The sequence below is a fragment of the Frigoribacterium sp. CFBP 13712 genome, from assembly GCF_014842255.1.
Taxonomy (GTDB): Bacteria; Actinomycetota; Actinomycetes; order Actinomycetales; family Microbacteriaceae; genus Frigoribacterium.
This window is the reverse complement of record NZ_JACYVH010000001.1, coordinates 687893-742313: the sequence shown is the minus strand read 5'-3', so window position 1 is coordinate 742313 and position 54421 is coordinate 687893. Positions and strand designations below refer to the sequence as shown.

Annotated in this window: 58 protein-coding genes and 2 pseudogenes (2 of these 60 cut by a window edge); 35 read left to right on the top strand and 25 right to left on the bottom strand. The window is 69.8% G+C overall.

Annotated elements, in window-relative coordinates; all coding sequences use genetic code 11:
* A protein-coding gene (locus tag IFT51_RS03500) for a response regulator transcription factor (RefSeq protein ID WP_192059124.1) crosses the window boundary here: on the top strand, positions 1–147 show its 3' end. Its footprint begins 456 nt before the window's first position; the window shows 147 of its 603 coding nt (coding positions 457–603); its start codon lies beyond the left edge, outside the window; its stop codon occupies positions 145–147.
* 124 nt (positions 148–271) lie between these two features.
* On the opposite strand, the gene IFT51_RS03495 is transcribed toward IFT51_RS03500, so the two are convergent.
* Positions 272–1021 carry a FadR/GntR family transcriptional regulator gene (locus IFT51_RS03495; protein WP_192059122.1) on the bottom strand — a complete coding sequence of 250 codons (750 nt, stop codon included), beginning with the start codon at positions 1019–1021 and terminating at the stop codon, positions 272–274.
* Positions 1022–1182: 161 nt separating this feature from the next.
* On the opposite strand from IFT51_RS03495, the gene IFT51_RS03490 reads away from it, so the two are divergent.
* From IFT51_RS03490 to IFT51_RS03465, 6 genes are read left to right on the top strand one after another with little or no spacing between them, the layout of a single operon-like run.
* Positions 1183–2562, top strand: coding sequence for an MFS transporter (locus IFT51_RS03490; protein WP_192059120.1), 1380 nt, complete (start codon positions 1183–1185; stop codon positions 2560–2562).
* Complete coding sequence (locus IFT51_RS03485) at positions 2559–4301, top strand: dihydroxyacetone kinase family protein (RefSeq protein WP_192059118.1); 1743 nt, start codon at positions 2559–2561, stop codon at positions 4299–4301. The genes IFT51_RS03490 and IFT51_RS03485 overlap by 4 nt, the downstream gene beginning before the upstream one ends.
* Before the next feature lie 39 nt (positions 4302–4340).
* Positions 4341–4832: a ribose-5-phosphate isomerase gene (locus tag IFT51_RS03480; RefSeq protein ID WP_192059116.1), complete on the top strand. Its 492-nt coding sequence runs from the start codon at positions 4341–4343 to the stop codon at positions 4830–4832.
* Positions 4829–5644, top strand: a complete 816-nt coding sequence (locus IFT51_RS03475) for a triose-phosphate isomerase family protein (RefSeq protein WP_192059114.1) — start codon at positions 4829–4831, stop codon at positions 5642–5644. The genes IFT51_RS03480 and IFT51_RS03475 overlap by 4 nt, the downstream gene beginning before the upstream one ends.
* A complete protein-coding gene (locus IFT51_RS03470) occupies positions 5641–6444 on the top strand; it encodes a sugar phosphate isomerase/epimerase (protein WP_192059112.1) in 804 nt (267 codons plus the stop codon). Before IFT51_RS03475 ends, IFT51_RS03470 begins: the two co-directional genes overlap by 4 nt.
* Entirely contained in the window at positions 6437–7342 is a 906-nt protein-coding gene (locus tag IFT51_RS03465) for a phosphogluconate dehydrogenase C-terminal domain-containing protein (RefSeq protein ID WP_192059110.1), read from the top strand. Before IFT51_RS03470 ends, IFT51_RS03465 begins: the two co-directional genes overlap by 8 nt.
* Positions 7343–7450: 108 nt before the next feature.
* Here the strand turns inward: IFT51_RS03465 and IFT51_RS03460 are convergent, their stop codons facing one another.
* Positions 7451–8956, bottom strand: a complete 1506-nt coding sequence (locus tag IFT51_RS03460) for a DHA2 family efflux MFS transporter permease subunit (RefSeq protein WP_192059107.1) — start codon at positions 8954–8956, stop codon at positions 7451–7453.
* A 190-nt stretch (positions 8957–9146) separates the two neighbouring features.
* On the opposite strand from IFT51_RS03460, the gene IFT51_RS03455 reads away from it, so the two are divergent.
* Positions 9147–9308, top strand: coding sequence for a hypothetical protein (locus IFT51_RS03455; protein ID WP_192059105.1), 162 nt, complete (start codon positions 9147–9149; stop codon positions 9306–9308).
* A gap of 199 nt (positions 9309–9507) precedes the next feature.
* Complete coding sequence (locus tag IFT51_RS03450; RefSeq protein WP_192059103.1) at positions 9508–10644, top strand: AI-2E family transporter; 1137 nt, start codon at positions 9508–9510, stop codon at positions 10642–10644.
* Between the two features lie 32 nt (positions 10645–10676).
* On the opposite strand, the gene IFT51_RS03445 is transcribed toward IFT51_RS03450, so the two are convergent.
* From IFT51_RS03445 to IFT51_RS03435, 3 genes are all read right to left on the bottom strand, one after another.
* A complete protein-coding gene (locus IFT51_RS03445) occupies positions 10677–11321 on the bottom strand; it encodes an MOSC domain-containing protein (RefSeq protein ID WP_192059101.1) in 645 nt (214 codons plus the stop codon).
* Positions 11322–11385: 64 nt separating this feature from the next.
* Positions 11386–12111 (bottom strand): sulfite exporter TauE/SafE family protein, encoded by a 726-nt coding sequence (locus IFT51_RS03440; protein WP_192059099.1) that lies wholly within the window; start codon positions 12109–12111, stop codon positions 11386–11388.
* The gene (locus IFT51_RS03435; RefSeq protein WP_192059097.1) at positions 12108–13133 is read right to left on the bottom strand and encodes a DMT family transporter; all 1026 of its coding nucleotides are present in this window, start codon (positions 13131–13133) and stop codon (positions 12108–12110) included. The genes IFT51_RS03440 and IFT51_RS03435 overlap by 4 nt, the downstream gene beginning before the upstream one ends.
* Before the next feature lie 73 nt (positions 13134–13206).
* Here IFT51_RS03435 and IFT51_RS03430 point away from each other — a divergent pair, with 73 nt between their 5' ends.
* Positions 13207–13764 (top strand): CGNR zinc finger domain-containing protein, encoded by a 558-nt coding sequence (locus IFT51_RS03430; RefSeq protein ID WP_192059095.1) that lies wholly within the window; start codon positions 13207–13209, stop codon positions 13762–13764.
* A 69-nt stretch (positions 13765–13833) separates the two neighbouring features.
* Here the strand turns inward: IFT51_RS03430 and IFT51_RS03425 are convergent, their stop codons facing one another.
* Both IFT51_RS03425 and map read right to left on the bottom strand, forming a co-directional pair.
* Positions 13834–14166: a DUF3140 domain-containing protein gene (locus tag IFT51_RS03425; RefSeq protein ID WP_192059093.1), complete on the bottom strand. Its 333-nt coding sequence runs from the start codon at positions 14164–14166 to the stop codon at positions 13834–13836.
* A 34-nt stretch (positions 14167–14200) separates the two neighbouring features.
* A pseudogene (map, locus tag IFT51_RS03420) lies at positions 14201–14976 on the bottom strand (type I methionyl aminopeptidase).
* Positions 14977–15098: 122 nt separating this feature from the next.
* Between map and IFT51_RS03415 the strand changes: the two are divergent.
* The 6 genes from IFT51_RS03415 to IFT51_RS03390 all read left to right on the top strand — a co-directional run bounded on the left by IFT51_RS03415 (position 15099) and on the right by IFT51_RS03390 (position 22099).
* Positions 15099–15377 (top strand): helix-turn-helix domain-containing protein, encoded by a 279-nt coding sequence (locus tag IFT51_RS03415; RefSeq protein WP_192059091.1) that lies wholly within the window; start codon positions 15099–15101, stop codon positions 15375–15377.
* A 467-nt stretch (positions 15378–15844) separates the two neighbouring features.
* Entirely contained in the window at positions 15845–16798 is a 954-nt protein-coding gene (locus tag IFT51_RS03410; protein WP_192059089.1) for an NAD(P)-dependent oxidoreductase, read from the top strand.
* A 108-nt stretch (positions 16799–16906) separates the two neighbouring features.
* Positions 16907–17515 carry a hypothetical protein gene (locus IFT51_RS03405; RefSeq protein WP_192059087.1) on the top strand — a complete coding sequence of 203 codons (609 nt, stop codon included), beginning with the start codon at positions 16907–16909 and terminating at the stop codon, positions 17513–17515.
* A gap of 257 nt (positions 17516–17772) precedes the next feature.
* Positions 17773–19509: a lipopolysaccharide biosynthesis protein gene (locus IFT51_RS03400; RefSeq protein WP_192059084.1), complete on the top strand. Its 1737-nt coding sequence runs from the start codon at positions 17773–17775 to the stop codon at positions 19507–19509.
* Positions 19506–20864, top strand: coding sequence for a glycosyltransferase family 2 protein (locus tag IFT51_RS03395; RefSeq protein WP_192059082.1), 1359 nt, complete (start codon positions 19506–19508; stop codon positions 20862–20864). The genes IFT51_RS03400 and IFT51_RS03395 overlap by 4 nt, the downstream gene beginning before the upstream one ends.
* A 65-nt stretch (positions 20865–20929) precedes the next feature.
* On the top strand, positions 20930–22099 hold the full coding sequence (locus IFT51_RS03390; RefSeq protein WP_192059080.1) for a glycosyltransferase family 4 protein: 1170 nt from the start codon (positions 20930–20932) through the stop codon (positions 22097–22099).
* On the opposite strand, the gene IFT51_RS15510 is transcribed toward IFT51_RS03390, so the two are convergent.
* Positions 22087–23109 carry a glycoside hydrolase family 16 protein gene (locus IFT51_RS15510; RefSeq protein ID WP_192059078.1) on the bottom strand — a complete coding sequence of 341 codons (1023 nt, stop codon included), beginning with the start codon at positions 23107–23109 and terminating at the stop codon, positions 22087–22089. The genes IFT51_RS03390 and IFT51_RS15510 overlap by 13 nt on opposite strands.
* Positions 23110–23516: 407 nt before the next feature.
* On the opposite strand from IFT51_RS15510, the gene IFT51_RS03380 reads away from it, so the two are divergent.
* A complete protein-coding gene (locus IFT51_RS03380) occupies positions 23517–25826 on the top strand; it encodes a hypothetical protein (protein WP_192059076.1) in 2310 nt (769 codons plus the stop codon).
* The gene (locus tag IFT51_RS03375; protein WP_192059074.1) at positions 25819–27681 is read left to right on the top strand and encodes a PIG-L family deacetylase; all 1863 of its coding nucleotides are present in this window, start codon (positions 25819–25821) and stop codon (positions 27679–27681) included. The genes IFT51_RS03380 and IFT51_RS03375 overlap by 8 nt, the downstream gene beginning before the upstream one ends.
* Before the next feature lie 68 nt (positions 27682–27749).
* Here IFT51_RS03375 and IFT51_RS03370 read toward each other — a convergent pair whose 3' ends face one another.
* Complete coding sequence (locus tag IFT51_RS03370; protein ID WP_192059071.1) at positions 27750–28103, bottom strand: PRC-barrel domain-containing protein; 354 nt, start codon at positions 28101–28103, stop codon at positions 27750–27752.
* 299 nt (positions 28104–28402) lie between these two features.
* Here IFT51_RS03370 and IFT51_RS03365 point away from each other — a divergent pair, with 299 nt between their 5' ends.
* Both IFT51_RS03365 and IFT51_RS03360 read left to right on the top strand, forming a co-directional pair.
* Positions 28403–29752, top strand: coding sequence for an MFS transporter (locus IFT51_RS03365; RefSeq protein ID WP_192059069.1), 1350 nt, complete (start codon positions 28403–28405; stop codon positions 29750–29752).
* Between the two features lie 106 nt (positions 29753–29858).
* Positions 29859–31241, top strand: a complete 1383-nt coding sequence (locus IFT51_RS03360; RefSeq protein WP_192059067.1) for an NtaA/DmoA family FMN-dependent monooxygenase — start codon at positions 29859–29861, stop codon at positions 31239–31241.
* 69 nt (positions 31242–31310) lie between these two features.
* Here the strand turns inward: IFT51_RS03360 and IFT51_RS03355 are convergent, their stop codons facing one another.
* The 4 genes from IFT51_RS03355 to IFT51_RS03340 form a co-directional block, all read right to left on the bottom strand.
* A complete protein-coding gene (locus tag IFT51_RS03355) occupies positions 31311–32747 on the bottom strand; it encodes an NAD(P)/FAD-dependent oxidoreductase (RefSeq protein WP_192059065.1) in 1437 nt (478 codons plus the stop codon).
* The gene (locus tag IFT51_RS03350; RefSeq protein WP_192059063.1) at positions 32734–33756 is read right to left on the bottom strand and encodes an HTTM domain-containing protein; all 1023 of its coding nucleotides are present in this window, start codon (positions 33754–33756) and stop codon (positions 32734–32736) included. The genes IFT51_RS03355 and IFT51_RS03350 overlap by 14 nt, the downstream gene beginning before the upstream one ends.
* Positions 33753–34442, bottom strand: coding sequence for a DUF5819 family protein (locus tag IFT51_RS03345; RefSeq protein WP_192059062.1), 690 nt, complete (start codon positions 34440–34442; stop codon positions 33753–33755). The genes IFT51_RS03350 and IFT51_RS03345 overlap by 4 nt, the downstream gene beginning before the upstream one ends.
* Positions 34443–34520: 78 nt before the next feature.
* Complete coding sequence (locus IFT51_RS03340) at positions 34521–34847, bottom strand: hypothetical protein (RefSeq protein WP_192059059.1); 327 nt, start codon at positions 34845–34847, stop codon at positions 34521–34523.
* Between the two features lie 220 nt (positions 34848–35067).
* On the opposite strand from IFT51_RS03340, the gene IFT51_RS03335 reads away from it, so the two are divergent.
* Together IFT51_RS03335 and IFT51_RS15505 are read left to right on the top strand one after the other, a co-directional pair.
* On the top strand, positions 35068–35586 hold the full coding sequence (locus IFT51_RS03335) for a helix-turn-helix domain-containing protein (protein ID WP_192059056.1): 519 nt from the start codon (positions 35068–35070) through the stop codon (positions 35584–35586).
* A 50-nt stretch (positions 35587–35636) separates the two neighbouring features.
* On the top strand, positions 35637–36422 hold the full coding sequence (locus IFT51_RS15505) for a M23 family metallopeptidase (RefSeq protein WP_192059054.1): 786 nt from the start codon (positions 35637–35639) through the stop codon (positions 36420–36422).
* A 76-nt stretch (positions 36423–36498) separates the two neighbouring features.
* Here the strand turns inward: IFT51_RS15505 and IFT51_RS03325 are convergent, their stop codons facing one another.
* The 3 genes from IFT51_RS03325 to IFT51_RS03315 form a co-directional block, all read right to left on the bottom strand.
* Positions 36499–37125: a DUF1349 domain-containing protein gene (locus IFT51_RS03325; protein ID WP_192059052.1), complete on the bottom strand. Its 627-nt coding sequence runs from the start codon at positions 37123–37125 to the stop codon at positions 36499–36501.
* A 361-nt stretch (positions 37126–37486) separates the two neighbouring features.
* Positions 37487–37789, bottom strand: a complete 303-nt coding sequence (locus IFT51_RS03320) for a hypothetical protein (protein WP_192059050.1) — start codon at positions 37787–37789, stop codon at positions 37487–37489.
* A gap of 171 nt (positions 37790–37960) precedes the next feature.
* Entirely contained in the window at positions 37961–38311 is a 351-nt protein-coding gene (locus IFT51_RS03315) for a VOC family protein (RefSeq protein ID WP_192059048.1), read from the bottom strand.
* Positions 38312–38407: 96 nt separating this feature from the next.
* On the opposite strand from IFT51_RS03315, the gene IFT51_RS03310 reads away from it, so the two are divergent.
* Complete coding sequence (locus IFT51_RS03310; protein WP_197981662.1) at positions 38408–38878, top strand: GNAT family N-acetyltransferase; 471 nt, start codon at positions 38408–38410, stop codon at positions 38876–38878.
* Positions 38879–38931: 53 nt separating this feature from the next.
* Here IFT51_RS03310 and IFT51_RS15500 read toward each other — a convergent pair.
* Positions 38932–39051: pseudogene (locus tag IFT51_RS15500) on the bottom strand (IS30 family transposase); the annotation flags it as partial.
* A 9-nt stretch (positions 39052–39060) separates the two neighbouring features.
* On the opposite strand from IFT51_RS15500, the gene IFT51_RS03305 reads away from it, so the two are divergent.
* The 4 genes from IFT51_RS03305 to IFT51_RS03290 all read left to right on the top strand — a co-directional run bounded on the left by IFT51_RS03305 (position 39061) and on the right by IFT51_RS03290 (position 42834).
* Entirely contained in the window at positions 39061–39330 is a 270-nt protein-coding gene (locus IFT51_RS03305) for an MFS transporter (protein ID WP_192059045.1), read from the top strand.
* Positions 39331–39523: 193 nt separating this feature from the next.
* Positions 39524–40072 carry a hypothetical protein gene (locus IFT51_RS03300; RefSeq protein WP_192059043.1) on the top strand — a complete coding sequence of 183 codons (549 nt, stop codon included), beginning with the start codon at positions 39524–39526 and terminating at the stop codon, positions 40070–40072.
* 100 nt (positions 40073–40172) lie between these two features.
* A complete protein-coding gene (locus tag IFT51_RS03295; RefSeq protein WP_192059041.1) occupies positions 40173–40679 on the top strand; it encodes a GNAT family N-acetyltransferase in 507 nt (168 codons plus the stop codon).
* Positions 40680–42561: 1882 nt separating this feature from the next.
* Positions 42562–42834 carry a hypothetical protein gene (locus IFT51_RS03290; RefSeq protein WP_192059039.1) on the top strand — a complete coding sequence of 91 codons (273 nt, stop codon included), beginning with the start codon at positions 42562–42564 and terminating at the stop codon, positions 42832–42834.
* A 369-nt stretch (positions 42835–43203) separates the two neighbouring features.
* Here the strand turns inward: IFT51_RS03290 and IFT51_RS03285 are convergent, their stop codons facing one another.
* Positions 43204–44079 (bottom strand): cyclase family protein, encoded by an 876-nt coding sequence (locus IFT51_RS03285; protein WP_192059037.1) that lies wholly within the window; start codon positions 44077–44079, stop codon positions 43204–43206.
* 140 nt (positions 44080–44219) lie between these two features.
* On the opposite strand from IFT51_RS03285, the gene IFT51_RS03280 reads away from it, so the two are divergent.
* Complete coding sequence (locus IFT51_RS03280; protein WP_192059035.1) at positions 44220–44684, top strand: MarR family winged helix-turn-helix transcriptional regulator; 465 nt, start codon at positions 44220–44222, stop codon at positions 44682–44684.
* Here IFT51_RS03280 and IFT51_RS03275 read toward each other — a convergent pair.
* Positions 44678–45382 (bottom strand): DUF2625 family protein, encoded by a 705-nt coding sequence (locus tag IFT51_RS03275; RefSeq protein WP_192059033.1) that lies wholly within the window; start codon positions 45380–45382, stop codon positions 44678–44680. The two genes, IFT51_RS03280 and IFT51_RS03275, sit on opposite strands and share 7 nt — an antisense overlap.
* 100 nt (positions 45383–45482) lie before the next feature.
* Here IFT51_RS03275 and IFT51_RS03270 point away from each other — a divergent pair, with 100 nt between their 5' ends.
* Positions 45483–46058 carry a uridine kinase gene (locus IFT51_RS03270; protein WP_192059031.1) on the top strand — a complete coding sequence of 192 codons (576 nt, stop codon included), beginning with the start codon at positions 45483–45485 and terminating at the stop codon, positions 46056–46058.
* 527 nt (positions 46059–46585) lie between these two features.
* Here IFT51_RS03270 and IFT51_RS03265 read toward each other — a convergent pair.
* Positions 46586–47035 (bottom strand): hypothetical protein, encoded by a 450-nt coding sequence (locus IFT51_RS03265; RefSeq protein WP_192059028.1) that lies wholly within the window; start codon positions 47033–47035, stop codon positions 46586–46588.
* Between the two features lie 161 nt (positions 47036–47196).
* Here IFT51_RS03265 and IFT51_RS03260 point away from each other — a divergent pair, with 161 nt between their 5' ends.
* Together IFT51_RS03260 and IFT51_RS03255 are read left to right on the top strand one after the other, a co-directional pair.
* Positions 47197–47604 (top strand): SRPBCC domain-containing protein, encoded by a 408-nt coding sequence (locus tag IFT51_RS03260; RefSeq protein ID WP_192059026.1) that lies wholly within the window; start codon positions 47197–47199, stop codon positions 47602–47604.
* 222 nt (positions 47605–47826) lie between these two features.
* The gene (locus IFT51_RS03255; protein WP_192059024.1) at positions 47827–48168 is read left to right on the top strand and encodes a hypothetical protein; all 342 of its coding nucleotides are present in this window, start codon (positions 47827–47829) and stop codon (positions 48166–48168) included.
* Between the two features lie 24 nt (positions 48169–48192).
* Here the strand turns inward: IFT51_RS03255 and IFT51_RS03250 are convergent, their stop codons facing one another.
* On the bottom strand, positions 48193–48570 hold the full coding sequence (locus IFT51_RS03250; RefSeq protein WP_192059022.1) for a DUF4190 domain-containing protein: 378 nt from the start codon (positions 48568–48570) through the stop codon (positions 48193–48195).
* 85 nt (positions 48571–48655) lie between these two features.
* Here IFT51_RS03250 and IFT51_RS03245 point away from each other — a divergent pair, with 85 nt between their 5' ends.
* Positions 48656–49333, top strand: coding sequence for a hypothetical protein (locus tag IFT51_RS03245; RefSeq protein WP_192059020.1), 678 nt, complete (start codon positions 48656–48658; stop codon positions 49331–49333).
* 141 nt (positions 49334–49474) lie between these two features.
* Here the strand turns inward: IFT51_RS03245 and IFT51_RS03240 are convergent, their stop codons facing one another.
* The 3 genes from IFT51_RS03240 to IFT51_RS03230 all read right to left on the bottom strand — a co-directional run bounded on the left by IFT51_RS03240 (position 49475) and on the right by IFT51_RS03230 (position 51568).
* Positions 49475–50146, bottom strand: a complete 672-nt coding sequence (locus IFT51_RS03240; protein WP_192059018.1) for a DUF4166 domain-containing protein — start codon at positions 50144–50146, stop codon at positions 49475–49477.
* A complete protein-coding gene (locus IFT51_RS03235) occupies positions 50143–50844 on the bottom strand; it encodes an SRPBCC family protein (RefSeq protein ID WP_244636785.1) in 702 nt (233 codons plus the stop codon). Before IFT51_RS03235 ends, IFT51_RS03240 begins: the two co-directional genes overlap by 4 nt.
* Positions 50845–50920: 76 nt before the next feature.
* Positions 50921–51568, bottom strand: coding sequence for a LysE family translocator (locus IFT51_RS03230; protein ID WP_192059016.1), 648 nt, complete (start codon positions 51566–51568; stop codon positions 50921–50923).
* Between the two features lie 170 nt (positions 51569–51738).
* On the opposite strand from IFT51_RS03230, the gene IFT51_RS03225 reads away from it, so the two are divergent.
* From IFT51_RS03225 to IFT51_RS03215, 3 genes are all read left to right on the top strand, one after another.
* Positions 51739–52398: a hypothetical protein gene (locus IFT51_RS03225; protein ID WP_192059014.1), complete on the top strand. Its 660-nt coding sequence runs from the start codon at positions 51739–51741 to the stop codon at positions 52396–52398.
* The gene (locus IFT51_RS03220; RefSeq protein ID WP_192059012.1) at positions 52395–52898 is read left to right on the top strand and encodes an RNA polymerase sigma factor; all 504 of its coding nucleotides are present in this window, start codon (positions 52395–52397) and stop codon (positions 52896–52898) included. The genes IFT51_RS03225 and IFT51_RS03220 overlap by 4 nt, the downstream gene beginning before the upstream one ends.
* 378 nt (positions 52899–53276) lie before the next feature.
* A complete protein-coding gene (locus IFT51_RS03215) occupies positions 53277–53570 on the top strand; it encodes a hypothetical protein (protein WP_192059010.1) in 294 nt (97 codons plus the stop codon).
* A gap of 129 nt (positions 53571–53699) precedes the next feature.
* Here the strand turns inward: IFT51_RS03215 and IFT51_RS03210 are convergent, their stop codons facing one another.
* On the bottom strand, positions 53700–54421 hold the 3' portion of the coding sequence (locus tag IFT51_RS03210; RefSeq protein WP_192059008.1) for a hypothetical protein. It continues 124 nt past the right edge of the window; the window shows 722 of its 846 coding nt (coding positions 125–846); its start codon lies off the right edge, out of view; the stop codon is at positions 53700–53702.

The window sequence follows — 54421 nt, the reverse complement described above, 5'->3', positions numbered from 1 at the left end:
GAGGGGCTGTCGGTGCGCGAGATGAGCGCCCGCCTGCACCTCGCGTCGGGGACGGTGCGGAACTACCTGTCGGCGGCGATGCAGAAGACCGGCAGCTCGTCGCGGCACGGGGCCGCCCGGGTGGCACGCGAGCGCAGCTGGCTGTAGCCGCCGGTAGCGGATCCGGGCGCGGGCGCGGTAGCGGTAGCGGGCGACTCGTCGCGGCGGTCGGCGGCGGGCGCGGTACCGGGCGCGGTACCGGGCGGGCGGGGGGACGCTCGGCCGCGCGGGGTCAGGAGGCGGGGTCGTCGACGTCGGCGTGACCGACGCGCTCGCCGGCCGTCGACATGTGCCGTCGCATCGCGGCCTCGGCGGCGGAGGGGTCGCGGGCCGCGATGGCCTCGAACACGTCGAGGTGCTCGAGGTAGGCAGCCTCGGCCTGAGCCCGGTCGCGGAGCCCCCGTTCGACCCAGAGCCGCAGCAGCGACCGCGTGCTCTGCAGCAGATCGCGCAGCACGACGTTGTCGGCGCTGATGGCGATCTGCAGGTGGAACCGGATGTCGGCCTGCAGGAACGTGTCGAGGTCGTCGCGGCTGTCGCGCATCGTGTCGACGAAGCCGCGCAGCTTCTCGACGTCGGCGTCGTCGACCCGGGTCGCCGCGAGTGTCGCCGCCTGGGTCTCGAGGCCGCTGCGCACCTCGATCAGCTCTCGGGTGCGCGCGGCGTTCAGCATCATGCCCCAGCTGAGCGTGGTCGGCAGCAGCTCGGAGGTGTTGTCGCGCAGGTACGTGCCCGAGCCGGGGCGGACGGTCACGATGCCGAGGATCTCGAGCGCCGCGAGGGCCTCACGCACCGCCGACCGGCCGACGCCGATGCGCTCGGCGAGCTGGCGTTCGGGAGGGAGGCGCGAACCGGGCACGAGCTCGCCCGCCGTCAGCAGGCCGATCAGCTGTTTCACGACCTCGGAGACCGCCGTTCCCCGGGGCACGAGTTCGAGCTCGAGCCGGAGCGAGGTCGGGTCGTCGTCGGGATAGGCGGGCACGGCGCAATCCTACCGACCGCTATGCCACGTGTCGTGGACAGTGATTGGTCAACCGGTTGACAAGTCGAGCGGAAAACGGCACGATGTTCGAGTACGCGAAGCGGGCCTCCCAGGGCCAGGCGGCGTCCATCCAACAGAGTCGTTAGATAAAAGGAGTCGATGTGGACACCCCCACCCGCTCGGCGGAGCCGCAGAGCGCCGTCGAGAAGTCCGCCATCCGCAAGGTCGCCATCCGGCTGGTGCCGTTCGTCGCGTTGATGTTCTTCATCAACTACCTCGACCGCACGGCCATCGGCTTCGCCGCCCCCAACGGCATGGAGTCCGACCTCGCCCTCTCGGCCGCTCAGTTCGGCTTCGCCTCGGGCGTGTTCTTCATCGGCTACATCCTGCTCGAGGTGCCCAGCAACCTCGCTCTGCACCGCTTCGGCGCCCGCCGCTGGCTCGCCCGCATCATGGTCTCGTGGGGCATCGTGTCGCTGCTCTTCACCTGGGTGCAGAACTACGAGCAGCTCGTCGTGCTGCGGTTCCTGCTCGGTGTGATGGAGGCCGGGTTCTTCCCCGGCGCGATCCTGTTCCTCAGCCTGTGGGTGCCCGCTCGACACCGCGGCAAGATCCTCGCGCTGTTCTACCTGGCGCAGCCCCTCACCTCGGTGATCGGCGCCCCGCTGGCCGGCTGGCTGATCAGCCACGACGGCATCCTCGGTCTCGAGGGCTGGCGCTTCATGTTCCTCGGCGTCTCCATCCCCGCGATCGTCATCGGCGTCATCGCCTGGTTCTACCTGAAGGACAAGCCCGCCGACGCGAAGTGGCTGACCCGCGACGAGCAGGTCTGGCTGACGGAGGCGCTGAAGAAGGAGTCGGCCGGCAAGACCGGGTCGACCGCAGCCGGCAAGCACCCCAGCATCCTGAAGGTGTTCGGCAACGGTCGCGTCTGGATGCTCGCGTTCATCTACTTCGGCTTCGTGTACGGCCTCTACGCCCTCGCGTTCTTCCTGCCGACGATCATCGGCGGGTTCCAAGAGCAGTTCGGCACCGAGTTCAGCGTCACCGAGCGCGGCTTCATCACCGCCATCCCGTACGTGCCCGCCGCGATCGCCCTGTACTTCTGGTCGCGTGACGCCTCGCGCCGTGGGCTCCGCACCTGGCACATCGTCGTCCCGGCCATCGTCGGCGGTCTGAGCATCCCCGTCGCGCTGTTCACCGGTTCGCCGGCCGCCACGATCGCGGTCATCGCGGTCACCGCCATGGCGATCTTCGCGGCGCTGCCGAACTTCTGGACGCTCCCGACGCAGTTCCTCACCGGAGCGGCCGCCGCCGCGGGCATCGCGCTGATCAACACGATCGGCAACCTCGCCGGGTTCAGCGCCCCGTACATCACGGGCGCCGTCACGGATGCGACCGGCAACTACGAGGTGCCGATGTTCATCGTCGGATTCTTCCTGCTGCTGTCGGCGGTGCTGATGACCGTGCTGAGCCGGCTGAAGAAGCCCGCCGGCGCCGAGACGTCCGACGACGCCGAGCTCGCCGAGGCCCCGCGATGACCCGCCTCTTCAACGAGCCGAGCGACTTCGCCGACGAGATGATCGACGGCTTCGTCGCGGCCAACCAGCGCTGGGTGCGCCGGGTGCACGGCGGCGTGGTGCGCGCGACGCGCAGCGCGCCGGGCCGGGTCGCCCTGGTGGTCGGGGGCGGCTCGGGTCACTACCCGGCCTTCGGCGGACTCGTCGGTCAGGGGCTGGCGCACGGCGCGGCCCTCGGCAACCTCTTCGCCTCGCCGTCGTGGCAGCAGGTCCGCTCGGTGGCGCGCTCGGCGCACACCGGCGGCGGCGTGCTGCTCAGCTACGGCAACTACGCGGGCGACGTGCTGAACTTCGATCAGGCGCAGGCCAAGCTCGTCGCCGAGGGGATCGAGACCCGTTCCGTCGCCGTCACCGACGACATCTCGAGCGCCTCGCTCGCCGAGAAGCACCGGCGTCGCGGCATCGCCGGCGATCTGACGGTCTTCAAGACCGCCGCCGCGGCCTCCGACGCCGGCTACCCGCTCGACGAGGTCGTGCGGGTCGCCGAGAAGGCGAACGAGCGCACCCGCAGCTTCGGGGTGGCCTTCTCGGGCTGCTCGCTGCCGGGCGCCGCCGAACCGCTCTTCACCGTCCCCGAGGGTCGCATGGCCGTCGGCATGGGGATCCACGGCGAGCCCGGCATCGGCGAGACCGACGTGCCCACCGCGAACGAGCTGGCCGAGCTGCTCGTGACCTCGCTGCTGGCCGAACTGCCCGAGGGCGTCGAGGAGGCGCGGGGCCAGCGGGTCGCGGTCCTCCTGAACGGCCTCGGCTCGGTCAAGTACGAAGAGCTCTTCGTGGTCTACGCCCGGGTCGACCAGCTGCTGCGCGACGCCGGCCTGGTCGTCGTCGAGCCGGAGGTCGGCGAGCTCGTCACCAGCTTCGACATGGCCGGCGTCTCGCTGACCCTGTTCTGGCTGGACGACGAGCTCGAGGGCTTCTGGGCCGCGCCGGCCGACGCACCCGCCTACAAGAAGGGCTCGATCGAGGCGGCCGACCGCATCGACCCGGTCGAGCTCGAGGCCCTCGCGGCCGAATCGATCCCGCCGGCCTCGGCCGAGTCGCAGGCCGCCGCCCGGGTCGTCCACGCCGCCCTCGTCGCCGTCAAGACGGCGATCGACGACAACGCCGACGAGCTCGGTCGCATCGACGCCGTGGCCGGCGACGGCGATCACGGCATCGGCATGCAGCGCGGCGTCACCGCGGCCGTCGCGGCCGCCGACGTCGCCCTCGCCGGGGGTGCGGGCGCGGGCACGCTGCTCGATCTCGCCGGCGACGCGTGGTCGGACCGAGCCGGCGGCACCTCGGGCGCCCTCTGGGGTTCGGCGCTGGCCAGCCTCGGAGCCGCCCTCACCGACGACGCCGCGCCCACCCGGCACTCCGTCGTCACCGGTGTCGCGGCCGCGACCGACGCCATCCTCGAGTTCGGTGCGACGGTCGGCGACAAGACCATGGTCGACGTGCTCGTGCCGTTCTCCGCCGCCCTCCGCACGGCCGTCGACGCGGGCGGCGACCTGCCGACCGCCTGGGCCGCCGCCGCCGAGACGGCCGTCGAGGCCGCCGCCGCCACGGCCGACCTGCTGCCGAAGATGGGCCGCGCCCGGCCGCACGCCGAGAAGAGCCTCGGCACGCCCGACGCGGGTGCGACATCGCTCGGTCTCATCACCCGCACCGTCGCGCAGGTGCTCGACGAGCACGCCTCCGCGCACCGCGCCTCCTGAACTCCCGCTCGCTCCTCCGCTCTCTCGAAAGGCATCACCATGGTTGACCAGCTGCGCATCGTCGTCGGATCGGACGACGCCGGATTCGACTACAAGGAGATCCTGAAAGCGGATCTCGCCGCGAACCCCGGTGTCGCGAGCGTCGTCGACGTCGGGGTCGACGCCGACGGTGGCACCGCCTACCCGCATGTGGCCGTCGACGCGGCGCGCATGGTGGCCGCGGGCGAGGCCGACCGGGCCATCCTGATCTGCGGCACCGGCCTCGGCGTCGCGATCGCGGCGAACAAGGTGCCGGGCATCCGCGCCGTCACGGCGCACGACTCGTTCTCCGTCGAGCGCAGCGTGCTGTCGAACGACGCGCAGGTGCTCTGCATGGGTCAGCGCGTCGTCGGCGTCGAGCTGATGCGCCGCCTGGCGAAGGAGTGGCTGACCTACCGCTTCGACACGAGCAGCGCCTCGGCCGACAAGGTGCGGTCCATCTGCGAGTACGACGGCTCGGCGGAGACCGTGGGGCTCGACGGCCGGTCATGAGCACCGCGCGCGCGACCCCCCGGTTCACCATCGGGGTGAGTCTCAAGATGTACTTCACGCACACGCGTACCATCGAGTGGTCGACGGCGGTCGGCGAGCTGGCGAAGCGTCACCCCGCGGTGCGCTCCGGTCTCGTCGAGCTGTTCGTCGTTCCGTCGTTCCCGGCCCTGGTGCCGGTGCGCGACGCCCTCGACGGGGCTCCTGTGCGGCTGGGTGCACAGGATCTCGCGTCGGCGGACTCCGGTGCCTTCACCGGCGAGGTCAGCGGGGTCGAGCTCGCCGAGATCGGCTGCACGCTGGCCGAGATCGGTCACGCCGAACGCCGCCGCCTCTTCTTCGAGGACGACGCCGTCATCTCCGCCAAGACGGCCGCCGCCCTGCGCAACGGCATCACCCCGCTGCTCTGCGTCGGCGAGATCGAGCAGGCGCCGGCCGCCGTCGCCGCGCTCGAGGTGACGCAGCAGATCGACGCCGCCCTCGCCGCCTCGGCCGCCGCCGGTCTGACCGGCCCGCTGCTCGTCGCCTACGAACCCGTCTGGGCCATCGGCGCCCCCGAGCCCGCCGCTGCCGAGCACATCGTCGCCGTGGTGCGGGCGATCGACGCGCATCTCGAGTCGCTGCCCGCCCGCACCGGCAGCCGCGTGGTCTACGGCGGCAGCGCCGGGCCCGGGCTGCTGACGACGCTGGGCGGCGAGGTCGACGGGCTGTTCCTCGGACGGTTCGCGCACGACGTCTCGGCCGTCGAGAGCATCCTCGACGAGGCGCTGGCCCTCGACGAGGCGCTGGCACTCGGCGAGGGGGCGCCCGCATGATCGGCCTCAGCACCTACGCCTACTTCTGGCGCGGCTCCGAGCGCGTGCCCGAGCCGATGACGCTCGACGACATGCTCCGCGACACGGCCGCGCAGGGCGTCCGGCTGTTCCAGATCTGCGACCACGCGCCGCTCGCCGACTACGACGACGACCGGCTCGCCGCCTTGCGCGCCCTTGCCGACGAGCTCGATCTGACGCTCGAGCTCGGCACGCGGGGGACGGACCCGGCCGTGCTGCGGACGTATCTGCGCCTCGCGGTCGCGCTCCGCGCCTCCCTCGTCCGGAGCATGTGGACGGCCGGCGACGACCGGCCCGACGCGATCGAGACCGACCGGCGCCTCCGCGAGGTGCTGCCGGAGTTCGAGGAGGCGCGGGTCACCCTCGCCCTCGAGACCTACGAGCAGGTGACCTCGACGGAGCTCGTGGCCGTCGTGCGCAGCATCGGCAGCGACCGGCTCGGCATCGTGCTCGACCCCGCGAACACCGTCGCGAACCTCGAGCACCCCGCCGACGTGACCGCCCGCTGCGCGCCGTTCGTCAAGAACTGGCACATCAAGGACTTCGAGTTCTCGCGCGAGGACGGCTGGGTCGGCTTCGCCCTCACCAGCACCACCCTCGGAGCCGGGCGACTCGACTACGACGGCATGCTCGCCCTGCTCGAGCCCGAGGCCCGCGGCATCAACCAGGTCGTCGAGCACTGGCTGCCCTGGCGGAGCGACCCCGAGACCACCACCCGCCTCGAGGCGGAGTGGACGACCCTGACCATCGACCACCTCAGGAAGAAGAACAGCAATGACTGACACCCTCAGCACGCAGACCGTGACCCAGGCCGCCGACCAGGGGACCCCCGACGTCACCGTGGCCGTGATCGGCGCCGGCGGCAAGATGGGCCAGCGCGTCTCGAACAACCTCGAGAAGAGCGGTTACACCGTCTTCTACAGCGAGGCGTCGCCCGCCGGGCAGGAGCTGATCCGCGGCCTCGGGCGCGAGGTGACCTCGACCGACGACGCGATCGCCGACGCCGACGTCGTCATCCTCGCGGTGCCCGACGTCGTGCTCGGCAAGGTGTCCGAGAGCGTCGTGCCGGCGATGAAGTCGGGCTCGATCATCCTCACCCTCGACCCGGCCGCCGCCTACGCCGGCCTGCTCGAGGAGCGCACCGACATCCACTACGCGGTGGCGCACCCGTGCCACCCGTCGGTGTTCCTGGAGCGTCGCACCGACGCCGAGTACGCCGACACGTTCGGCGGCATCGCCGCCCCGCAGGAGGTCGTCGCCGCCCTCGAGGGCGAGCCGGCCGACGCCGTCCGTCAGCTCGCGACCGACGTCATCACGACGATCTACGCACCCGTCATCCAGGTGCACTGGGTCACCGTCAAGCAGCTGGCGATCCTCGAGCCGACGCTCGTCGAGACCATCGCGTGCATGATCGGCGAACTGCTGCAGGAGGCGCTGGAGACGACGGTCGACCAGGCCGGCGTCCCCGCCGAGGCCGCCCGGGCCATGCTCTGGGGTCACACCGGCATCGCGCTGACCAACGCGCTGCGCGGCTCGAACCCGTTCTCGGACGCCTGCCACATCGCCATGGACTACGGCCGCGAGTCGATCGTCAAGGACGACTGGAAGAAGATCTTCGACGACGACCAGCTCGACCACGTCATCGCGCGCATGCTGAAGATCGACGCCGTCAAGCGCTAGCGAGGCGTCGACCGGCGTCGATGAGTCACGACACGCCGCGTCCTCGGGAAGAGGCGCGGCGTGTCGTGACTCATCGACGCGCGGGTGCGGGCGCGGGAGCGCCGGCGGCTAGCCGGCGTCGGGCGCGCTGGGCGCCCCGCGGTGCTGGTCGACCCGGCGCGGCAGCGCGAACACCAGCGCGAACGCGAGCACCGCGAACGCCGCGCTCACGCCCATGGCCGCGGCCGCCGCGTCCGTGAAGCCCGTGGCGCGACCCGCCGCCGTGGCCAGCTCGCGGCCGCCGGGCAGCGACCCGAACAGCACGCTGCCGATGATGGCGATGCCGACGGCCGAGCCGATCCGCTGGATCGCCGAGATGACGGCGCTGGCCGAGCCGGCGTCGCGGGGGTCGACGGTGGCGACGATGAACTGCACGTTCGGGGCGATGAAGAACCCGTTGCCGAGCCCCGCGACGAGCAGCGGCACGAGCAGCAGCCAGTTGGTGAGGTCGGCGGCGTCGGTGAGCATCAGGATGATCCACATCGAGCCGAGCCCGATCGCGACCAGGGCGGTGCCGAGCACGAGCACGTTGCGACCGAGGCGCTGGGCGATCCGGTTGCTCTGCGACGAGCTGATGATGCTGCCCACCGCGAACGGGATGGCCACGGCGCCCGAGGCGAGCGCGCTGTGCCCGAGGCCCGACTGCCAGAGCAGCGAGATCGTGAAGAAGATGCTGGTGAACGCGGCGAAGTAGACCAGGGCGAGGACGACGCCGCCGGTGAACGAGGGGTGCGAGAACAGCGTCGGGGGCACGAGCGGGGTGCGACCGGAGCGGGTGTAGCGCACCTCCCACAGTCCGAAGGCGGCGAGCAGGACGAGGCCGGCGGCGATCGTGAGGTACGTCCAGAGCGGCCAGCCTTCGTCCTGCCCCTGGATGAGCGGCACGAGCAGGGCGACGAACGCGGCCGAGACGAGCACGAGGCCGACGACGTCGAGGCCCTTGTCGGGGCGGGGCACGGACTCGTCGCGCTTCGGCAGCAGGATGGCCGCCGCGATCAGCGTGATGACACCGAACGGCAGGTTGACGAAGAACACGAGTCGCCAGCCGTTCTCGTCGCCGAAGGCCTGGATGATCAGCCCGCCGATGATGGGCCCGAGGGCCGACGAGACGCCGATGACGGCGCCCATGATCGCGAACGCCTTGCCCCGCGAGCGACCGGGGAACAGCAGCTGGATGAACGCCGTCACCGCGGGCACGAAGATGCCGCCGGCCAGACCCTGCACCACGCGGAACACCACGAGCTGGACATCGCTCGTCGCGATGCCGCAGGCGAGGCTGGCGAGCGTGAAGAGCAGCACGCCCGTGAAGTACACCCACTTGTGCCCGATGCGGTCGCCGATGCGGCCGGCAGGGATGAGCGTGAGGCCGAAGGCGAGGGCGTAGCCCGAGATGATCCACGACAGGGTCGCCTCCGACGCGTCGAGCGTCGTGCGGATGGTCGGCAGCGCGACGTTGACGATCGTCGTGTCGAGCAGCGCGATGAACATGCCCAGCAGGAGGGCCACCAGGGCCAGCCAGGACTGCCGGGGGATGGCGGGCGCGGGGGCGGTCGCCCGGGCGGTGGCGTCGGTCATGAGGGGCCTTTCGTGCGGCGCGGGGCCGGACAGGAGCAGAAGGAGGAGAGGAGGCGCGAACGTGCGGCAGGGGAGTCGCCGAGACCGGACGGCCAGAAGCATCGATGGTACCCGAGCCCGCCGAGAATAGTTCATGGTCTGCATCTTCTCGGTGGACACGACCCCGGAGTCGCGGCGTATCGTCCCGGACATGAGCACACCAGAAGAGACCACCGCCCCCGACGGATCGACCGACATCACGGACGAGCAGGCGAAGCGCACCGAAGGGCTGCCCGACGGCTCGAAGCCCGGCCTCGTCGACGACTCCGAGGAGAGCGACGACAGCGAGATCTCCGACGGGTCCGCGAACTAGCGACACCCGCACCACCGGCCCCGCTCGGGCCTCGACCGCAGACCGCTGCGGCCGGCGACCGGGCGGGGTCGTGTCGTGCCCGGCGGCCCCCGACCGCGGCGGCCCCCGGCGCCGGCGGCCCCCAGCCGCGGCGGCCCCCGGTGCCGGCGGCCCCCGGTGCCGGCGGCCCCCAGCCGCGGCGGCACGCCAGGATGGTCGCATGGCTCTCTCCTCACGCGCCCGCTCCGTCCGTCGTTCGGCGACGGCGACCGGGCCGACGGGCGCGACGCACCCCGCGCCTCCTGACCCCGCCCGTCGCACGGGGGCGTTCCGCTTCGGTCTGATCGCCACGCTCGGCGGCGGACTCGGCGTCGGCATCATCGTCTCGCTGATGGCGCTGTCGACGATCCTCGTGTACATCGGGCTCGCGTTCTTCCTCGCGCTGGCGTTCGAACCGGTGGTCCGCCGACTCGTCCGCGCGGGCGCCCCGCGCTGGGTCGGGGTGGTCGTCGCCGTCGTGCTCGTGATCGGGGTCGTCGTCGGCATCGTCGCCGCCGTGGTCCCGGCCCTGGTCGAGCAGATCGGCTACGTGATCCGCGAGACCCCAGCCACCCTGCAGCAGCTGTCGCGCGAGCCGTGGGTGCAGCAGGCCGTCGAGACCGTCGGCTTCGACTTCGACATCGACGACGCGGTGGGCGCGGTGTCGTCGTACCTGCTCGACCCCGATCAGCTGCTCGCGCTCGGCGGCGGCATCCTGGCCGTCGGTCAGGGCATCACCTCGGCGATCACGGCGGTCATCGTCGTCGCGATCCTGACGCTGTACTTCGCGATCACCCTGCCGCAGATGCTCCGCTCGCTCAGCCGGGCCGTGCCCCGCAGCCACCGCGAGCGCGTGATGGACATCTCGGACGAGATCTTCCTGTCGGTCGGCCGCTACGTCGCCGGTCAGGTCGTGCTCGCCGCGGTCAACGCCGTGTTCGTGTTCATCGTGCTCTCGATCGCCGGCGGCCCCGTGCCCGTGCTCTTCGCGACCCTGGCGTTCCTCGGGGCGCTGATCCCCGTGGTCGGCACGGTCGTCGCGTACGCCGTCATCGTGGCGGCGACGATCACCGTCTCGCCCGTCACCGCGCTCGTGGTCGGCGTCGTGCTGCTCGTCTACGCGCAGATCGAGGCGTACGTGCTGACCCCGCGGGTAATGTCGAAGGCGGTGGCGGTGCCCGGTGCCCTCGTGATCGTCGCGGCGTTCGGCGGCGGGGCCCTCGGCGGCGTGCTCGGGGCCCTCGTCGCCATCCCGATCGCGACGGCGGGCGTGCTCGTCTTCGAGCGGGTCGTCGTACCGCGGCAGCAGCGCGTCTGACCCCGGGGCCGAGGAGGCGCGGGTCGGCCTGGTCAGGCGCCGACGGCTGCGCGGGTCAGCGCCTTCTCGGCCAGGCCGTGCACGATCTCGCTGAGCCGGGGCGCGGGCGAGGCCAGGAGCGCCGACGCCTGCTCGGGCTCGAGACCCGCGAAGACGTCGCCGATGGTGACCCCGTGCGCGGGGCGCGAGACGACCTCGATCGGATCGCCCGCCCGGATCGGGCCGGCCTTGACGATGGACAGGTACGCGCCGGGGCGTCCCTCCGCCTGGAACCGCTTGACCCAGCCGCTCTCGCCGAGCCGGCGGGCGAAGGTCGCGCACGGCGTGCGGGGCATGGTCACCTGCAGCACGAGCGTCTCGCCCACGGCCCAGCGCTCGCCGATGACGGCGCCGGTGACGTCGAGCCCGTCGACCCGCAGGTTCTCGCCGAAGAGCCCGGGAGTCACCTCGTAGCCGAGGATCCCCGCGAAGTGCTCGGCGTCGGAGTCGGCGTACGCGTAGACGGCCTTGTCGGGGCCGCCGTGGTGGGCGCGACTCGCCTGGACGTCGCCGCGGACGCCGAGCCGCTTGACCTCGACCGGGCCGTCGACGGGTCGCTTGTCGATGGCCGTGACGCCCACCGAGCCCGAGTCGTCGAGGAGGGCGTGGACGCGGCAGACGGCGGTCAGCGAGGGCATGACGCCATGCTGCCGCACGGGGCGGCCCGGCGACAAGCGCCGCGAGACCATCCGCCTTCGACCCTCAGAGCAGCAGAACGCCCCGGACGACCGCGGCCGCGCTGCCGACCGCGGCGAGCACGAGCACGAGGATGCGCCCCACGCGGGCCGACACGTGCCGACTCAGGCGGTGGCCGGCTACGGCGCCGATCAGGAGGGCGGCGAAGGCGCCGACCCAGACTCCCCAGGGTTCCGACGGCACGCCCTTCGACAGCACCGACGCGAGGTTGACCGAGAGGAGGAACACCTGCCCCGTGCCCACGAAGACGTCGCGCGACCACCGCTCGCTCGTCGCGTGCACCGTCAGCGCTGGGCCGCCGACCCCGGCCGTGACGTTCATGAAGCCGCCGAGCGCGCCCGCCGCCACCGCGCCTCCCGGGCCGGGCAGCAGCCGCACTGTCGACGAGAACGCCATGACGAGCACGCCGACCAGGGCGAGCACTCCGACGGCGACGGTCAGGGGCCCGGTCGGGGCGGTGCGGACGACCCACGCCCCGATCGGGACGGCGACGAGAGCCGGTGCGACGAGCAGCAGGGCACGCCGCCACCGCACGGTGCGCCACGTCTGGGCCAGCAGCACCGCGGCGAGGGCGGCGGCGAGCACGTTGCCGACGGTGACGCCGGCCTCGGGGCCCAGCACGATGACGAGCAGGGGCGCGGCGGTGAGGGCGAAGCCGATCCCCGAGATGCGCTGGGTCAGCGCCCCCAGCATGATCGCGGCGGCGGCCAGGCCGAGGGTCAACGGGGTCACCGTTCCACGCTAGCCCCCGGGGGAGCCGCGTCCGGCGTGCCGACGGCGGGCGCGGGTGCCGCCTGGGGCACGGGGCCGATGTCGGACGCGGCCTCGGCCACGGCGTCCTCAGGTCGGCCCTCGCGATCCGAGCGCACGAAGGCGATCCCCGCGAGGATCGCCGCGCCGCCGAGCCCCTGCAGGAGGGTGAGCGACTCGCCCAGCAGGATCCATGCCCACAGCGCGGCGGCGGCGACCTCGAGCAGGCCGACGAACGACGCCAGTCGCGACCCCAGCATCGTGGTCGCGGTGATGCTCGCCGCGTACGAGATCGCGGTGGCGACGACGCCGACGGCGAGCATCGGGACCCACCACGCGGTCGTGGCGCCGAAGAGCTCGACCGGTGCCGTCGACGCCGTGTAGGGGACCAGGCCGGCCAGCCCGACGATCGCGAGCACGACGACCCCGAGCAGCAGCCCGGCGCAGGCCAGCGCCACGGGAGGGAGCCCCTCGGCCGGTCGGGCCGCGATGGCGAAGTAGGCGGCGCAGCAGACCATCGCGACGGCCGCCGAGGCGAGGCCGATGGGATCGAGACGACCGCCGCCGCTCGGCGACACGACGAGCAGGAGTCCTCCGGCGGCGACGGCGGCGCCGATCAGGACGACCGCGGCCGGTCGGCGACGGGTCACGACCCAGGCGACCGCGACGAGGAGGAGCGGTGCCATGTACTCGATCAGGATCGCGGTGCCGACGGGGATGCGCCGGACGGCTGCGAAGTAGAAGACCTGCGTGCCGACCACGCCGACGACGGCCATGCCGAGGATGCGCCACCGGGCCGTCCAGAGGGTGCGCCTGCGACCGCGCAGGGCGCGGAGGGCGAAGGGGACCAGCACGAGACCGCCGACGAGGGCGCGAACGGTGACGGCCGCGGCGGGGCTCCAGTCGCCCTCGAGGAGGGGCTTGACGAGGGCGCCCGAGACGCCGAACGAGGTGGCGGCGACGAGGGCGACGAGCAGGCCCCGCGTGGTCGGGTGATGCGACATGGGACGCCTTCTGGTCAGGGGCTGGAGGAGGTGGTGGTCCTGACGCTAGGGTGTCTGCGGATAAGGAGTCAACTTGCATTTCGCCCCTGACACGACCGACGTCCTCGCCTTCGACGTCGTGCTGCTCAACACGTCCGCCTCGGCGTCGAGGTCGGGTGCCGACGAGCTCGCGACGATCGAGCAGCTCGGCGGGCTGCTGGCCGAGAGCGGCTTCTCGGGGCGCATCGACCACGACGAGCGCGAGCTGCGCGAGGTGCACGAGGCCCGGGCCGAGCTGCGACGACTGTGGTCGCTCGATCGCGAGACCATGGTCGGCGAGGTCAACGCCCTGCTCGCCGCCGCCGACGCGACACCGCGCCTCGTGCGGCACGACGACTTCGACTGGCACGTGCACGCGACGGCCGACGACGCTCCGCTCGCCGTGCGCATCCGCGTGGAGGCGGCGCTGGCCCTCGTCGACGTCATCCGCTCCGACGAGGTCGGGCGCCTCCGGGCGTGCGAGGCGCCCGACTGCGACGGCGTGCTGGTCGACCTGTCGCGCAACGGCTCGAAGCGGTTCTGCAGCGTCCGATGCGGCAACCGCATGAACATGGTGGCGTTCCGGGCCCGTCAGTCGACGGACGGCGCCTAGCCGCGCCTCCTCGGCTCCCGTCGACCCGGTCGGGTCCGCTCGGCCCGACCCGCCCTGACGGAGCCGGGACTACTTCAGGGGGTCGTTGCCCCAGTTCATCAGCGACCAGCGCCAGGGCGTGTCGGTGACGTCGCCGTCGGGGCGCTGCTTCGAGTGGCGGGCGACGTAGCCGACGACCTTGCGCATGTGGGCGTAGTCGTCGTCGGTGCAGTCGGCCTGCTTCTTCTTCAGGATGCCGACGATGCGCCGACCGCTCGCGTGACCGGTCGACTCATGGCCGTCGGTCTTCTGGCCGACCTCCTTCGACTCGTCGGTGTCGAGCCAGCGCTCGAGCTCGGAGGCGGTCATGTTGACGGCGTCGCCGAACTCGTCGCGCGTGGCCTTGTCGTCGTGGTCGGTCATGCGCCCATGCTGCTCCCGCGGGGCGCCCGGGGGTTCAGGCGCGGAGGTGCGCCGGCAGCGTCATGATCTCGGCGCCGGTCTCGGTGATCGCGATCGTGTGCTCGGTGTGCGGCTGCCGGTCGCGCTGCGGAGCGTCCAGCCGTCGGGGTCGGTGACCAGCTCGTCGGTGTCGGCCATGATCCACGGCTCGAGGGCGAGCAGCAGACCGGGGCGGAGCTTGTAGCCGCGGCCGGCGCGACCGGTGTTCGCCACGTGAGGGTCCTGATGCATCGTCGAGCCGATGCCGTGGCCGCCGAACTCGACGTTGATCGGGTAGCCGTCGGCGCTGAGCACCGCGCCGATCGCCGCCGACAGATCGCCGAGGCGAGCACCGGGGCCGGCCGCCGCGATGCCGGCCGCGAGGGCGCGGCGCGTCGAGTCGATCAGGGCGTCGCTCTCGGGCTGGGGGGAGTCGCCCACCACGAAGCTGACGGCCGCATCGGCCGCGATGCCGTCGAGCACGACCGCGAGGTCGAGGGTCAGCAGGTCTCCGTCGGCCAGCGCGTAGTCGTGGGGGAGCCCGTGCAGCACCGCGTCGTTCACCGCGGTGCAGATGTAGTGCCCGAAGGGACCCCGCCCGAACGACGGCGCGTAGTCGACGTAGCACGACGTGGCCCCGGCCTCGAGGATCATCTCGCGCGCCCACCGGTCGATCTCGAGCAGGTTCGTGCCGACCCGGGCGCGCCCCGACAGCTCGTGCAGGATGTCGCCGACCAGCGCACCGGTGCGCCGGGCTCGGCGGAGTTCGTCGGGGGTGAGGATCTCGATCACGCGGGGGGCCTTTCGGGGTGCGGTGGTCTGGGGGTGCGGGGGTGTGGGGCGTGGGGTGCGGGCGGGCGTGCGGCTGGCGATAACTATACCGGCCATGTCGTACCGGTACTACTATCGGCTGCATGGTCCGACTCCCTCTCAGCCCCGCCGAGGTCGAGCGCGGTCGCCGACTCGGTGCGACGCTGCGCCGCGCCCGCGGCGAGCGCTCGATGCTCGAGACGGCGATCGCCGCGGGCGTCTCGCCCGAGACCCTGCGGAAGGTCGAGACCGGGCGCATCGCGACCCCGTCGTTCGCGACCGTCGCGGCGATCGCGGGTGTGCTCGGGCTGTCGCTCGACGTCGTCTGGGCCCAGGCCTGCTCGCCCGGCCGACTCGACGAGCCGGCGCTGACGGCCTCCTGAGCCGCGCCTCCTCGGCTGGGCTGTCGTGTGCGGATCGCGACCTCGGCGGTGGCAGGCGTGTGCGGATCGCGACCTGGTCAGTGCGGGTGTCGTGTGCGAATCGCGACCTGGTCAGTGGGCGTCGTGTGCGAATCGCGACGTCGTCGGCGGGTGGCGTGTGCAGATCACGACCTGGCCGGGCGGTGCCTGTGCCGAACCCGACCTGGCCAGAGGGATCCCGCGGGCCGAACCCGACCTGTGCGCGTTCACACACCTTGTGAAACACCCGTTCTGGCCCCGTGAGGCCGGATCTGGTCGCGATTCGCACACCGGGGAGGGGTGGGGGTCGTGCCGAGGAGGCGCGGGGCGGGAACTGAGGAGGCGCGGGGGGGCGGGGGTCGTGCCCAGGAGGCGCGGGTCGGGAACTGAGGAGGCGGGGGCGGGGCGGGAACCGAGCAGGCGCGGCGCGGGGCTCGGTAGGTTGACGTATGACCGATCTCGCCGTGACCATCCTGCCCGCCGCCGCCCCTGAGGCCGCCGCCTGGGGAGCGGCCCCGGCCCGGCGCGCGCTCGCCGAGACCGGCGCCCGCGAGGTCGAGCTCGGCGACGAGACCCGCATGATCGTCGTCGCCGGCCGCGTCGACCAGGCCGAGCTGCGCCGCGCCGTCGACGAGCACCCCGGGGTCGCCGTCGTGCAGCTGCCGAGCGCCGGGGTCGACGCGTACGTCGAGACCATGCGCGCCACCCGCCGCGACGGGCTCGTCTTCACCAGTGCGAAGGGCGCCTACAGCGCGCCCGTCGCCGAGCACGCGCTCGCGCTCACACTGGCCACGCTGCGGTCGCTGCAGATCCGGGCCCGCGCCTCGTCGTGGGAGCAGACGCAGCGCGGCATCTCGCTGAACGGCGGTCACGTGCTGATCATCGGGGCGGGCGGCATCGGCACCGAGCTGCTCCGGCTGCTGCAGCCGTTCGACGTCGAGGTGTCGATGGTCGTCCGCACCGCCCGCGAGGTCGAGGGCGCCGCACGCACCGTCACCACCGATCGCCTCGACGAGGTGCTGCCCGACGCCGACGTCGTGGTCGTCGCCGCGGCGCTCACGGAGGGCACGACCAGCCTGATCGGCGCCGAGCGGCTCGCCGCCATGAAAGACACCGCCGTGCTCGTCAACATCGCGCGCGGGCCCCTCGTCGACACCGACGCGCTCGTCGCGGCGCTCGCCGAGGGCACCATCGGCGGTGCCGGGCTCGATGTGGTCGACCCCGAGCCGCTGCCCGACGGTCACCCGCTCTGGAACGAGCCGCGCGCCCTGATCACCCCGCATCAGGCGAACACCGACGACATGACCGAGCCGCTCTTCCAGGAGCGCGTCCGCGCGAACATCGAGGCGCTCGCCGCGGCGAAGGAGCCCGTCGGAGTCGTCGACGTCGACGCCGGGTACTGACTCCGAGGAGGCGCGGTGCCGTCCCCGAGGACGCGGCCCCGTAGGAGGCGCGGGTCGGCACTCGCGAAGACGGCGCGGCCCCGGCGACGACGGCGTACCGTCGCCCGCATGAGTCGTCGTGCGTCTGCAGCCCGTTTCGAGGGTCGGATCGCCGGCATCGGCACCGCCTCGGGCACGCGTGTCGTGATCGGCATGTGGGAACGTTCGCCGCTTGGCCGCTTCACGGACGTGATGATCGAGGACGTCACCGGCCACCGCCTCCTTCTGGCTCCCTCGCAGGCCGTCGCCGACTACGTCTCGTCGACCTACACGTTCGACGAGGTGCGCGTCGTGCCGGTCGAGACGCGGCGCGTCGACGGCGGCATCGCGGTGACCGCCGGCGATCTCGCCGTGCGGCTGACCGTCGGCGCGGTGTCGCCGCTCGGCATGCTGATGCGCATCGTGCCGCGTCGGGTCGCGACCGCGCCGCTGTGGCTCCGGCTGATCGATCCGGTCGCGCGGGTGCTCGTCCGGGGTGCGCGGACGGCCGGCTCGGCGGGCGGCGGCAAGCGCGAGTACTACGGCGTGACGCTCGTCCGCGACGTCTCGGCGGCCGTGACCACGCGGGCGGGCGACGATCTGGGGCCGTTGGCGCCGCTCAGCCCGCCGGTGCGCTTCGGTTTCGGCTCGGCCCCCGCGCGCCCCAGCCTGGTCGACGTCGTCACGACGATCCTCTGACCCGACGATCCGCTGACCCGCAGCTCAGCGGGGTCGCACGGGAGTCAGGGCACCCGCGGGTGAGACCGGGTGAGCGGGCCGCCACGCGGCGCTCGCGCACCCCGGACGCGGCATTGTCCGACGCTCGACCATGAGATAGCTTCAGTCTTCGACGCTCGACCAGGCTCGCTTACCCCTCGGCCCGGTCGACGACGCCGACGCGCCCCGAAGCGTCCGGCAGGCTGCGTCCAGGACCCGAACCTGACAGGACACCACCCATGCGGTCAGCCCCGCCCGAGAGACCCGACGACCCCGCCGAGACCCGGCTGCCCCCGACCTCGCCCCGGCACGCCGCCGAACCCGATCCGCGCCCGTCGGCTGCGTCACCGGTGGCCGGAATGCCGGTCTTCGACCCGCCGCCGGTCGCCGACCCGACCCCGAGCATCGGGTCGCCGGGCCCGGACGCCGCCCCCGCCGCCCCGGACCAGTCGCGGCTCTTCGGGCGCGGTCTGCTGTACGTGATCATCTGGTCGCTGCAGCTGGTCGTCGGCACGGTGGTCTCGCCGGTGCTGGCCCACCTGCTCGGCGTCACCGACTTCGGCGCCTTCTCGACCGCGCAGGCGATCTTCCAGGTGCTCAGCGTGCTGGCGCTGCTCGGTCTCGACCAGGCTCTCGTGCTGCAGCACGCGGAGGACGGCGATGCCCGAAATGCCCGAGGGCTCGTCGCCGTCGGCCTCGTCATCTCGTTCGTCGCCACCGCGGCGGCCGTTCTCACCGTGCCGTTCTGGGCCGGAGCGCTCGGCTTCGGCAGCGAGCACGACCTGCTCCTGGTCGTCCTGCTGTGGGCTGCCCCGTCGGCGGCCGTCCAGGTGATGCTCGCCCTGCTGCTCGCCGAAGACCGCTTCCGGGCGTTCGCCACGACGAGCATCGTGTCGGCCGTAGGAGGCCAGGCGATCGGCTTGACCCTGCTGCTGGCCCTCGGCGGCGGCGCGCTCACCTACGCGTGGGGCAGCGTCATCAGCCAGACCCTGGCCATGGTGATCGGGCTCTGCTTCACCCGACCGCTGATCGGCGGTCTGGTGAACGGGCCGGTCGCGAAGCGCGCCCTCTCGTTCGGCGTGCCGCTCGCCCTGGCGAGCCTGGCGTACTTCGTCCTGAACGCCGGCGACCGCATCGTGCTGCAGCGGCTGATGGGCCCCGACGCGGTCGGTCAGTACCAGGTCGCGTACGTGGTCGGCTCGTCGGTGATCCTGCTGCTCTCGTTCACCAACAGCGCGTGGGCGCCGCACTTCGCGAAGATGCGCGACGAGACGGCCCGGTTCGCGCTCGCGATGACGGCGCGCAACGAGATCTACCGTCTGCTGAACCCGATCATCGTCGCCCTGACTCTCGTGACCCCCTTCGCGATGCCGATCCTCGTGCCGGCGAGCTTCGACCCGTCGAGTCTCACCATCGTCGTCTTCGTCGTGGCGCTGACGGCCTACCCGGCGACCGCGGGCGGCGCGAGCGGCCGCCTGCTGACCATCGAGCGGCGGGCCAAGACCCTCGGCGTCATCACCGGCGTCGCGGCGGCGGCCAACGTCGGCCTGAACCTCCTGCTGGTGCCGCCGCTCGGCATCCTCGGCGCGGCCGTCGCGACCGTCATCGCCTACTCCGTCCTCGCGGGCCTGCAGCTCGTCGTCCTGCCGAAGCGCGTCGCGTGGCACGGCGCCCCGGTCGGACTCCTGCTCACCGTGCTGGCGAGCGTGGTCGTCGCCGCGGCGACCATCGCGCTGCCGCAGACCCTCGAGTGGAACATCGGGCGCTGCATCGTCGCGCTGGCCTGCCTGCCGTGGTTCCTCCGCCGTCTCGCCGCCGCCCGCCGCCCCCCGGAGGTCGTCGCCGAGGACGCCGCCGAGGCCCCCGCACCCGAGGCCCCCGCACCCGAAGCTCCCGCCCTCGACGACCCAGCACTCGACGACCCCGTCGCCGCCATGCCCGCGCACCGATCACGCCACGACCAGGAGACCTCATGACCCGCCGCCCCCAGGTCGTCGAACCGGCCCCGCGCCGGGTCGTCGTCCTCGACCTCGCCGAGCCGCTCCCCGACCTGGTGGCCGACGACCGGTACGACTCGGCCATGGTGTTCGGCACCTGGCGGGGTCTCCCCGTCGGCGTGGCCGACGTCATGCTCACCGACGACCCGGCCGCGGCGCGCACGGCCCTGACGCCGCTCACCGATCTGCGCGACGACTCGGTCCGCTACGAGGCGTCGCGCCCGCCGCGCCTCCCGGACGACCGCCTCCCCGCCGTCACCGTCGTCGTGTCGACGATCGTCGGTCGGCGGGAGGACCTCGAGCTCATGCTCGACGGCTTCGCGGACGTCGACTACCCCGACGTCGAGTTCCTGATCGTCGACAACCGGCCCGTGCTCCCGTCCGACGACGTCCTGCCCGGGCTCGTGGCGGGTCGCGACCGGGTCCGTGCGATCCACGAGCCCCGCAAGGGCATCTCGGCCGGGCGGAACGCCGGCGTCGCCGCGGCCCGGGGCGACATCATCGTCTTCACCGACGACGACGTGCGGGTCGAGCCGAACTGGCTGCGCGAGCTCGCCCAGCGCTTCGTCGACGACCCCCGGGTCGACGCCGTCACCGGTCTGATCCTCCCCGCCGAGCTCGACACCCCGGCCCAGATCTGGTTCGAGCGCTACTACGGCGGCTTCAGCGGCGAGCGGACCTGGCGACCGCTCGTGCTCGACGCGGAACGCCCGGCGTCGCGCCTGGTGCGCGGGGCGCGGATCACGGTCGTCGACGACGGCGAGGTGGTGCGCCGCTTCGCGGTCTACGGCGTCGGCGCGTACGGCGCCGGGGCCAACATGTCGTTCCGGCGGAGCGCGCTCGAGCGGATCGGCGGCTTCGACCTGGCCCTCGGCACGGGCACGCCCGCCCGCGGCGGCGAGGACCTCGCCGCGTTCATCGGGGTCCTCTGGACGGGCGGCCGCATCGCCTACGAACCGGCCGCGATCGTGCACCACCGTCACCGTCGCGGCACCGACGAGCTGCTCAAGCAGCTGCGGGGCAACGGGCTGGGCTTCACCGCCATGCTCACCTCGCTCGTGCTCGGCGACCGCCGTCACATCGCGGGGCTGGCCTGGCAGCTGCCCCTCGCCGTGCGGTCGATGGCGGCGCAGAGTCTCTCCCGCATCGGAGGAGGCGCGTCCGACGCCGCCGAGAGCCGCCCCGCCGGACTCGAAGACGAGTACCCCCGGTCGCTCGTGCTGAACGAGCTGCGGGACTACCCCAAGGGGCCGCTCGCCTACCTGCGGAGCCGGCGACTCGCACGTGCGATCGCCGTGCGCCCGGCCGATGCGCCGGTGGCCGTGCGATCGTGACCGCGCCTCCTCGGCTCCGCCCGGATCCGGCGGGACCGCGAGCCGGGTCGTCGACGCCCCTGAGGGTGCTGACGACCGCCGAGCGGCTGCGACCGGTCGGCGGCGTCGAGCTCTGCATGCTGCAGGACACCGTGGGCCTCGTGGGTCGCGGTCACCGCGTCGACGTGCTGTTCCACCACGACGGCGTGCAGCGTGCCGAGTACGCGTCCGTCGGGGTCGAGCCGATCGGGCCGTACCCGTTCGACGTCGACCGGTCGAGCGTGCTCCGCGATCTGCGGCGCTTCGCACCGTCGATCGCACGGGCGCGGAGCCTCGCCTCCGACGTGCTGTGGCTGAACCGCCCCGAGCAGATCGTCTGGGCGCAGCTCGCGGCGCGCTGGGCCGGGCTGCCGATCGTCTGCCACCTGCACCACGCGCCGAACTTCCACCGCACCCGGCTGGTGATGACGGGGGTCGCGCACTTCGTCGCCGTCTCCGAGTTCATGAAGACCCTCTGGGTCGCCGCCGGGATCTCGCCCGAGCGCATCACCGTGGTGCACAACGCCGTCTCCGCCGACGAGTACCCCCGAGGAGGCGCGGCGGAGCTCGAGAGCGCCCGTCTCGACCTCGGACTGGGCATCGCCCCCGGAGCCCGCGTGGTGCTGAGCTACGGGAGACTGTCGGTCGAGAAGGGCGTGCTGACGCTCGTCGAGGCCTGGCGCGGGCTCGCCCTCGACCCCGAGCGCGCGGTGCTCGTGCTGGCGGGGCCGGCACCGGTCGAACCCGAGGTGCTCGAGGCTCTGGCCGGTCTGCCCGAGGGGTCGTACCGTCTGCTCGACGCCCGGCGCGACGTCGTCCCGCTGCTGCACGCCGCCGACCTCGTGGTCATGGCCTCGCATCTGCCCGAGGCCTTCGGTCGCGTGCTGATCGAGGCCATGTCGACGGGGCGACCGGCCGTCGGCACCGACGTCGGGGCGGTCTCCGAGGTGCTCTCGGGCGAGTTCGCCGGCCTGCTCGTGCGCCCGGCCGATCCGCTCGACCTCGCCGCCCGCATCGCGTCGGTGCTCGACTGGCGGCACGACGACCCCGGTCTGGGCGAGCGCTGCCGTGACCGGGTCGCCGAGGGGTTCCCCCACGAGCAGCACATCGACGCCCTCGAGGCCGTGCTGACGGCGCACGCCCGCCGTCGGGGCCCGGGGCGGCGGGCCCGTCGTCGAGCGGGCGGGCGCAGCCGGGGAGCCGCTCAGCCGTCGTAGCGGTAGATCGTGGCCCAGTCGATGTGGACGGCGCCCTGCGCGCCGTCCGGCGGGGCGCTCTTGAGGGTCTCGATCTGCATCACCCAGTGCATCTTGGCCGTGGGGATGTCGCTGCGGGTGGTGCCGATGGTGACTCCGTCGATCTGGAAGGCGATCTCGTCGGGGCCCCATTCGATCGTGTAGGTGTGCCATTCGCTGAACGGCACGGCCGTGCGGCGGTCGAACGAGTTCTCGGACGGGTCGCCGAGCTTGTGGTTGTAGGCCCTGACCTCCTTGTCGAGGTGACCCTCGGGGAAGTCGATCTCGCCGTCGTCCCAGTCGTTCTCGTCGCTCCAGAGCAGGAACGCCGCGCTGTAGCCCTCGACGGGGTCGGCGCGCAGGCGCACGCTGTAGCGGCCGTGGGTCTGCCCGCCCCATTCGCCGTCGACCAGCGGCACGACGGCCGACGACGTGACCTCGTCGCCGAGGGCCGAGACGCCGAGCGACAGCATGCCGTCGGCGACGGAGATCGCGCCGGCCCGGTACGTGCCGTTGTCGTTGGTGTCGGTGAAGCCGTCGTACGGCAGCCACGAGTCCGCGTACGGCCCGGGGAACGACCCACGGGCGACCGGGGTGTCGAAGTCGTCGACGAAGATCTGCCTCCACCCCGGCAGGTCGCCGACGGGTGCGGCCTCGCCGCTCGGGGACGCCGTGTCGGCGGTGGACGCCGAACCGGGGGCGTCGGCCGACATGTCAAGGTGCGGGGCGGATGGCACCCCGCCCGCCGGAGGCGCGGTGCCCGTGTCGGAAGGGTCGGCGGGGGAGTACGACGTCGGCGCGTCGCTCGGCACGGGGGCCACCGGGGCGGACGCCCCGTCGGTGCTCCACGGGGTGACGGCGCCGGAGTCCTCGCCGAGGACGATCATCGGCAGCCCGACCAGCGCCACGACCGAGAGGACGACCACCGTGGTGACGGCGACGCGCGTCCGCCGTCGTCGAGAGGACGCTCGGGTTCTCTCGGTGGTAGGCACGTCGTCGGTTCCTTCGGGTAGCGATCGTCGCCGAGGCGGGCGCGGGTGAACCCGACGCGTCGGAACGATCGAACGATCATCGCCCGCGACGTCGCGCGGGTCAAGGCGACCCCCGTCGAACGAGGCACCCCCCGATCGAGGGGCACCCGCCGGGAGGTCGACGCGTAGTCCACTGTTCACCCTGTCGATGTACGGCCCCTGCGTATCGCGGGGAGCAGAGCGCAAGTTACTCTGAACGGACCCGCCACGCCCGACACCCGAGGGCGAGGCGGCAACCCGAATCACGCCGACCCGAACCCGGCGCTCTTCCACCCCGCCGACGAGGCGACCCCCACCCAGGGTCAGACGGCTCCGTCGGTCGAGCGCGCCACCCGTGATGGTCGGCGGCTACCCACTGGAGATCACTCGTGACCCGAGCTGACTCTGCCCCCGCGAGTGCGCGCCCCGACAGCGCCGATCCCGACCTCGCGAGCCGCAGTCACCCGACCCTCGTCCCGACCCGCGACGCCTACGCGGTGATGTCGCCAGGCCGGCGGCTCGCCGCGGCCGGCCTCGTCTGGCTGACCCTCATCGTCATCGGGATCGGCTTCGCCACGCCGGCGACGGCGCTCCGCGAGCTGGCGGTGCCGGTCTTCCTGCTGCTCGAGCTCGGCATCGCCCCCGTGCTGCTGGCCGCTCCGATGCGGTCGTCGCGGTTCACGCTGATCGCCGTGGTGACGAGCCTGTCGGCGACGGTGCTGATCGGCACCGCCATGGCCCGGACGCACGTCTGGCAGCCGGCCGGGACGATGACCACGGTCGTCATGGCGACGATCGTGCTGCTCGCGACGGCGACCGTCCGCGAGATCATGGCGATCGGCCTCGACCGCGCGGCGAGACTCGACGGCCTCGTCGAGACGGTCACCGACTCCGTCGACATCGAGGAGGCGCGGCCCGGCATCGCGGACCGCCTGCCCTGGGTGCCCCTCGCCACGGCCGTCGCCCTGGTGCTCGTCGTCGGATCGTCGCTGCTCGTGCGGGGCGACCCCACCCCCGGCGGACTCTTCTCGCTCGAGGGCCCGGGCTGGTTCGCGGGTCTGGCCCTGCTCGTGGCGGCGACCGTCTTCGCCCTCGTCACGCACCGGAGCCCCGCTCTGCCGCTGCTCGCGCTCAGCGGCGTGGTCGTCCTGTCGCAGGCCATCGTCTACGGCACCCCGACGATGGTCAGCGCCGCCCGCCACGTCGGCGTGATCGAGTCGATCCGGGCCGACGGCGGAGTCACCCTGGGGCGCGACATCTTCCAGTCGTGGGCGGGTCTGTTCTCGGGCGTCGCGTGGGTGGCCGACGTCGCCGGCATCCGCGACGTGATGGTCGTGGCGACCTGGTGGCCGGTGATGATCACCCCCATGATCGCCCTCGCGGCCACCGTGCTGGCGCGCCGGTTCCTCGCCGACGACGGCCGCGCCTGGCTCGCCGGGGGTCTCTTCGCCCTCACGCTGACCCTCAACACCATCTACTTCTCGCCGCAGTCGCTCGGCATCGTCCTCTCGCTGTGCATCGCGGCCCTGGCGCTCGGCGCCGGTCGCCCCGCGCGCGAGACGTCGTTCGCCCTCACGAGCCGACCCGCCGCACCCGGCGAGCTCGTCGCCTCGGGCGACCCGGCCCACTCGGCCCGGCCCCGCGCCTCCGGAGTCCTCGGCCGGTGGTCGCTCGCGGCCATCCTCGTGCTCGGCTCGACGCTCGCGGTCACGCACCAGATCTCGCCGTACCTGACCACGGCGGCGCTCGGCGTCTTCGTGGTCTTCCGACTCGTGCGACCGTGGTGGACCCCTCTCCTGGTGCTGGCGCCCGCCGTCGTCTGGGCCCTGGCCAACCGGTCGGTGCTCGGCACCTTCCTGGTCCCGGCCGCCGCCGGCAACGTGATCGACAACGCGGCACCGCCGGTGCACGACGGCGCAACCCTCGGCAAGCCGCTGGTCAACACGCTCGCGTTCGGTCTGCCGGCCGTCGTGCTCGTGATCATCGGGCTCGCCGCCCTGGCGTCGTTCGTGCTGCATCGCAAGAGCCGCCAGCAGTGGGCGCTCGTGCTCGCCGCAGCCAGCCCGGTGAGCCTGATCATCGCCACCAACTACGGCGCTGAGGGCATCTTCCGGGTGACGCTCTTCGCCGCCCCCTGGCTGTGCATCCTCGCGGTCATGCTGCCCTGGCCCCGCCGCCTCCCTCGCCGTCTCGGCACGACCGCCCTCGCCGTGGCGCTCGTCGTCGTCGTCGCCGTCAACGTGTTCGGCAACACGGCCCTCGACTGGAACCGGGTCGCCAGCGTCGACACCACCCGCGCCACCCTCGCCTTCGAGGACGAGGCCGAGTTCGGCGCCGCCCTGCTCGTGCCGGGCAACGGCAACGCGACCCCGGGCGCACGGACGGCCAAGTACGACGAGGTGCAGTACGTGCCCCGCGAGTCGCTGGGCGGCTACGCCGACACGGGCCCCGACTACGACGCCGTCGCGGACGAGCGCGAGCTCACCAGCCAGTTCGCCCTCGGCTGGCAGGCATCGGAGTACTACGTGCTGGTGTCGGACGTGCTGGGCGCCTACGACGAGCGCTACGGGTTCCAGACCTACGCCGACTACCAGGAGCTCGGGCGGGCCTTCGCCGACGACGACCGCTGGCAGGTCGTCTACTCGAGCCCAACCGCCGTGCTCTACCGTCTCGCCGACCCCGAGGCCGTCCGTGGCTAGTCGGCGCGGCGTGGTGCGCCGTCCGTCGTCGCCTCCCGTCGCCGGGGTCGTCGTCGCGCTGACGCTGGCCGGCGCCCTCCTCGCCGCCGCACCGGCCGTCGCCGCCGACACCGGGCACGCCCCGCATCCGCTCACCCCGACCGGCTGCGGCGCAGGCACCACGCTGAACGTCGTCGCGCACCAGGACGACGACCTGCTGTTCCAGAGCTCGACGCTCGTGGCCGATCTGCAGGCCGGGCGCTGCGTGACGACGGTGTTCGTCACGGCCGGCGACGGCGGGCACGTCGAGCAGTACTGGCGCGAGCGCGAGCTCGGGCCGCGAGCCGCCTACGCCGAGATCCTCCACGTCGACGACGCGTGGACGACGTCGAACGTCGACGTCGACGGCCGCGCCGTCGCCGTCGCCCGCCTCGATGCCGACCCGCGCGTGCAGCTCGTCTCGCTGCGACTGCCCGACGGGGGCACCGACGGCGCCGGGTTCCCGAGCACGGACGACACCAGCCTCACCGCGCTCTACACGGGAGCGATCGACTCCCTCACGACCGTCGACGGGTCGTCGTCGTACACCCTCGCCTCGCTGCGATCCACGCTGCTGGCTCTGATGACCGCGGTCCAGCCGACGAACGTGAACACGCTCGATCACCTCGGCACCATGCACGACGGCGATCACCCCGACCACCACGTCGTCGGCTATCTGACCGACGCCGCCCAGCGGCTCTACGCGACACCGCACGGGTTCGCCGGGTATCAGGGCTACGGCATCCGCGATCGCCCCTCGAACCTGACCATGCCGCAGGTGCTCGACAAGGCCGACGTCTTCTTCCGCTACGCCGAGCACGACCCGGCGACCTGCGGCGGGTGGGACGCCTGCTGGAACCGGTCCGAGCGCGAGTGGTTCAGCCGCCAGTACACGGTCGGCACCGTGACCACCACGCCGCCCACGCCGGTCGTCACCGTGCCGGTCGACCCGCATGCGCCGCTCTCGGCGTACGACGTCACCTCCGGGGCGACGGTCACCGCGAGCTCCGAGAACACCGCCGACTCCCAGACCGCCGTCAAGGCGATCGACGGCGTGGCCGACGGGTATCCGGGCGACCACCGGGCCGAATGGGCCACCGCGGGCGGTCGAGACGGCAGCCGGCTGACCCTGACCTGGCCGTCCGCTCGCAGCATCGACCAGGTCGTGCTGCACGACCGGCCGAACACGAGCGACCGCATCACCGGGGCGACCCTCTCGTTCTCGGACGGGTCGACGGTGGCGGTGCCGGCGCTCGCCGACGACGGGACGGCGAGCACGGTGACGTTCCCGGCCCGCACCTCCTCGTCCGTGGTGCTGACGGTCACCTCGGTGTCGAGCACGACCCGCAACGTCGGGCTGGCCGAGATCGTGGTGCGCTCGGCGACGGCGGCGCCGGTCGTCACCCCGCCCGTGGTGACCGACGTGACGACCGGGGCCGTCGCCACCGCCAGCTGGGACGACGCGGCGGGCGGGCAGACCGCCGCCAAGGCGATCGACGGCGTGGCGGGCGGTTATCCCGACGCCCCTCAGAACGAATGGGTCGCGCCCTGGGGGCGCGTCGGGGTGACGTTGACGCTCCGCTGGGCGACGCCGGTGACGATGGACACGATCGTGCTGCACGATCGCCCGAACCTCGCCGACGACGTGACGGGCGGCACGCTCACCTTCTCGGACGGCAGCACGGTCGCCGTGCCGGCCCTCGATGCCGCAGGAGGCGCGACGACGGTCCGATTCGCCTCGCGCGCCTCGACGTCGGTCGCCTTCACGACCACGTCGGTCAGCGCGAGCACGCGGAACGTCGGACTCGCCGAGCTGCGGGTGCAGCAGACCAGCTGAACGGACCGACGGGGTCGACGCCGCCTCGTGGCGACGTCGACCCCGTCGGATCAAACGGTGGATGCCGGTCAGCGGCGCCCGAGGCGGCGCTCGCCGGTCGAGCCGACGGAGTAGGCGAGGCCGTAGTGCTCGAACACGGCGGGCTCGCGCGACGCCTCGAGCTCGCCGTCGGTCTCGATCGAGGGAGCGTCCTTGACGATCTTCTTGTCGAACTGCACCTTGAGGTGCTTCGGGGCGACGACCGCACCCTGCAGCGGCACGAACAGCAGCTTCTTGCCGACGATCCCGGCCTGCACGGTGGCGAACGTGGCCAGCTCGGTCGAGGTGTCGAAGTAGATGCTCTCGAGCGTGCCGACCTTGTCGCCGTTCGGGTCGACGACGGGCATGCCGATCCAGTCGCGCAGGTTCTCGGCTTCGAACATGGAGTCCCTCTCTGTCGACGGGGGTCAGGGCCGCCGCGACGACTCCGACGCTAGTCGCCCCCGCCCGCGGCAGCCTCTGAGAAAGACGGTCTCGGGCCTTGCGGCCGGGGGAGGGGGATATGTCACACTGGACGGAGCGCCCTCGTCGTGGAGTGGCAACATCCCATCCCCACCCGTCAGCAACGATCGCGGCGAGTGCGCATCGCCCCCGCGACCCGTGCCTCAGCACGCCTCGTGTCGGCGTCCTCCCGGCGAGTCCTCTCGTCGTGCGCGCTCTCCGCCCGAACGGAGGCACGCCCGTGACCGACACACTCGCCCGTCCATCCACCGGTCGGAGCCAGACCGAGCAGCCGCACACCCTCACCGCCTCGGCGGTCGTCGGCATTGCCGTGCTGGGGCTGTCGACCTTCTTCGCGATCACCACCGAGCTGATGCCCGTCGGGCTGCTCTCGACCATGAGCGCCGATCTGGGCGTGGCCGAGTCGCGCATGGGCGTCGTCGTCACGGTGTACGCGCTCGCCGTCGCCGTGCTCGCGCTGCCCCTCACGTGGGCGACGGCGCGGGTGCCCCGCAAGGCCGTGCTCGTCGCGACCCTCGTCGGGTACACGGTGTCGAACCTGATGGTGGCGTTCGCTCCGAGCTTCGAGTTCCTCTGCGCCGGGCGCATCGTCGGCGGCGTCGCCCACGCGCTCTTCTTCTCGGTCGCGTCGGCCTACGCGACCCGCATCGTGCCTCCTCGGCTGGCGGGGCGCGCGATCGCGTTCGTCTACTCGGGCAGCTCGCTCGGCTTCGTGATCGGCGTGCCCGTCGCGACGACCGTCGGCGACCAGGTCGGCTGGCGTCTCGCCGTCACCGGCGTGGCGGTGGCCTCGGCGCTGCTCGCCGTCGTCGCGCTCGTCTTCCTGCCGTCGGTGCGCGGCGAGTCTTATCCGCACATCGGGTCGGTCGCGTCGTGGGCCCGCAGCGGTCTGCTGGCCGTGGTCGTCGCCGATCTGCTGCTCTTCGCGGGTCACTACGTGGTCTACACCTACATCGGGCCCTACCTGGTGGACGCGGGGCTCGGCACGGGCTCGACGGGCACGGCGCTGCTCGTGCTCGGGGCGACCGGCGTCGTCGGCCTGCTCGTCGCCGGGGCGTTCGTCGACCGGGCGCCGCGGCAGACGCTGCTCGTCGCGGTCGGGGTCATGACGCTCGCCCTCGGCGCGTTGCCGTTCGTGCACGGCTCGCTGATCGGCACCTTCGTCGTCGCGGGCGTCTGGGTGGCGGCGAACGGCACGACGGGCACCCTGTTCATGGCCGCGGCGATCCGCACCGGCGGCGTGAGCCCCGACATCGCGGGGGCGCTGATCAACGCGGGGTCGAACGTCGGCATCGCGGCCGGAGCGGCGCTCGGGGCCCGGGCCTTCGAGATGACCGGGCTCGCGGCGCTGCCCTACACAGCGGCCGTCATCGTCGGCGGGAGCTTCGTCGTCGTGCTGCTGGCCCGGCGCGGGTTCCCGACGATCGGGCACTCGCAGGTGTCGCTGTCGACGTCGAACCTGCGCACGATCACGTCGTCGGTCGCGGTGGTCACGGGCTCGGTGCGGACCATCCCGTCGCGCACCGGCTCCGTCCCGACGCTCGGCGGTCACTCCCGCCCCGACGCCTGACCCGCGCGTCACCCGAGGAGGCGCGGCACGGCATCGACCCGGCCGCCGCGTGTCACCCGAGGTCATCGCGCAGCGCCGCCACCGTCCGATCGGGCAGGATCGTCGCATGACCGAGTCCTCCGCGCCGAAGCAGCTCATCCTCAACCTCTTCGAGATGAACTGCGTCGGGCACATCACGCACGGTCTCTGGCGTCTGCCGCACAACCACCGCAGCGAGTACAAGGACATGGCCTACTGGCTCGAGCTGGCGCGGCTGGCCGAGAGCGGCGGCTTCGACGCGATCTTCATCGCCGACGTGCTCGGGGCCTACGACGTCTACGGCGACAGCCCGGCGCCCGCCCTGCTCGAGGGCATCCAGGCGCCCAACAACGATCCGATGCTCGTCGTCCCGGCGATGGCGGCGGTGACCGAGCATCTCGGCTTCGGCATCACGTTCTCGACCAGCTACGAGCCGCCGTTCGCGTTCGCGCGGCGCATGTCGACGCTCGACCACCTGACGAAGGGTCGGGTGGGGTGGAACGTCGTCACGTCGTATCTGCCGAACGCCGCCCGCAACTTCGGCCTCGACGCCGAGATCCCGAAGGCCGAGCGCTACGCCCGGGCGGCCGAGTACCTCGATGTGCTCTACAAGCTGTGGGAGGGGTCGTGGGAGGACGATGCGGTGGTCGCCGACCCCGGAGCCGACGGCCTCGAGCCCGGTTCGGGCGTCTACACCGACCCCGCCAAGGTGCATGCCATCGATCACGAGGGTGAGCACTTCCGGGTGGCCGGGCCGCATCTGAGCGAGCCGTCGCCGCAGCGGACCCCGGTGCTCTTCCTCGCCACAGCGTCGCCGAACGGCGTCGAGCAGGCGGCCCGCAACGCGGAGGTCGTCTTCACTGGCGGCCCCGCGGTCAAGGCGGTGGGTGCGGCCACGCGGGCGGCGGCCGTCGAGGCGGGCCGTGCGGCCGACGACGTGCGGTTCATCGTGCAGGCGGGTGTCATCACGGGGCGCACCGACGCCGAGGTCGCCGAGAAGCTCGCTCTCTACCGGTCGTCCGCCAGCGCGCAGGGGCGGCTCGTGCACCGCAGCGTCCCGTTCGACGCGCTGTCCCACCCGAGCGACCGGACGGTGCGCGAGGCCCTCGAGATCGAAGGTCGTCTCGATCACCCGGGTGCCGCCTCCCTGCCGCTCGACATCACCGTCGGCCAGCTGATCGACGGTGTCGACGAGGCGTGGGGCGGCACCTTCTTCGTGGCCGGCACGCCGACCGTCGTGGTCGACGAGATCGAGCGCTGGCTCGACGAGGAGGGCATCGACGGCATCAACCTCCGCCAGTACCACTCGTTCGACACGCTGCGCGACTTCGTCGAGCTGATCGTGCCCGAGCTCCGCCGCCGCGGGCGCGTCCGCGAGGCGTACGTGCCGGGGGAGACCCTGCGCGAGCGGCTCACGGGAGGCGGCCCGCGCCTCCCCGAGACGCACCCGGCGGCCGCCTACCGGCGCTGAGGAGGTCGCATCGGTCGACAGGTCACGAGACGCGTTCCCGTTCGATCTCGAGGGGGTCGCGGCTCTCGTCTATGCGAAGGGCGCGTCGAGCCCGAACTCCTGACGCAGAGCAGCCTTAGCTGCGTGCCAGCCGCTCATGCCGTGTACTCCTGGTCCTGGCGGAGTCGATGCGGAGCAGTGGTAGATGGCAGCCGAAGGCACGCGCCAGGGTTCCGTTCCGAGACGCCGGAGAAGGTCGAATGTCCCGCCACTGCCACCGGTGATGTTGCCTCCCCTGAGGTTCGGATTCCGCACGGAGAGGCGTGAAGCTGATGTGGACGACATACGGACCACCTGTTCTCGGAGACCGGGGGCTTGTTCATCGAGAGCGTCCAGGATGGACTGAGCGGGGTCCGTCGTATCGTCTAGAGGTGTGTGCACGTAGGCGGACAGGGGCTCGAGCTCGTCGACGCGGCGGCTGGGGTCCGATGCTGCTGGTTGCGAGACGAGCATGAAGGGCCGGAGTGCGTGGGAGCCCCTCAGGGTGCGACGTATGGCTGCGTCCGTCCCGTTCCGGTCGGCTCCGATGTGCACCGTTCCCGCGTTGCCGAGTTCCGGGTTCTTCCAGCGAGGCTTTCCTTCGAGGACCAGGTCGACCCGGCCGACGCCGAGCATGCGCTGCTTTCTCATGGCTGCCCGTCGCCAGCCGCTGGGCAACTGCTCCTGGTAGACGTCGACCAGTGTGGATGTCGGGGTGTCCCACAGCACGGCCGTCGCTGACGGTAGGTCATCGAGGGCGCGGACGAGATGGCTGGTGACCACTCGGCCTCCATGGGCCACGAGATCGTCATGGAGGGCGGTGGCGATCGATTGGGAGCCACCGAGCGCCACGGGCCAGCCTTGACCATGGGCGCAGGCTGCGAGGACGAGGCCGGCAGCGAGACTCGCTGGATCCCGAAGGGAGGTCCCCGTGTGGGCCGCGACGCCGGCGAGCAATGCCGCGGCCGCACCGCGCACGGGGCGGTTCCCGAAGAACTGAGACGCGGAGAGGGCCGACAGGCCGATCTGGATCGCGGTCTGCGGGGTGCGAAGGGGGCTCGTCACATGTCCGAGAACTATCTGCACGAGGTTGTCGAGGTCATCGACCAGGGGCCCGAGTAGTCGCTCGTAGGCGGTTCCCGTTCCGTCGTGGGCGTTGAGTTTCGCCGCGGTCGTCGAGAGGTCGCGGTGGGCTGTCACTTGTTCGCTGGCCGTAGCGTGCGCGAACGGGACATCTGACGAGCGCATAGCGACACGTCGGGTGAGGCCCCATCGCCGGAAGAAGGGTGATGTCAGAGCCAGAGGGTGAGCTGATGCGTAGTCGTCGTGGATGATTCCGTCCATGACGGAGGGGGAGGACCGGAGCCCGCCGCCGATGCGCTCTTCACCTTCGACGACGAGCACACTCAGGCCGGCGTGAGCCATGGTCACCGCTGCAGCGAGGCCGTTGGGTCCGGAACCCACCACGAGGACATCACAGTCCGTCATCTCGTCCTCCCGGGAGCGAGAACACTGTTGCCGGACCTGGTGTCGGACGTGCCTCGGGGGATTGCCGACGGAGAATTCGACGGCTGTGTGACTTGAGCGCCGCGAGGGTGTCCCGGAGCTCTTTGTCCCTCAGGAAGAACAGATCTGTGACGATCATGAAGAGGGAGAAGTACGGCAGACCCATGAGGAGGCCGATCGCCAGGTGCATGCCCAGAACAAGCGGGAGAAGGACCCTCTTCAGTCGCTGGTCCAGAAGCGAAACCGGAAGGAACACCTGCACGAAGACGGCTGCGTACGTGGCGATGACGACCACGGCCGGCCATTGATAGATCAGTCGGGTCAGTTCTGGCCACGTGTTGTAGTCGGCTGTTCTCATGACGTAGTAGAGGGCGGTGCCCTCCTGCCACATCCTTCCCTGCACTTTGAACAGCCCAGAGGTCACGTAGAGGACGCAGACCTGGACCACGCAGGCGACCAGGGCGACGTTGTTCGCCACGATCGCATACGGCTCGACAGCCTGACGAAGCCGGCCGGGAGGGCGCTGCCCGCGATATGCCCGCCAGGACCAGAACGTGTCCGTCCTGGCGATGATCATGTAGAGCAGGACGATGCGCATGATGTTGTCGCCGCCGTTGGTGACGACCGGGTTCCTGACATGTAGCGACCACAACAGCACGAAGAACACGACGGCGACCACACGGGTATGCCAACCGAGTGCGAACAGGATGGCCGCGACGACCGTGCCGAAGTACAGGATGTCTGCCCAGACAGCGCTCGACGACAACGCATAGAGGGAAGGTTGTCCTGCTTGCAGGGAGCCCGCGACGAATGCTTCCCAGTCGTAAGCGGCTTGGGTTCCCCACAAGCGAGAGCGAACAGGGAGGTTCACGAGCAGCATGAGAGCGGTCGTGAGGCCGTAACCGACGCGGACCGCGCTGAGGACCGCCTGCCCGTGACGCCGAGTGGTGAAGGACGTCGTGACAGCGGTGACCGTCGAGCTGCCGATCATGAGTCAGCTCCGACGGTCGCGACGCTGGACCAGGGCAGGTCGCTGTAGACGACTTCGCCGATGCCGGGATCGGCTCGCTCGGACCAGCGCGGGAACGTGTGAGTCACGAGACGGATCTTCACCTCGGTCGGTTCCTGACCCATTTGTTCAGACCACGAGCGGGCCGCGGTCGACATGAGCGAGTCGAGGGTGAAGTCGTAGGCGCCCCGCAGGTCTTCAGGTGCTGCGGCGAGAACGTCCTGGGGGAGGGCTGCTGCGAATGGCTCCGCCTCCGGGAACTGATCCGCCACGGAGGGATGATCGATGACCTCCTGTCGCGCGGCGACGAAATTATGTGCGCTGCCGGTGACCACGTAGTGGAGGTGATCCGGCAGCGGATTGTGAAGCTTCCGCTCGAGAAGGGGTGTCGAGATGTCGACCCACGCCTCTTCGTCGGCTACGTCCGGCCCTCGAGCCTGGACGAGGAGCCCCATGTCCGTGTTGACGGGGTCCGGCGCGAAGAGTTCCCAGTTCTGATTGAAGAAGGGGTTGATCCACGCGTTCGTCACTGGCGCCAACTGTTGCGATAAGGGGCTGATCGGCCCCACATGCATGATCGTCAGTCCGAAGTGGGCGACCAGGCCGACGATAGCGATCCCTGCTGCGATACGTGGCCCCCGGCCCCGCGGTGTTTCGGCTCGATCCACGATCGATTCCCCCTGATATACGGCCTAGAACAGTTGATGGACAGGGGGCCCGGACCGTCACCGGCCCGGGCCCGCTGCTCAGTCGAAGATCGTCGGGTCCTGAACGGACTGCTCGACCGACCAGATCCCCGTGATCTTCTTCGCGACCCAGTCGCCGACGGCCGCACCAGCTGCCGTCGCGGCACCACTGACGAAGGCCGTTCCGACGATGGCCGGGATCGCCTGCGGGCTGACCTGGCCCTCTTCCCCGCTGGCGGCGGCGGTTGCGAAGGCCTGGCTGGCCACGATCGAGCTCGACGGCGCTGCCGACTCCGCGGTCGTTGCAGCCGACGCGCTGACGGCGGTCCCGGTGAGCGCCATGCTCAGAGCGGCTGCGACAGCGATCTTGGTTCGAATCGACTTCATTGGATTCCCCTTTTCTGATGGACGGTCCCCCGCCGGCGTTCTTCAGAACGTTGTTCGTAAATCTAGACTTAAGTCGGACGGAGATCAACAACCTGTTTCAGATGGCTGAACCCATAAGCATCCACTGGATCGCCAAGAGATGAAATTCCAAACTTACGCGTCAGATTGAGGGCGCTGATTCGTCTGGTACGTTTTGGCGACTGAACGAACGGAGGCCGGCATGCGCGATGACGACCGCGACGAGATCGCTGCGCTGAACGGAAAACTCGATGCCGTCCTCGACATGCTCGAGCGCGTTCCAGGTCTGTCGAGGGCTCCTTCGGCTCGCACGGCCGCTAAGTTCTGGGCGCTCGAGGGGCTGAGGAGTCGGCTCGACGATGACGAGGGCGAGGTCATGCTCGTCGGTGCGGTGGCCCTGCCGGGCGGAGGTACCTACGACTGGCAGCAGAGTGCGTCAGTGGCCGATCTCGTCGCGGGTGTGTGGGCGAACTCGGCGGAGGATCTCAGTGCCCTCGGGCACCCGGTGAGGTTGGCCATTCTCCAGGCCGTAGCGGTCGGCCAAGGGGCGACTGCGCAGCTTGCTGACATGCCGGAGGTGGGGACGACTGGGCAGCTTCATCATCACATTCGACTTCTGCTCTCGGCGGGGTGGCTCCAGAGTTCAGGCCGGGGGCATTACGCGATACCCGCCTCGCGAGTCGTTCCTCTGCTCGCTTGCCTCGCGGCGGTGACACGGTGACTAGACAGCACGACGTGCCGGTGAAAGCGCCATCTGCGCTGACTCGTACGGTGGCATCGCTTCGTCAGCCCATCACGACATCGGCGATCTTCCTCGCCGTCGTAGTGGGCCTGGGAAATCTTCTACCGCTGAGCGAGGATCTCGCCCGCTGGCGCAGCCTTCTGGCGTTGGTCGTTCTCCTGCTGGTCCTGGGGATGGTTGCGACTCACTTCGCGGGAAGGCCACGCCCAAGGGCGCCCGTCGTCGTTCGTGCGCCGTTGACGGGGGAGTGGAGGGCGGTCTCCTCGCCCGCGACGAAAGTGCCGAGCCATGGGACGCATCTCTTCGCCCAGACGTGGGCGATCGACCTCGTGGACGCGCGCGACTCTGTGGATATGTCTCTTCTCGGTCGCCCCCGACTGCCTGAGGATTTCGCTGGCTTCGCGATGCCCGTCCGGGCCGGTGTCATCGGTCAGGTCGTCAGCGTGCACGACAAGGCACGAGACCATCGCAGCCGTGACTCATGGGCATCTCTTCCGTTACTTCTCGTGGAGAACCTCGTCCGAGGCCTGATCGGTCATCGTGGCACATTCGGGAACTTCGTCACGATCGAAGCCTCTGACGGTCGCTACATTGCCTACGCGCATCTCCGGAGAGAATCGATCCGCGTGCGTCCAGGAGATGACGTGTCGCCGGATACGTTGATCGGCGAATGCGGGAATTCAGGAGCGAGTTCGCAACCTCACGTCCACATTCAGGCGATGGACTGCAGTTCGCTCCGGACAGCCGTTGGTGTCCCCATAGCATTCGAGACGAAGACATTCACCGGAGTGCCCGCGCGAGGTGAGGTCATGTGATGCGCTCACGCTCGGCACGGGCTCAGTTCTCCTTGGAGCGGTTCATAACCGATCACTAGCCCGCTAGGACGGCGATTCACGATTCGTCGCGGAAATCGGAGATCGTGCGCTGCACGAGGCGCGGTTCATCGAAGACGACGTGGCAGCCGTCGCTCTGGGGTGACTGGGCCTCGAATCCGATCTCGAGCGGCTTGTGGCCATCGGGGAGGGAGAACGCTCGGATCAGCATCCACCGTTCGCCATCCGGTGATGCGTGGAAGGCGAAGACCGCGCCCTTGCGGGATACGCGCAGGTGCACGTGATCAGCGTCGACCGTGAAGGCGTTGGCGTCGTCGGACACGCGATCGTTGACGACGCTGACGATCATGCCCTGCCCGCGCGGCGAGAACTCGAAGCAGAGCTTCGCCCATGTCTCACGGTCGTAGCGCAGGAAGAGTACGCCGGCATCGAACGTGCCCGCGAAGCGGACGCAGACGCGCGCGCTGAGCTGGAAGTCGCCAGCGGGAGCATCGGTCAAAAGCGTCGCGGCGTTGTGCAGTGTCGAGGACGTGACCTGGTCGCCCTCGTCTCCGCCCGGGTCGGTGAAGATGTCGGTGCCGGGAATGCTGGACACGCTGACGCTGCCCGAGGCGGTATCCACCGACCAGCGGTCGTCGGGGAATGGGCGGAACGAGGTCTCGATGCCGGGGATCTGAATCGTCATGCGGTCAGGCTAGTGAAAACCGTGTGGTCACTCGTTTTCCAGCACTGTGTTCACGCCCCCGATGACGGGAACCACGCTCGTTCATCGAGCGCTCGAGCCCTGCAGCCGTCCGCGATGCCGAGGAATCCGAGAACAGACCGCCTACCGGCTCTGACGGAGCGTACGGCGGGCTTCTGTGCAGATCGCGACCAGTCCGGGTGCTGCCCGCGTGCCGAACCCGACCGCCTGCGCTGCTGCGCGCGTAAGGCCACGTTCTACCTCAAAGCTCTCCCGTATGAGGCGTACGAAGCGTCTATCGATACCGAGGATCAGGGCTGAGTCGCCGCCCGACAGGGGATCGGCTACCGGTTCGCTGACGTGCTCAGTCCTGTGGCGCCTCTGGCGCAGAGAGGGACGGTGGAGTGGCTGCGAAGGCCATGAAGGCCACGAAGGCACCAGCCACGTTGGGTACGAACCCGAAGAACGCCCACCAGGTGACGTCCTCGGGGAACTGCAAGTCGAGAGCGAGCGTCGCGACACAGAGCGCGGCAAGGCCGCCCCAGAAAACCATCGCGTACCGGCTCAGGTGGTGCATGGAGCGTCGGCCGCCACGAGGTATCCAGCGTGCGATCACGAGGGCCACACCCGTCAACAGGCTTGGACCGAGCACGAGCAACCAGAACACTCAACCCACGATATGCAACGGGCAGTGTGGTGGCATCCCTCGTAAGTAGTGGAACTCACTCCGTGTTCTCAACCTGATCATCGTCGGAGCCTTGGGCGTTGTCTGGCTGCGTCTATACCGCTGAAGACCTCGACCATCGTCGGTGTCGCAATAAGCGATCGGTGGCCGGGCTTAGGTCAGTTCGGTCACGAAGCCGATCTTGTTTCCGTCCAGATCTCGTAGCTCGAAGAACTCGACAACAGCCTCGTAGCGCTGTAATTCGCTCACGTCGTGTCCGAGCTTTGCGAGGCGCTCGCGCTCGGCACCAGCGTCCGGGACGCTGAGGTTGACCATGATTCCGTCACGACCGGCATCTTCAGGGCGGTGAGTGAGTTGCAGCCAGAATGGCCCCAGGTCGAACTCCACGAGACCCTCCATGGGCTCGAGATCAGGATCGTCCAACTGGAACGTCGATGTGTACCAGGCTGTCGCTCGATCGAGATCTCGCACCGGAATGCCGACGGTGACGCCAGTGGCTCGCATGGCCCCACGGTAACGAGTGAGACTCGCTGAGGGGCAGATCTGGAGGTAAGAGGCTGTCCCGATGGGGGAGCAGGCTTGGGTCGCTAGCGTGACCGCATGATGGTCACGCTGATCACTTTGTCGTCCGATGACTGGAGAGTCTGGCGTTCCTTGAGGCTTGCGGCGCTGGCCGAGGCCCCGGAGGCTTTCGGCTCTCGGTCGGCTGACTGGGTCGACGCTGATGAGGGTCGTTGGCGTGAGCGTCTCTCCATTCCGGGGGCGATCGACCTTGTAGCCCTTGATGAAGGAACGGGCTGTCCTATCGGCATGGTGACCGGAACGCCGTCAGCACGGCCCGGTGCTGGTGCAGAACTCATTTCCCTGTGGGTGGATCCCGCAGCGCGAGGAAGAGGAGTCGCGACCTTGCTCATCGATGCCGTTGCGACTTGGGCAGCAGCCGCGGGGGCATCGCGCCTCGAGTTGTCGGTCATGGCCGAGAACGAGTCGGCCCGGCGCACCTATGAGAGGAACGGATTCGCTGTCGCAGCCGGCTCCGAGGTTGAGTTGAAGATGACACGGGCTCTCTGACGTCGTCAGTCGGCCGGCACGCCCGTTCCCTGTCCGATAGGGGATGGGCGGTTTCAAGGGGTCGTTGCAACGGGCGGTTGTTTCGGGTCCGAGAGTAGCTCCTCGAATGCCTCTGCCGGGGTTCGGTAGCCGAGGGTTTTGCGGGGCCTGCCGTTGAGTTCCGTGGCTCGAGCGTCGTCGCGTTGACGCTCCGTCAGCTCCGGACGCCGGATCACCTGCTCGGACGCGTCAACGCCACCATGCGATGGCTCTCGTACGGTGTCATCGCCATCGGCGCCGCGGCCGGAGGCGTCGTCGGAGACGCCCTCGGCACCCGCACCGGCATCGCCCTGGGGTGCGCCGGCACCCTCCTCACGGTCGTCTGGGTGTTCGCGTCGCCACTCCGGCAGGTAGGCGACCCGCGCCTCCTCGCCACCCACGACACCCACGACAGCCGCGACCTCGCAAAGTGACCTGGTCAATCTGTCCTGGCACGAAGCCCCAGCACTCGTCGACCGGTGAAACGAAGTGGTGTGCAGCCACGTGCGGCAACAGGACGAGAGGTGCACGCATGCGAGCTGCCCTGCTGCTGAACGGCGTGCCCGGTGGGGGATCCTCGGGAGGAACGGGCCTGAGGGTCGTTCGGCGGGGAGGTATGTTCTCGGCATGACCGAGCGTTCACAGGACGGCCGTTTGATCGTGCGGGTCTTTCCCGACTACGCCGGGACCGTTCTCTGGTCCGGCGGGGCGGTCGACTACGCAGAGGCCCACCTGTCGCAGGAACTTGAGGACGATCTACACGCGTGGGAGTCGTTCCACCGATCGCGCCTCGATCCAGACCGCGCGACCCACGCGTCGCAAGACGAGTACGACTTCGCCGTCACCGGTCGCGCCCTCGCTGGGCGGCTGTCCGACGAGCTCGGGCGCGGCGTCGAAGTCCACCTCATCGTCGAGGGACGTCAGGTCTTCCGGTCAGCGGAGGCGCCCATCAACCCCCGGGCAGCCAAGGCCTTCCACGCCCGGGCTGAGCGGCAGGTTGCGCAGGCTCGCGCCCTCATCGAGAAGGTCGGTGGCGGCCGTTGGTATGCCTACAACCCCGCTTCGGGGAGCCGCTTCTACCCCGCTCCAACGTGTTCAGACGACAACGCCCTGGGCCCGCTGGCGGTGGACAGCCCTGCTACTCGCGAGGGTCCATTTCTCGGCGGTGACACATGACCCCACCAAGAGGCTCATAGTGCTCCTTGGCGTGTGTGAGCAGCCCATCGGTGAGCGAACAGTCAGAGCACTGAGGGGCACCCCCCACGACACTGGATAGGTGACACACATCGTTCAGGCCAAGATTGTCGACGCAGAAGCGATCGGCCTGTTTCAGACCCGATGCTGGGAGCAGACATACAGAGGCATCGCCCCTGACGAGTTCCTCGACGCGACGACCCATCAGACTCGTGCCACTCGCTGGGTAGAACGGATCGCTAACGGTTCTCGTCGGGTGTTAATGGCCCTGTCTGACGATGGCGTCCTGCTCGGCGTTGCCAGCACCACACGTTGGGACCGGGCCGTGGATGGCCTGCCGGCGCTGGAACTGTCGACTATCTATGTCGATGAGCGAGCTCACGGCACTGGTGTTGCTGCCCGATTGCTTCGGGCGGCGCTTGGAGATGAGGATGCGCACCTGCTCGTGTTCTCGTTCAATGAGCGAGCGCAGAGTTTCTACTCGAAGCACGGGTTTCACCCCGCCGGGGACAGTCAGACCGACCTCGGAACGGGACTCGAGGAACAACGATGGGTCCGCCAAGCGCTTCCGCGAGCTTCGTCCCGATAGACGATGGGCCTCCGAGACGCTCTGCTACTCCCCTCGCGACTCCCGCACGCTGTGCACCCGATAGCTGGCGCCGTAGATGAGCGCCAGAGCGCCGATCAAGACGGGTGCCGCGATCAGGTCGACTTGACCCCACCACGTAACGTTCCCGCGCGCGAGCACGATCACAGCAAGCAAGAGTGTGAACACGGCCAGGACTCCCCAGAGAAGCGCCGCTCTGGCGCATCGGCTCGCGGGTCCGGGCTGCAGCCAGAGACTCTCAGTGTTCCGTATTGATTGATGGTTGCGCGCCAAGGCGCTCTCGTGCCCGATATCCGATCCTCAGGCGGGCGAGGTGCGGGGATTCGGCCCCGGTTGCGCAGTGACGAGGAGCGGCCCGCTATTGAAGGCCATGCCGGTAAGCGCTGTCCGAGCGGGCGGAGCTGCCGGCCCTTGGCTTGTGACGGACGTCCCAGCCCACCGCCTTTGGGAGGACATGCTTCGCACCGCTGCACAGCAACTGCGCCCATACAACGAAAGAGATGCACCGCGTCAGGCCGACAGCAGCCGCGACAAGAGCGACCCGTAGGATCTGGTGCATGGTGCGCAACGGCAGCCCAGGCTGGGTCGAATCGTTCTTTCGTGCACATCCATGGGTGGCAGCCGTTGTCAGTGCCGGGTTCCTCGTGCTCATCGTTTGGGGCGGGGGGTCCGTCGGGTGGGACCCGTGGGCTCCGTTGGGTCGGGGTCTGAAGCGTTGGCCGCTGTGGCTGTTGGTCTTGGTCGGGGTGCCCTTCTTTACATCGGGCGTCATCGTCGGGGTTGTTCTCCAGTGGCGTCTGCTGAGGCAAGAGTTTGAGGTCCCTTCCGAACCGAGTCTCCAGCTCAAGCAGCTTCGACGCGACGGCCCGGGTTGGCTCAGTCGCCCCTCGGACATCGACGATCCGTCATCAGTCGCTGCGCCGAGACAAGCGGGCGACGACGCACCATCGCCATGATGTTGACCTGTCGATGGTCCCGATAGCCGATCGGCTACTCAAACACTGCGTTCACCTCTCTGACCAGCTGATCGAAAGTGCGCTCGTAGATGAGGTGATGTTGATAGGTACGGACGAGGTACCGGCCCTCGTTGCTGCGCATGTGGAGAGAGACGTTGCTCTCACTTCCGCTTCCGCTCACACGCCAAGTCAGTCGCATCGGAAGCCTGGCCTGGCCCCGTCTGCTAGCGCCCCACATTCGATAAGCAAATCGCGAGCCCAGGTCCAGGGCGCCTTCTGCGCTTGCCTCTCGTGGTGCCCGGCTTTTCTCGGCAAGCCACCCAGCCAGAACTTGGCTCGCTTCGTCGACGGTTTTGGGTGTATCGAGTTCAAGCGAACGAGTTTCGGCTAGATCAATCACTTGACCGTTCTACAGCGTCGTTTGTTCTGGCGTTGCTTGCCAGACCGCGATTCGTGGCGGCCTCGAGCGCTAAATCTAGAACTTGGGGGGGCGCTTTAGCGCCCGATAGGGGATCGGCTAGCGGACCGCCTCGTCGCCTGGAGAGCCCAAGGTCGTAGCGGTGTTCGCGGTCGCATCACCTGTCCTCCCTCGATCTGCACGGGCCTGCCGACGCTCTCTCGCCTCAGCATCCTGGCGCTTCTGGGTAGGACTCGTTCTGGCAGTCCCGAGGATGGCCATCCCGAGCAGGGCCAGCACGATGATGAGGGCCACTGGGGCGATGACGATCGAGAGCACGACGCCTCCGAGAAGTAGTGATGTTTGAAGTTAGCGAACTTCGACCGCGTGGTCGAGGCCGAAGGGCGGGGTCCGATGGGGGATCGACCACCGGCCACATCCATCAGCCTGTTGGACGGCGGGCAACTCTCGGGGCATCCTGGTGCGCGAAATGGCGCGCTATGGTCCAGGCATGACGCGTCGTACCGGCCTGATCTCCCGCCTCGTTCTGGTTGCCGGTTTGGCCGCATTGGTTGTGGGCGTCGTCGTCCTTGCCATCGCCTCGGCGCAGCCAATGTCCTTCGGGTGGTTCGCCTATGCGCCCCTGTCAGACACGACGTTCACCGCCGACGGCGTGCACTTGTTCTCGACCGCGAGCCTCGTGGGCGCGGTCATTGTCATCGTCAGCTTGCTCGTGCTGGCAGCGTGGCTCGGCTACCGACAGGGTGTGCGCCGCAAGCCTTGACGAGCCGTCCCGATAGGGGATCCGATCCCTGACGGGGAACCTGGGCGAACCCAGGAACCCCGCCATTCACAGCGGGGTCTGAGCTGCCCTCGCAACGTAGCCGTGTGTCGGCCCAGCGCCTGGTGCCCGGTGAAGGATCGGGCTACGGACGATCGTCTGCGTCTTTGATGCCTGCTGCCACGGCACGTCGAATCACCCAGTAGACCGCGTAAAGAATCGCGCTCGTGACTGCAACGAAGAGGGCGACGCTAGACAACGGGTCCGTGACCTAACCGTACGAGGCGTCGTGGGCCGTAGTTCGGGAGTTGATCTCACGAGCTGTTCCGATAGACGATCGGTCATTGCGGCGCGCACGGCCGTGGTGTTGGTCTAGAAGATGGCTTGGGGGTTCACCGGCACGCCGGTGAGGCCGTGGAGGCGGGGCGGGGCGATGCTGAGCAGGAAAGCGTGTCGGCCGAGCTCGGCGCAGGTCGCGGCGAGGTCGTCCGTGGCGACGCTGTCGACCAGGGGCATGCCCAGCCGGGCCAGCCCGACCATGTGCATCGGCATGGGCATCTCCGGGTCGCTCGGCGGGAACGAGTCGCTGACGTCGCCGGCGTAGAGCGAGACGCCACGGTGGTTCACCCACGCCACCGCGTCGACGGTCATGCCCGGTGCCTGGGTCTCGGCGTCCCAGCTGAAGCCCCAGCCGCTGCGGACCACCACGGCGTCACCGGGCAGCACCTTGACCCCCGCCCGTGCTTCGGCTGCATCGAGGTCCGCCGAGGTGATGGGGTGCGCGGACGGCAGCCGCCCCTCCGGTGCCAGGTCGAGCAGGACTCCCCGCGTCGTGATCCCGGCGGCGAAGGCGGTCGTGGAGCCGTGCACGACGCCTCCGGCCGTGACGGCTTCTTCGAGTGGCCGGCCCGGGTACACGGTGCCGTCGACGGGCATGTGGGCGAAAGCGTCGATGTGCGTCATCGCCGGGTGGTGCGGCGTCACGACGAGGACCTCGGACATCCCCATGGGCGGCGTGCCCGTGTAGAGCAGCGCCTGCTGCACGGGGTGCGACGGCGGTGCGGGGGTAGCGAACGGCCCGCCGAGCATCGAGGCGGGTTCGACCGGGTACGCGAGCGACACGCTCCGGCCGATCCGCACCTCCTCAGCGGCGCGGGCCCTGGCGGCGTCGTCGATCAAGTTCAGCGTGCCGAGCTCGTCATAGGCGCCCCAGCGGCCTCGGTCGTCGGGGAGTGCGGGTGTCGTCATGGTGCCTGTCCTGTCGTGTCGGTTCGGTGTGGCGCGGGTGGGTGGTGCACACTGCGAGGAGGTCCTGAGAAGCAGGTTCCTGCACCGTAGCGCAAAAAGCAGGTTCCTGTTTTTCGGAGATCGTCGACGAGGAGGCACGCATGGGTGACGATGGAGGTCGCGGGCTCGAGTCCGTGCTGGGCTGGAACGCGGTAAAGGTCGCGCGCATCATCGGCTCCCAGATCACCGCGGGGATGGCGGAGCACGACGTGAGCCTCGTGCAGTTCGGCGTGCTGTCGTGCCTGGCGGACGGTGCTGAGCTCACGTCGGCGGAGATCGCTCGGGCCGTCTTCGTTCGCCCGCAGAGCATGTCGGACGTGCTCGACGGGATGGAACGTCGCGGTCTCGTCCGCCGGGTGGGCATCCGCGCCCGCGGCCGGAGGAACCCCGCCGCGAGCACGCCAGCCGGCCAGGCCGTGCTCGACGCGGTGCAGCAGGTGGCCCTGGCGACGAACGACCTCAGCATGTTCGGGCTGGACGCGTCGCGGAGCGCACAGCTCAACGCACTGCTGCTCGCTGTCATCGAGGGCGCGGAGAAAACACCGGGCATCGTCGACGCTTACTGATACACGCCCAATAGGGGATCGGTCTGCGACACAGCATCGAATGCCTGGGCCCAGGCGGCGGGCACTCCGCGGCTGAGTCCGAGTTGTTCGGCTACGTCGTTGTAGATGCCGAGCAGCTCCGTCATGGGCACAGCCTGCTTGCTGGCATCGCTCACGTCCTTGCCCTCGGCCGTGAAGGGGTAGGGGTAGAGGGATAGGCCCTGCTTCGGGCTCAGATCGGCGAGGTCGTCCTGCCACCCCGGCCAGCGGAGTGACTCGTAGAAGCTCTCGGTCGCTCCGGCGAGCATCCTGGTCACGAAGTCGGCGTGGCCCAGCTCGAGGTCCTCCCAGCTCAACGAGTCGACCGAGAAGTGATAGACGGAGCCGTCACCTCTGCCCAGGGCTCCACCGTCGAGGGCGAAGGCGCCACCAAGGACGTCGTGAGCGACGACGAGCAGCCCGGGGGTGCCGGCACTTGCCTCGTCGAGACCGGGAAGACCGTCCTTTCCCGAGCTGCCTCCGAGTAGAGGTAACCATCCGTCGTCGACGAGGACGCCGGAAGTGTTGCGAGCGAGCGCACCAAGGTAGGAGCTCGTTCCGAGTGCCAGCGCCGTCCCGGTCGCAGAGTCTTCGTGCGGCGGGCAGACGACGACGTTCACGGGCGAGGCTGCGATGAGTTCCGTCAACTCCAGCCAGGCATCATCTCGAGGGTTGACCATGCCTCGATCCTGGCCGACGTCATGGCTAGCTGTGAACCTTCGGCGCGAGTGTGCGTCCGATAGGGGATCGGCTACCGGGGTGAGCTCGTAGGGTCGTGGCATGGATCAGGGCGAAGTCGTCGAGCATGTCGCAATCAGAGCCGGGTCGGCGGGCCGCCCCATTGTGGTCGGTATCTCGGGCTTCTGCGGGTCAGGCAAGTCCACGCTCGCGCGCCGCATTGTCGAGGCCCTGCCTGGCGCCGTGAGGATGCGCGGTGACGACTTTCTCGATCCTGCACGCTCTCACCTCCGCTCTGCGGACTGGGACGGAGTGGAGCGGCAACGTCTTGTTTCGAGTGTCTTGGAGCCCTTCCGTGGTCAGCAGCCGGGCGAGTTCCGACGGTATGGCTGGGCGGTAGGGGCCCTCGGTGCTCCGGAGCCGGTTCCTCGCGCCGAGATTCTCGTCGTCGATCTCATCGGCCTTTTCCACCCTGAGGCCCTGCCTTCCCTAGACGTCACGGTCTGGTGCGATGTCGAGCTCGACGTCGCCGTCAGCCGCGGCATGGCCCGCGACAGGGAGCTAGGTCGACGTCACGAGGCGCTGTGGACCGACGTCTGGACTCCGAACGAGCGCGACTTCGCCCAGAGATTCATGCCGCGAGAGCACGCAGAGACGCTGTACGCATCGTCTTATTAGGGGGTCGGTCAACGCTGAAGCGTGGTGGGACTTGTCGTCTGATGGCCCTTCTGGCTCGAACCCGCGGTCGAAAACCTTGTCTGCCCGGTACCAGACCATGATGCCCGCGATGGCAAGGGCGGCGGGAAGAGAGCGTGCGAGCCAAGCCAACCACGCAACGCCCGACGCGATCGCGCCAGCAAGAACTGGGGCAAGGAGCATCACTAGGCCGGCGACGACAAGAACGATAGCTACGCGACGGCGTCTGCGGGCTGCGTGAGATTGCACGTGCGCATTGTGACACCGCTGCCGTGCGGGTGGTGCCCTTCAGGGGATCGGGCTACGGGCGATCCTCTGCGTCTCTCATTCCTGCTGCCACGGCACGTCGAATTACCCAGTAAAGCGCGTAGAGAATCGCGCTTGTGATTGCAACGAAGAGGGCGGCGCTAGACAACGGGTCCATGACCCAACCGTACGAGGCGTCGTGGGCCGTAGTTCGGGAGTCGATCTGACGAGCTGTCCCGATAGACGATCGGTCGGCGGGCGCGTTAATCGGTGAAGAAGGTGATTGAGCCGCCGTTGATCGAAGAGACGGTGAGAACAGCCTTCTCGTAGTTCTCGTCCATCAGGAACGCGGTCGTCGCGACAGCACCGGGGCTGAGTTCGATTGGCCACTCTTCCTCGAGTGCGTAACCGTCGATCTTGCCGCTCACGGGTCGGGGGCCGAAGGGGAGTGACCAGTCGGGTCCGCCAGCACCGTCGATCACCATGTCGTCGTCAGCTTCAAACAGCAGGGGCGTGTCGCTCGTGTTCTCGACCTTGAGTCCGGCGCTGAGGTACCCGTCGAATTGGTCCAAGATCTCGGCGGTTGCTGTCATGCCCTGAGGGGGCGCCCGCGTGTCGATGTCGCTTGTAGAGCATCCGGACACGGTTGCCGTGGCGACGATGACGAAGGCGGCGCAGAAGCCATGGGCACGCCGACTGGCTGAGGTGTTCACGCTGGCATGCTTCCAGAGGTCGCCAAGGGATCACGGCGCTGCGCGTCATCACTCACGAGGACTTGTCCGTAGAACACCCACCAGCGACGCGAGGTGTCCGTAAGGGGTTCGGCGGCCGGTACATCGGCGCCAGGCCTGGGCAGACGCACTAGCGTCTGAGCATGTGCGCTGACTCGCTGTCGATCACCGTCACATCGATGTCCTCCGTGGAGGGGCTGTGGTGCGCGCTTACGGACGAGCGCGACTCCTGGTGGCCTGAGCTTGTGCTGACTCCCGAGGTCGGCTCGGCCGTGCGCGAGACCCGGACCGAGGGCGGCCGCGAGCACGTCGCTGACGGTCGCGTGACGGAAGCAGTACCGCCGAGTCGGCTGGCCTTCGTGTGGCAGCAGCCGGAATGGCCGGCGCCGCTCACGGTCCGCTTCGACATCCGTAGTGACGGCGAGCTGAGCACGGTCACGCTGACGGAACGAGGTTTTGGGCAGCTCCCGGATGGCGACGGACTTCGAGCCGCACACGAGGAGGGATGGAACTTCCATCTCGCAAACCTGCTCAGGGCGGCGTCCCGATAGACGATCGTCTGCCGGGCTTAGAGCGTTCGCTGCCCTCGACGTCCCTGCCGTGCTGGCGGCTCTCATCAACAGCAACACTGCCGAGTAGGTCTCACAGGCGTCGTCCGAGCGCGGCGTCGACGTGTCGCCAGTGGTCACGACCGAGCCGGTCGTCGACGTGCCTCGGGTCCCGACACAGGCTGTCGATCGCACCGCGATCGACAGCCCGCACATGCCCCCTGAGTGGAGAGAGCGCATGGCCGAGCGCTACGACTGCCTCCGGGCCCCCTCGAGGAGCGCGGCGCGACGATCGCGGCTGCGCAGCCCGAGTGGGCGAAGCAGCTGGGCGGGGTGCCGGCAGAACCCGCCCGTCGTGAGGAGTGGACCCAGCTCGCGGCCGAGATCGACGTGTTCCGCCAGCAGTACCACGTCGACCTGCAGGCGCAGCAGCGGGCCCGGGCCGCGAAGTTGCAGGAGCAGCTGCGCCGTTCCGGCGTCAAGGTCGCCCCGACCCGCGACGGCGACCGCACGGCGACCGACCGTCAGAACGAGCGGGTTCGAGACCAGGGTGGCCGCGAGCGTTAGGTCAACGCGGCCGACGGTTCTGGACTAACTGAGCCCGTTGATTGCCGACGGGATGAATCTGATGATGGACATCAGCGTGAGGCCGTAGCCCAAAATCAGGCCCACCCAGGCCAGCACGGCACCACGGGTCTTCGAGCGCTTGATGTCCTGCAGGGCCAGATGTCCGAGTCCGACACCAAAGGCTGTGACGAGCGTCGGCGCACCAAACGCCCAAAGCAAAACCAGCGCCAAAATGCCGACTGCTAGTGGGGCCATTGCTTGGCGGCTCACGCGCTCCGGGGTTTCCTGGGTCACATCACTCACCTCTCCGATTGGCAACACATGTTGTCGAAACTTGCAGTTTACCAATAGCTGATTCAGTACTGACGCTGCTCCAGCACCGTCCCGGTAGCCGATCGTCATCCGGTCGCAGACTCTTTGAGATCGCGGATGGGCGTTACTATCGCGTCGAGGGGGAGCCGTGAGAGGGAGACGAGCAGGTCTGCTCATGCTGGCGATGGGTCTGACCCTGACTGGCTGCGCGTCCGAGGCAGTCGATCCCTCGCTCGCCGAGCGCGTGCGGCCCGAGGCGGCAGCCCTGGCGGACGATGCTCTGGCGTGGCCCGGTTCGGTATCCGCGCCTCGTGTCACTGTCGCCCGGGAGGACACCTGTACGGTCGCCGAGCCGTCGGACTGGTTCGTCGACGCGACTGGGACTCGGTGCGCACAGCAGGGCCGAGTCGTCTATGCGCTTCTCGGCGCTGCCACTCCTGAGCAGGCGCTCGAGCAAGCTGCTGCTGCCCTCGAAGACTCGAACATCTCCCCGGTGGACCCGTTCGCGGGTTCGTCTGACCTTGACTCGCTTGCTGATCCCACCTTCAGCGTTCTGACCACGCATCCCGCCTCGAAAGCGTATGGAACGGACGAGACGACGATCGTCGTCGCGACCGCCGACGGTCTCTTAGAGCGTGGCTACCACCACCCGACGGATGTCGTCGTCTCGTCCACGGCTGGGTCGGAAGGGGATGAACTGGCCACGGCGATCAGCGCCACGGGGGCTGCGTACGTGCTGGCGATCGAGTACAGCCGCGAGTACTTCGACACCAGATCCGGAGGAGTGAACAGGGCGCCTCGCATCGATCAGTCTCCCTGCTTCGGCACGAGCGGCGACTGCCCCGGTGGGTGAGGCCCGGTCGCATCAGGTGAGCGACGGCCGTTCATCCCCTGCACCGGAAACAAGCATGAGAACGCCCGACGCGGCCCGGCGCCGACAGAGATCAAGACGAGGTCGAGGAGAACGGTTCTTGCCGGCAGCCAACGGTCCAGGCTATGTCCGGGTCTCGGTCCGTCGCGGTTTGAGTCGGTCCGGTGCGTCCGTGGCGGGCGTCCACTCGCAGGTGAACGCACCGCGGTATCCGAAGAGGAATCCGAAGACGCGGTTCCGCACCTCCATGTCGACATGGAAAGCCTGGTCGTCGTCCGACCACCACTCGTGCAAAGTCGCCCGACCGCTGAGCAGCATCGGGAACGTGAACGCGACAGGCCCCTCATAGAAGCGCTGCGCATCGGATGTGAGAACGAGACCGCCTCTGTCGTCGACGGTGAGGTCGAGGTCGACCGCGAGGTGCTGGTGCGACCCCAGGTAGTCGAGCACCCGGCCCTCGACCAGCACCATCGTGGCGTCGAACCGCGCGGTCCGGCCCGGCTTGGTCGTGTAGGTGCGGACGAAGGTGACCGTCTCGCGTCCGTTGCGGTCGCGGTAGGGGTAGTTCTCGATGGTGAAAGGCACATCCCGGCCGACATCTGGCACCAGGATGTTCCGCAGCCGACCGATCTGCAAGAACGGTACCGTCCACCAGGGGCCGCGCCGGATGGAGGACATGACGCCGCGGCCGATGCACGCTTCGGCAGAATCGAGACCCACACCGAACCGCCGACGCATCATCGGGTGCAGTCGCTGGAAGTCCGCGCCAAGCGCCTTCTCGAACACCGACGTCATCGGTCGCCTCTCGGGTCAGGGAGCGCCATCAGCGTGGCAGGCGCATCCCGCAGGTGGTCGCTTCGACGGGACATTCCAGCAGGTGCCCGGAGCGTCCTGGAGGCGCGAGGCCGATCCTGACGCCAGATCTGCAGCACCGAGGCGAGTGGCCAGGCCTCCGGTTCTGCTCCTCCCTCGAGCCAGATCCGCAGACGATCGAAGCTCCATGCGGTCGCCCAGCCGAGGAGCGGCCGCACGATGAGGTCGATCAGGCCCCATCCGCCGTCGTAGTCATAACCGGTGATGAACCGCGTGCGCCCATCGCCGGTCGGGATGTACCGCCAGTATCCACGTCCCGTGCGGATCGGCGAGAGCCAGTCGGTCGTGCTGAAGCGCAGTGCCGAGGTTCGGGACCCGTCGGGTCGTCGGCTCTCCCCGATGCTCACCCCGGTCCCGTGCACGTCGTGCAGGGGAGAACGGCGGACGTAAGTGAACCGCACTGCGTCGTCGTCGACCCTGCGATCCGGGACGATCTCCGAGAATCGAACGTCCCACCGCACGTGCTGTGTCGGGTCCTGTGTTGCCGCCCACACCTCTTCGACGTCGGCGGCGATCACGGTCTCGACGTAGATGCCCCGGTTCCCCACTCTCAGAGAGTAGTGACACGCGCCGCCAATGGCGATGGCGTGCACGTTCCGTGGCTCGTGGACGTCAGCCATCTTCCCGCTGCAACCCTGTCCGCATGACACTTCGTCGGATCAATCGCCCTGTGTGCAGGTGCCCGATAGGGGGTCGCTATCCGGCCGTGGCCGGTGCAGGCGCGTCGAGGGCGAGCTTGACGCCGACGGCGCCGAGGAGGGTTCCGGTGGCCCATCGCTGCCATCGCATCCAGCTCGGTCGGCGGCGGAGGAAGACCGCGATGGACCCGGCGGCGACGATGATGCCGGCGTTGACGGCGAGGCTGACCGCGATCTGGACGGCCCCGAGCTGGAAGCCCTGGCCGACGACGCTGCCGGCGTTCTGGTCGACGAACTGGGGGATGAGGGCGAGGTACATGATCGCCGCCTTGGGGTTCAGCAGATTCGTCACGAGTCCCATTCGGAACAGCTTCGCGGCGGAGTCGCGGGGCAGGTCGCGGGTGTCGAAGACGGAGGCGCCACCGGGGCGGAGGGTCTTGTAGGCCAGCCAGAGCAGGTAGGCGGCACCGGCGATCTTCAGGGCCGTGTAAAGCCACGGGACGACGACGAACACTGCGGCGAGGCCGACGTTGGCCATGGTCATGTAGACGACGAACCCGCCCGCGGTACCGGCGAGCGAGACCAGACCCGCGCGCCGCCCCTGGCTGATGCTGCGCGAGACGAGGTACATCATGTTCGGGCCCGGAGTGAGCACCATGCCCAGGGCGACGAGGGCCATGGCGGAGGCAGCGGTCAGCGAGATCATGCCGGTGTCTTTCTCGAGGGTGCGGAGGCGGCGTCATCGGCACCCGTCGTGCTCCTAGCTTGGTGCACGCTCGACAACATCTCATGACGTGCCGCAAGGAGGTGGGCCGCGGGTATGGACATTTCTCCCTGAACCGGACACGTACAGGGTGAACCCACCTTGGAGGAGCTATGACCCACACCCCCGATCACCTCGACGTGCTCCTCGCCGACAGTGCACCCGCGGAGACGAGCGTCTCCCCAGCACTGCGCCACGACCTAGCACTCATGGCCATCGAGGCCCGATCTGCCCCGCGGCCTCGGCGTCGGCCGCTCCGAGTCGTCGCGACCGCGGGCATCGCAGCTCTGCTCGTCAGCGGAGCGGGCACGGCTGTCGCAGCCTCGGTGTTCGACTGGGCGCCGTGGGCCCAGGACCCTGATCTCGCCTATCCCTTCGTCCTGCCGAGTGGTCGCGCCTGCGAGGCGCGGGTCGCCGTCTACGACATCGAGAGCGTCGACAGCGACGGTGCCGTCACACGGTTCGACCCGGCGAACGACAGCGATTTCGCCCGCCACCTCCGAGACTCCGACCTCATCGACCAGGCCGATGTCGATGCATCCATCACGGAAGTGCGCCAGCGCGACACGAGCATCTCCTACGTCGCCGTTCTCCCGGGCGGGTACCTCGAGGACGTCCACGCCACAGCGTCCGGCCCCACCGAGGACGACGTCTACGCCGCGGCCGTGTCGAACGCCGTCCGCGACGTGCTCAACGCCGAGGCAGCCATGTTCGAGGGCGGCCACGACTACACCGCAGACGAGTCGATCCTCTGCGAGACGGTCACCCCGTGATCGGCGACCGCAAGCGCGCCCTGCGGTCGGCTCTGGAGGCCAGCTCGGTCGACCTGCTGTCCTACCTGCGCCGGCGCACGGATTCTGACGACGCGCCGGACCTGCTGGGCGAGACATTCGTCGTCGCCTGGCGCCGCCTCGATGACCTGCCCGAGGAGCCCATGGGGGCTCGGATGTGGCTCTTCGGCATCGCCCGCGGCGTTCTGCTCAACCACGCGCGAGGCGTGCACCGGCGGTGGGCGCTCGCTGATCGCCTCCGCGGGCACGCCGCCCTCACGTCGACCACAGCACCACCAGCAGATGAGCACCTCGAAGTCAGGGACGCGATCTCACGTCTCGAACCGGACATGGCGGAGCTGATCCGTCTCGTGCACTGGGATGGTTTCAGGATCACCGACGCAGCCCAGGTCATGGGCATCCCGGCATCGACCGCACGGAGCCGATATCAGCGCGCCAAGGAACTGCTACGCCTCGCCCTCGATCCCGCGGTCGCTCCATGAGGTCGAGCCCTCGAGCCCTCGATGAGCTCGGCAACGGCCAGTCGGCACGTCGTGAGGGGACCGGTACCGTGAGCGCATGACGGCGAGTTCCCTGCGATGAGGCTGCCCCGATGGAGCCAGCGGTCTCGCCCGACCACTCCGACCGGTCCAGCCACGATCTCCTACCCGGAGCTGCCCACGCCTGCCGCGGCCGCCGCGTTCGCCCAGTGCGAGAGCCGCCTCATCTATGAGGCCTGGTTCGCAGAGGCGAGGGCCCGAGACCTGAACGGACTCGGCGCAGCTTCGCCGAGCTTCGTCGTCCCGTGGCTCGTCTCGCCCACGCGGGCCTCGAGCGGAGTCGCGGAGGACACGAAGGGGAGGGGGCCTTCGCGTGGCGACATGCAGGAGGTCATCGACTGGCTCGTCCTCGCTGGTGCGCTGCGTCCGTTGCCAGAGTCCCAGCGTGCCGAACTCGTCCGAGCGGGCGAAGCTCAGCGTGTGGCACGCGATCCCGAGGGCCGCTTCCGTTCCCTCGAGCCCGAACACGCGGCAGCGTTCGAGGCCTTCCGCCGAGAGGAGGACCGTGATTCGTGGGAGGTCATCCCGGACGTGATGGTCGAGGTCTACCCGGAGCTGCGGACCACGAAGACCAAGACCGCCTGGGGGGATCTGCCAGGCCCCGAGCGCCCCTGAGGCGCCGGTGACCCGAGCGTGCGCCGCGTGAGCGCGCGGCGCGCAAGCGTCACTCCCCGTCGCCCTGCATCTCCGACGCGTCGCCGTCGGCGCACTCGGACACGGCGGAGATGCTGTAGCTGCGACTCGCTACCGCGGCAGCGTCGGCTCGGCGTCGTCGATGACGGTGCCGTCACGCATCGTCAAGCTGTACGTCAGAGAGGGGGCTGGCCCGCCGTTGCCCTCAGTCTCGTCGCCGAACGCGCGACCTGGCCACCAGGCGACGAAGCGCCCGTCGTCGACCGTGGCCTGCACGGTCTGGCCGTCGGCATCGACGATCGTCACCGCGGCGACGTCGGACCCGACGTCGCCGACGTTGAACGACACCGTCGGCCGGGCCCAGAGGCCGAACAGCCCGCCGCCGCCGAATTGACTGATGGATCCGTCGGTGAACTGACCACCGATCGGTACGGCGCCCTGTCCGCCGCTGCTTCCCCACGTCAGCGACTCGGCGTGATCGCTTCCGGTCGGAAGGTGCATCAGGCAGCTCGTCGTCGCGGGGACTTCAGTGTTCATCTCGCCATCGATGACGACGCCGACCCATTCTCCGCGACGCTCCGCGAGCAGAGGCCGGGCCGACTTCAAGCCGCCGTCCGATTGGAGGCAGGCGGTGACCGCGATCGTGCGCTCGGCCTCGGTGAGGGTGCTCGGCACGGGGGTCCACGACGCGTAGGCGGGGTCGGGCCGCGTGACTGTCGGCACGATCACGAGAGCGCCGATCGCGATGACGGCCACGGCCGAAAGGGCCAGCCATCGGGTCTTCGGAGTCGGTCCGAGCGGGGAGACGCGCGGGGGAGCAGCGGGCGTGCCCG

What these genes read in the sequence shown, in the direction of transcription:
- IFT51_RS03485 (WP_192059118.1), top strand. Translation starts at nt 2,559, where the DNA reads ATGACCCGCCTCTTCAACGAGCCGAGCGACTTCGCCGACGAGATGATC.
- IFT51_RS03480 (WP_192059116.1), top strand. Translation starts at nt 4,341, where the DNA reads ATGGTTGACCAGCTGCGCATCGTCGTCGGATCGGACGACGCCGGATTC.
- IFT51_RS03475 (WP_192059114.1), top strand. Translation starts at nt 4,829, where the DNA reads ATGAGCACCGCGCGCGCGACCCCCCGGTTCACCATCGGGGTGAGTCTC.
- IFT51_RS03470 (WP_192059112.1), top strand. Translation starts at nt 5,641, where the DNA reads ATGATCGGCCTCAGCACCTACGCCTACTTCTGGCGCGGCTCCGAGCGC.
- IFT51_RS03465 (WP_192059110.1), top strand. Translation starts at nt 6,437, where the DNA reads ATGACTGACACCCTCAGCACGCAGACCGTGACCCAGGCCGCCGACCAG.
- IFT51_RS03460 (WP_192059107.1), bottom strand. Translation starts at nt 8,956, where the DNA reads ATGACCGACGCCACCGCCCGGGCGACCGCCCCCGCGCCCGCCATCCCC.
- IFT51_RS03455 (WP_192059105.1), top strand. Translation starts at nt 9,147, where the DNA reads ATGAGCACACCAGAAGAGACCACCGCCCCCGACGGATCGACCGACATC.
- IFT51_RS03450 (WP_192059103.1), top strand. Translation starts at nt 9,508, where the DNA reads ATGGCTCTCTCCTCACGCGCCCGCTCCGTCCGTCGTTCGGCGACGGCG.
- IFT51_RS03445 (WP_192059101.1), bottom strand. Translation starts at nt 11,321, where the DNA reads ATGCCCTCGCTGACCGCCGTCTGCCGCGTCCACGCCCTCCTCGACGAC.
- IFT51_RS03435 (WP_192059097.1), bottom strand. Translation starts at nt 13,133, where the DNA reads ATGTCGCATCACCCGACCACGCGGGGCCTGCTCGTCGCCCTCGTCGCC.
- IFT51_RS03425 (WP_192059093.1), bottom strand. Translation starts at nt 14,166, where the DNA reads ATGACCGACCACGACGACAAGGCCACGCGCGACGAGTTCGGCGACGCC.
- IFT51_RS03415 (WP_192059091.1), top strand. Translation starts at nt 15,099, where the DNA reads ATGGTCCGACTCCCTCTCAGCCCCGCCGAGGTCGAGCGCGGTCGCCGA.
- IFT51_RS03410 (WP_192059089.1), top strand. Translation starts at nt 15,845, where the DNA reads ATGACCGATCTCGCCGTGACCATCCTGCCCGCCGCCGCCCCTGAGGCC.
- IFT51_RS03405 (WP_192059087.1), top strand. Translation starts at nt 16,907, where the DNA reads ATGAGTCGTCGTGCGTCTGCAGCCCGTTTCGAGGGTCGGATCGCCGGC.
- IFT51_RS03400 (WP_192059084.1), top strand. Translation starts at nt 17,773, where the DNA reads ATGCGGTCAGCCCCGCCCGAGAGACCCGACGACCCCGCCGAGACCCGG.
- IFT51_RS03395 (WP_192059082.1), top strand. Translation starts at nt 19,506, where the DNA reads ATGACCCGCCGCCCCCAGGTCGTCGAACCGGCCCCGCGCCGGGTCGTC.
- IFT51_RS03370 (WP_192059071.1), bottom strand. Translation starts at nt 28,103, where the DNA reads ATGTTCGAAGCCGAGAACCTGCGCGACTGGATCGGCATGCCCGTCGTC.
- IFT51_RS03360 (WP_192059067.1), top strand. Translation starts at nt 29,859, where the DNA reads ATGACCGAGTCCTCCGCGCCGAAGCAGCTCATCCTCAACCTCTTCGAG.
- IFT51_RS03355 (WP_192059065.1), bottom strand. Translation starts at nt 32,747, where the DNA reads ATGACGGACTGTGATGTCCTCGTGGTGGGTTCCGGACCCAACGGCCTC.
- IFT51_RS03350 (WP_192059063.1), bottom strand. Translation starts at nt 33,756, where the DNA reads ATGATCGGCAGCTCGACGGTCACCGCTGTCACGACGTCCTTCACCACT.
- IFT51_RS03340 (WP_192059059.1), bottom strand. Translation starts at nt 34,847, where the DNA reads ATGAAGTCGATTCGAACCAAGATCGCTGTCGCAGCCGCTCTGAGCATG.
- IFT51_RS03335 (WP_192059056.1), top strand. Translation starts at nt 35,068, where the DNA reads ATGCGCGATGACGACCGCGACGAGATCGCTGCGCTGAACGGAAAACTC.
- IFT51_RS03325 (WP_192059052.1), bottom strand. Translation starts at nt 37,125, where the DNA reads ATGACGATTCAGATCCCCGGCATCGAGACCTCGTTCCGCCCATTCCCC.
- IFT51_RS03315 (WP_192059048.1), bottom strand. Translation starts at nt 38,311, where the DNA reads ATGCGAGCCACTGGCGTCACCGTCGGCATTCCGGTGCGAGATCTCGAT.
- IFT51_RS03310 (WP_197981662.1), top strand. Translation starts at nt 38,408, where the DNA reads ATGATGGTCACGCTGATCACTTTGTCGTCCGATGACTGGAGAGTCTGG.
- IFT51_RS03300 (WP_192059043.1), top strand. Translation starts at nt 39,524, where the DNA reads ATGACCGAGCGTTCACAGGACGGCCGTTTGATCGTGCGGGTCTTTCCC.
- IFT51_RS03290 (WP_192059039.1), top strand. Translation starts at nt 42,562, where the DNA reads ATGACGCGTCGTACCGGCCTGATCTCCCGCCTCGTTCTGGTTGCCGGT.
- IFT51_RS03285 (WP_192059037.1), bottom strand. Translation starts at nt 44,079, where the DNA reads ATGACGACACCCGCACTCCCCGACGACCGAGGCCGCTGGGGCGCCTAT.
- IFT51_RS03280 (WP_192059035.1), top strand. Translation starts at nt 44,220, where the DNA reads ATGGGTGACGATGGAGGTCGCGGGCTCGAGTCCGTGCTGGGCTGGAAC.
- IFT51_RS03275 (WP_192059033.1), bottom strand. Translation starts at nt 45,382, where the DNA reads ATGGTCAACCCTCGAGATGATGCCTGGCTGGAGTTGACGGAACTCATC.
- IFT51_RS03270 (WP_192059031.1), top strand. Translation starts at nt 45,483, where the DNA reads ATGGATCAGGGCGAAGTCGTCGAGCATGTCGCAATCAGAGCCGGGTCG.
- IFT51_RS03260 (WP_192059026.1), top strand. Translation starts at nt 47,197, where the DNA reads ATGTGCGCTGACTCGCTGTCGATCACCGTCACATCGATGTCCTCCGTG.
- IFT51_RS03250 (WP_192059022.1), bottom strand. Translation starts at nt 48,570, where the DNA reads ATGACGATCGGCTACCGGGACGGTGCTGGAGCAGCGTCAGTACTGAAT.
- IFT51_RS03245 (WP_192059020.1), top strand. Translation starts at nt 48,656, where the DNA reads ATGCTGGCGATGGGTCTGACCCTGACTGGCTGCGCGTCCGAGGCAGTC.
- IFT51_RS03240 (WP_192059018.1), bottom strand. Translation starts at nt 50,146, where the DNA reads ATGACGTCGGTGTTCGAGAAGGCGCTTGGCGCGGACTTCCAGCGACTG.
- IFT51_RS03235 (WP_244636785.1), bottom strand. Translation starts at nt 50,844, where the DNA reads ATGGCTGACGTCCACGAGCCACGGAACGTGCACGCCATCGCCATTGGC.
- IFT51_RS03230 (WP_192059016.1), bottom strand. Translation starts at nt 51,568, where the DNA reads ATGATCTCGCTGACCGCTGCCTCCGCCATGGCCCTCGTCGCCCTGGGC.
- IFT51_RS03225 (WP_192059014.1), top strand. Translation starts at nt 51,739, where the DNA reads ATGACCCACACCCCCGATCACCTCGACGTGCTCCTCGCCGACAGTGCA.
- IFT51_RS03215 (WP_192059010.1), top strand. Translation starts at nt 53,277, where the DNA reads ATGCAGGAGGTCATCGACTGGCTCGTCCTCGCTGGTGCGCTGCGTCCG.